The 57671-nt window shown below is 65.2% G+C and carries 39 protein-coding genes and 1 pseudogene (2 of these 40 running past the window's edge); 20 read left to right on the forward strand and 20 right to left on the reverse strand.

What is annotated here, in order from left to right:
- Positions 1–970 carry the 5' portion of a TonB-dependent receptor domain-containing protein gene (locus tag NX778_RS03785; protein WP_258810337.1) on the reverse strand. Its footprint begins 2000 nt before the window's first position, so only the first 970 of its 2970 coding nucleotides appear in the window; its start codon is at positions 968–970; its stop codon lies beyond the left edge, outside the window.
- 208 nt (positions 971–1178) lie between these two features.
- Between NX778_RS03785 and NX778_RS03790 the strand changes: the two genes are divergently transcribed.
- From NX778_RS03790 to NX778_RS03800, 3 genes are all read left to right on the forward strand, one after another.
- The gene (locus tag NX778_RS03790) at positions 1179–2234 is read left to right on the forward strand and encodes a LacI family DNA-binding transcriptional regulator (protein WP_258810338.1); all 1056 of its coding nucleotides are present in this window, start codon (positions 1179–1181) and stop codon (positions 2232–2234) included.
- A 104-nt stretch (positions 2235–2338) separates the two neighbouring features.
- Positions 2339–4735 (forward strand): polysaccharide lyase 8 family protein, encoded by a 2397-nt coding sequence (locus NX778_RS03795; RefSeq protein ID WP_258810339.1) that lies wholly within the window; start codon positions 2339–2341, stop codon positions 4733–4735.
- 20 nt (positions 4736–4755) lie between these two features.
- Positions 4756–6291 carry an alpha-L-fucosidase gene (locus NX778_RS03800; protein ID WP_258810340.1) on the forward strand — a complete coding sequence of 512 codons (1536 nt, stop codon included), beginning with the start codon at positions 4756–4758 and terminating at the stop codon, positions 6289–6291.
- Here the strand turns inward: NX778_RS03800 and purU are convergent, their stop codons facing one another.
- The 9 genes from purU to NX778_RS03845 all read right to left on the reverse strand — a co-directional run bounded on the left by purU (position 6292) and on the right by NX778_RS03845 (position 14761).
- Complete coding sequence (gene purU / locus NX778_RS03805; protein WP_258810341.1) at positions 6292–7182, reverse strand: formyltetrahydrofolate deformylase; 891 nt, start codon at positions 7180–7182, stop codon at positions 6292–6294. It abuts the gene before it with no gap.
- A 133-nt stretch (positions 7183–7315) separates the two neighbouring features.
- Positions 7316–8227: a catechol 1,2-dioxygenase gene (gene catA, locus NX778_RS03810; RefSeq protein WP_258810342.1), complete on the reverse strand. Its 912-nt coding sequence runs from the start codon at positions 8225–8227 to the stop codon at positions 7316–7318.
- A gap of 38 nt (positions 8228–8265) precedes the next feature.
- A complete protein-coding gene (locus NX778_RS03815) occupies positions 8266–9327 on the reverse strand; it encodes an NADH:ubiquinone reductase (Na(+)-transporting) subunit F (RefSeq protein ID WP_258810343.1) in 1062 nt (353 codons plus the stop codon).
- Positions 9328–9339: 12 nt separating this feature from the next.
- On the reverse strand, positions 9340–9702 hold the full coding sequence (locus tag NX778_RS03820) for a phenol hydroxylase subunit P4 (protein WP_258810344.1): 363 nt from the start codon (positions 9700–9702) through the stop codon (positions 9340–9342).
- A gap of 18 nt (positions 9703–9720) precedes the next feature.
- The gene (locus tag NX778_RS03825) at positions 9721–11262 is read right to left on the reverse strand and encodes a YHS domain-containing protein (RefSeq protein WP_258810345.1); all 1542 of its coding nucleotides are present in this window, start codon (positions 11260–11262) and stop codon (positions 9721–9723) included.
- 20 nt (positions 11263–11282) lie between these two features.
- Positions 11283–11555 (reverse strand): MmoB/DmpM family protein, encoded by a 273-nt coding sequence (locus tag NX778_RS03830; RefSeq protein ID WP_258810346.1) that lies wholly within the window; start codon positions 11553–11555, stop codon positions 11283–11285.
- Positions 11552–12559, reverse strand: a complete 1008-nt coding sequence (locus NX778_RS03835) for an aromatic/alkene monooxygenase hydroxylase subunit beta (protein WP_258810347.1) — start codon at positions 12557–12559, stop codon at positions 11552–11554. Before NX778_RS03835 ends, NX778_RS03830 begins: the two co-directional genes overlap by 4 nt.
- A 19-nt stretch (positions 12560–12578) precedes the next feature.
- Positions 12579–12827: a phenol hydroxylase subunit gene (locus NX778_RS03840; protein WP_258810348.1), complete on the reverse strand. Its 249-nt coding sequence runs from the start codon at positions 12825–12827 to the stop codon at positions 12579–12581.
- A 242-nt stretch (positions 12828–13069) separates the two neighbouring features.
- Positions 13070–14761 carry a sigma 54-interacting transcriptional regulator gene (locus tag NX778_RS03845; RefSeq protein WP_258810349.1) on the reverse strand — a complete coding sequence of 564 codons (1692 nt, stop codon included), beginning with the start codon at positions 14759–14761 and terminating at the stop codon, positions 13070–13072.
- A 205-nt stretch (positions 14762–14966) separates the two neighbouring features.
- Between NX778_RS03845 and NX778_RS03850 the strand changes: the two genes are divergently transcribed.
- The gene (locus tag NX778_RS03850) at positions 14967–15845 is read left to right on the forward strand and encodes a SphA family protein (protein ID WP_258810350.1); all 879 of its coding nucleotides are present in this window, start codon (positions 14967–14969) and stop codon (positions 15843–15845) included.
- A gap of 45 nt (positions 15846–15890) precedes the next feature.
- Here the strand turns inward: NX778_RS03850 and NX778_RS03855 are convergent, their stop codons facing one another.
- The 3 genes from NX778_RS03855 to NX778_RS03865 form a co-directional block, all read right to left on the reverse strand.
- Positions 15891–18263 carry a beta-galactosidase gene (locus tag NX778_RS03855; protein WP_258810351.1) on the reverse strand — a complete coding sequence of 791 codons (2373 nt, stop codon included), beginning with the start codon at positions 18261–18263 and terminating at the stop codon, positions 15891–15893.
- A 125-nt stretch (positions 18264–18388) separates the two neighbouring features.
- Entirely contained in the window at positions 18389–19138 is a 750-nt protein-coding gene (locus NX778_RS03860; protein WP_258810352.1) for an anti-sigma factor family protein, read from the reverse strand.
- On the reverse strand, positions 19128–19682 hold the full coding sequence (locus NX778_RS03865; protein WP_258810353.1) for a sigma-70 family RNA polymerase sigma factor: 555 nt from the start codon (positions 19680–19682) through the stop codon (positions 19128–19130). Before NX778_RS03865 ends, NX778_RS03860 begins: the two co-directional genes overlap by 11 nt.
- A 139-nt stretch (positions 19683–19821) precedes the next feature.
- Here NX778_RS03865 and NX778_RS03870 point away from each other — a divergent pair, with 139 nt between their 5' ends.
- The 3 genes from NX778_RS03870 (at position 19822) to NX778_RS03880 (ending at position 24312) form a co-directional block, all read left to right on the forward strand.
- The gene (locus NX778_RS03870; protein ID WP_258810354.1) at positions 19822–20715 is read left to right on the forward strand and encodes a metallophosphoesterase family protein; all 894 of its coding nucleotides are present in this window, start codon (positions 19822–19824) and stop codon (positions 20713–20715) included.
- Entirely contained in the window at positions 20712–21065 is a 354-nt protein-coding gene (locus tag NX778_RS03875; protein ID WP_258810355.1) for a cupredoxin domain-containing protein, read from the forward strand. The genes NX778_RS03870 and NX778_RS03875 overlap by 4 nt, the downstream gene beginning before the upstream one ends.
- A gap of 196 nt (positions 21066–21261) precedes the next feature.
- On the forward strand, positions 21262–24312 hold the full coding sequence (locus NX778_RS03880; protein ID WP_258810356.1) for a TonB-dependent receptor: 3051 nt from the start codon (positions 21262–21264) through the stop codon (positions 24310–24312).
- A 183-nt stretch (positions 24313–24495) separates the two neighbouring features.
- On the opposite strand, the gene NX778_RS03885 is transcribed toward NX778_RS03880, so the two are convergent.
- From NX778_RS03885 to NX778_RS03895, 3 genes are all read right to left on the reverse strand, one after another.
- Positions 24496–27708, reverse strand: coding sequence for a TonB-dependent receptor (locus NX778_RS03885; protein ID WP_258810357.1), 3213 nt, complete (start codon positions 27706–27708; stop codon positions 24496–24498).
- A gap of 83 nt (positions 27709–27791) precedes the next feature.
- Complete coding sequence (locus tag NX778_RS03890) at positions 27792–28781, reverse strand: FecR family protein (protein WP_258810358.1); 990 nt, start codon at positions 28779–28781, stop codon at positions 27792–27794.
- Positions 28772–29338, reverse strand: coding sequence for an RNA polymerase sigma factor (locus tag NX778_RS03895; RefSeq protein WP_370661304.1), 567 nt, complete (start codon positions 29336–29338; stop codon positions 28772–28774). The genes NX778_RS03890 and NX778_RS03895 overlap by 10 nt, the downstream gene beginning before the upstream one ends.
- Here NX778_RS03895 and NX778_RS03900 point away from each other — a divergent pair.
- The 7 genes from NX778_RS03900 (at position 29272) to NX778_RS03930 (ending at position 39194) form a co-directional block, all read left to right on the forward strand.
- Complete coding sequence (locus tag NX778_RS03900; RefSeq protein ID WP_258810359.1) at positions 29272–31683, forward strand: 3-keto-alpha-glucoside-1,2-lyase-like domain-containing protein; 2412 nt, start codon at positions 29272–29274, stop codon at positions 31681–31683. The genes NX778_RS03895 and NX778_RS03900 overlap by 67 nt on opposite strands.
- A gap of 221 nt (positions 31684–31904) precedes the next feature.
- The gene (locus NX778_RS03905; protein ID WP_258810360.1) at positions 31905–34412 is read left to right on the forward strand and encodes a family 20 glycosylhydrolase; all 2508 of its coding nucleotides are present in this window, start codon (positions 31905–31907) and stop codon (positions 34410–34412) included.
- Between the two features lie 97 nt (positions 34413–34509).
- Positions 34510–35658 carry a galactonate dehydratase gene (dgoD, locus tag NX778_RS03910; protein ID WP_258810361.1) on the forward strand — a complete coding sequence of 383 codons (1149 nt, stop codon included), beginning with the start codon at positions 34510–34512 and terminating at the stop codon, positions 35656–35658.
- An 87-nt stretch (positions 35659–35745) separates the two neighbouring features.
- A complete protein-coding gene (locus tag NX778_RS03915) occupies positions 35746–36678 on the forward strand; it encodes a LysR substrate-binding domain-containing protein (RefSeq protein ID WP_258810362.1) in 933 nt (310 codons plus the stop codon).
- A gap of 113 nt (positions 36679–36791) precedes the next feature.
- Positions 36792–37685, forward strand: coding sequence for a 2-dehydro-3-deoxygalactonokinase (locus NX778_RS03920; RefSeq protein WP_258810363.1), 894 nt, complete (start codon positions 36792–36794; stop codon positions 37683–37685).
- Positions 37685–38317, forward strand: a complete 633-nt coding sequence (locus NX778_RS03925; protein ID WP_258810364.1) for a 2-dehydro-3-deoxy-6-phosphogalactonate aldolase — start codon at positions 37685–37687, stop codon at positions 38315–38317. Before NX778_RS03920 ends, NX778_RS03925 begins: the two co-directional genes overlap by 1 nt.
- Positions 38310–39194: an SMP-30/gluconolactonase/LRE family protein gene (locus NX778_RS03930; protein WP_258810365.1), complete on the forward strand. Its 885-nt coding sequence runs from the start codon at positions 38310–38312 to the stop codon at positions 39192–39194. The genes NX778_RS03925 and NX778_RS03930 overlap by 8 nt, the downstream gene beginning before the upstream one ends.
- A 5-nt stretch (positions 39195–39199) precedes the next feature.
- Here the strand turns inward: NX778_RS03930 and NX778_RS03935 are convergent, their stop codons facing one another.
- Entirely contained in the window at positions 39200–40012 is an 813-nt protein-coding gene (locus NX778_RS03935) for an NAD-dependent epimerase/dehydratase family protein (protein WP_258810366.1), read from the reverse strand.
- Positions 40013–40247: 235 nt separating this feature from the next.
- Between NX778_RS03935 and NX778_RS03940 the strand changes: the two genes are divergently transcribed.
- Positions 40248–41591, forward strand: a complete 1344-nt coding sequence (locus NX778_RS03940; protein ID WP_258810367.1) for a glycoside hydrolase family 28 protein — start codon at positions 40248–40250, stop codon at positions 41589–41591.
- Between the two features lie 135 nt (positions 41592–41726).
- On the opposite strand, the pseudogene NX778_RS24560 reads toward NX778_RS03940, so the two are convergent.
- Positions 41727–42863: pseudogene (locus NX778_RS24560) on the reverse strand (GDSL-type esterase/lipase family protein); the annotation flags it as partial.
- A 54-nt stretch (positions 42864–42917) separates the two neighbouring features.
- On the reverse strand, positions 42918–46589 hold the full coding sequence (locus NX778_RS03950; protein WP_258810368.1) for a TonB-dependent receptor: 3672 nt from the start codon (positions 46587–46589) through the stop codon (positions 42918–42920).
- Between the two features lie 332 nt (positions 46590–46921).
- Between NX778_RS03950 and NX778_RS03955 the strand changes: the two genes are divergently transcribed.
- From NX778_RS03955 to NX778_RS03970, 4 genes are read left to right on the forward strand one after another with little or no spacing between them, the layout of a single operon-like run.
- Positions 46922–49882 carry a glycoside hydrolase family 2 protein gene (locus tag NX778_RS03955; RefSeq protein WP_258810369.1) on the forward strand — a complete coding sequence of 987 codons (2961 nt, stop codon included), beginning with the start codon at positions 46922–46924 and terminating at the stop codon, positions 49880–49882.
- 12 nt (positions 49883–49894) lie between these two features.
- Positions 49895–51331: a sialate O-acetylesterase gene (locus NX778_RS03960; protein ID WP_258810370.1), complete on the forward strand. Its 1437-nt coding sequence runs from the start codon at positions 49895–49897 to the stop codon at positions 51329–51331.
- A complete protein-coding gene (locus NX778_RS03965) occupies positions 51328–52101 on the forward strand; it encodes an SDR family oxidoreductase (RefSeq protein ID WP_258810371.1) in 774 nt (257 codons plus the stop codon). The genes NX778_RS03960 and NX778_RS03965 overlap by 4 nt, the downstream gene beginning before the upstream one ends.
- Position 52102: 1 nt before the next feature.
- Complete coding sequence (locus tag NX778_RS03970; protein ID WP_258810372.1) at positions 52103–53650, forward strand: alpha-L-fucosidase; 1548 nt, start codon at positions 52103–52105, stop codon at positions 53648–53650.
- Positions 53651–53864: 214 nt separating this feature from the next.
- On the opposite strand, the gene NX778_RS03975 is transcribed toward NX778_RS03970, so the two are convergent.
- Complete coding sequence (locus NX778_RS03975) at positions 53865–57167, reverse strand: DUF8487 domain-containing protein (protein WP_258810373.1); 3303 nt, start codon at positions 57165–57167, stop codon at positions 53865–53867.
- 163 nt (positions 57168–57330) lie between these two features.
- Here NX778_RS03975 and NX778_RS03980 point away from each other — a divergent pair, with 163 nt between their 5' ends.
- Positions 57331–57671 carry the start of a glycosyl hydrolase 115 family protein gene (locus NX778_RS03980; RefSeq protein WP_258810374.1) on the forward strand. Its footprint extends 2128 nt past the window's final position, so 341 of the gene's 2469 nt are visible here — the first part of the coding sequence; the start codon lies at positions 57331–57333; its stop codon lies off the right edge, out of view.

The raw sequence follows: 57671 nt of genomic DNA on the forward strand, positions 1-57671 counted from the left end.
CGCCCACGACCGACTTTTGTAGCAGGGGAACCAGCAGGCTGTTGAAGACCTGGTTGTTGTAGCTGTCCGTTGGCCGGTTATAGGTGCGCCAGTTGTTACCGGCCGCGCCAAGCGCCGGATTGTAGGGGGTGTCGTAGGTGATGAAGTTGTTCTTGTTGCCGGTCGGATCGGCCAGGGTACCCGCAGCGCAGCCGCCGGACGCCAGCAGCGCGCCCTTGCACAGCTGGAAGCGGCCGGCCGGCGTGTTGTCGGTGTTGTTGGTGTAGCCCGAGCCCGCTGGCGAACGCTGCCGCGTGAGCGCGTAATCGCTGTTGTGGAGGCCGTCGCCATCGTTGAATTGCAGGGAAATCATCGACGAGAAGCGCTCGCCGCTGTGGCCGGCCGTCAGTTCCACCTTCTTCTGGGCGCCGCCGCCGTGCTGGTAGTCGCCATAGTAGGCGCGCGCCTCGACGCCGTCGAAATGGTCCTTCAGCACCACGTTGATCAGGCCGACCATCGCGTCGGCGCCGTACAGCACCGAGCCGCCATCCTTGAGCACGTCGATGCGCTGAACCGATGCCAGCGGAATTGAACTGAGGTCGACCGAACCGTTCAGGTCCGAGCTGCCGACCCAGCGATGGCCGTTGACCAGCACCAGGGTGCGGCCGAAGCCGATGCCGCGCAGGTTGGCAAAGGAGTTCTGGTCGGCGCCGGCGGTGCGGTTCCGGGCGTCGCCCGACACCGCGAGCGTTTGCAGCACTTCATCCAGCGAGGTCGCGCCGGTCGCCTCGATCTGCACGCGCGTGATGGTCTGGATCGGCACCGACGATTCCATGTCGACGCCCTTGATCTTCGAGCCGGTGATCTCGACCCGCTCGACGGGCGGAGCGGCCTCTTGTGCGAAAGCAGGGATGCCATGCAGGACAGCGAGGACGGCCAGGGCGATGGGTTTGGTGCGGAACATGGCAATCCCGCTGCGTGGGTTCTTCATTACGGTCTCCATTAAGGACATTCTTATCCGATGGAGGTAACGATACCATAAGACTGGCTGGTAGCGTTAACCGTCATGATGATCTTTTGTATTTTTTTTGCACGAGCGCGACGCCCGCCTGCGGCGCCGGCCCCGGCAACTAAATTCCTTCCGGGACCGTGCTTCCGATAAAATATAAATATCGTTAACGGGACTGGCACGAAACAGGATGAAGAAAGCAGGCGTTACACTGGTTGACGTGGCAAAACTGGCGGGCGTCTCGGTCATGAGCGCGTCGCGCACGATGAGCGGCGAAGGCTATGTGTCGGAAGAGACCAGGGCCAAGGTGCAGGCCGCGGCCAAGCAGCTCGGCTACGCGCCCAACGCCGCCGCGCGCCTGATGAAGGGCGGCAAGACCAACGTCATCGGCGTGGTCGTGAACGACCTGACCTCGTCGGTGGTCAATTGCTTTGTCACGGCCCTCAGCGAAGAAGTGCGCAAGGTCGGCATGGACCTGTTCATCTATAACTCGCTGGGCGACATGGGCAGCGGCAATGGCGCGCGTATCAGCCAGATGCTGCATGGGCTGTGGGACGGACTGGTCTATGTGCTGCCGCGCATGACCGACGACTACCTGGAAACGCTGGAGAAAAGCAGCAGCCCCATCGTCCTGATCAACTATTTCCGTCACGAGACCACTTTGCCGGTCGTACGTGGCGATAACGTCAACGGCGCGCACGACGCGGTGCGGCACCTGGTCGACCTCGGCCACCGCCGCATCGGCTTCGTGCGCGGCAATGCCTACACGGGCCAGAGCGACTTGCGCGAGCGCGGCTATATGTCGGCGCTGTCCGATGCCGGCATCGAGCTCGATCCGGCACTGGTCTACCAGGGCGACTTCAGCCAGCAGTCCGGCTTCGATGGAGCGCGCGAGCTCCTGGCGCTGGACGCGCCGCCCACCGCGATTTTCGCCGCCAATGACGGCATGGCGCTCGGGGTGTTGAATGCCATCCGCGAGAAGAACTTGCGGATTCCGGAAGATATCTCCGTGATCGGTTTCGACGATATCCCGACCGCAGCCATGACCCAGCCGCCCTTGACCACCTTGCGCCATCCGTTCGGGGAGATGGCGCAGGCCGCCGTGCAGGAGCTGACACGGCGGATCCAGGGCCAGCCCGGGCGCCGCCAGCGCATCGAATTCCCGAGCGAATTCATCATCCGTGCGTCGACCGGACCGGCGCCTGCGTGCAGCACTTCCAGGCGCAGCCGGCGGCAGCGCGCCTAGTTTTTCTCGACACTCGAACGCTCGCGATCGCGATCCGGAGCTTGCCATTTCCGCTTTTCGCATGATAACGTTCCCATATTGCGATACGGAGACGGCGAATGGGAATGCAATCTGCGAAAAAAAATTGGTGGCTTGCTTGTGTCCTGGCTGGCAGCCTGGTGCCGGCGGCGGCGCTGGCCGGCGACGAGTTCGATGCCATGCGCGAACGCTGGCAAGTCAAGCTGGTGGGTACGGCGGCGCAGGACCGCGGCGACTCCAGCGTGGCGCAGCAATTGCTGTCGCAGTCCGATGCGGCCCAGCGCGCCTTGGACGGCATGGCCCGCGATCCGGACGCCAAGGCCTTGTGGAAGGACCTGGCCCGCTTCGATGATCCTTACCCGATCAAGGCATCGGCCGCCGTCACCGCGAACGCCGCGCGCCTGGAGCAGATGGCGCGCGCCTTTGCCGCGCCCGGCACGCCGTCCTGGCACGATGCCCGCCTTGGCGCCGGGCTGGCGGTCGGGCTCGATTGGCTGGTGCGCCACTACTACACCGCCGGCCGCCACGAGTTCGGCAACTGGTGGGACTGGCAGATCGGCACGCCGCTGCTGCTGCTCAATGTGCTGACCCTGGCCGACGAGGCCGTGCCCGCCGAGCTGCGCCGGCGTACGCTGGAGGCGGTCAACTGGCACGTGCCGGATGCCCGCTACAAGACGCTCGCCGATGGCAAGGTGGACCGGAAGTGGGCCGAGGAGGGCGCCAACCTGCTGGACAAGTCCTTGGTGATGGTCCTGAGCGGCATGCTGGGCAAGGATGGCGAGCGTATCGCGGCAGGGCGCGACGGGCTGGCCCTGACGCTCGATTACGCCACCAGTGGCAACGGCTTCTACCGCGACGGTTCCTTTATCCAGCATGGCCACGTCGCCTACAACGGTGGCTACGGCGCGGTGGCGCTGGCCGACTATGCACGCTTGCTGTATATCCTGGGCGATTCCGAATGGGCCTTGCGCGATCCGCGTGCGCCACGCATCTTCCAGTGGGCGCTCGAAGGCTTCGCCGCGCCGATCATCGACGGCGCCATGCCGGACGCCTTGCGCGGCCGCGGCGTATCCCGGCACGGCCAAACCGACCACAAGGTGGGGCGCGGCATGGCGGCGTCGCTCGCCGTGATCGCGGATCAGGCGCCGCCGGAACAGCGCGCCGCCCTGCGCGCCGCCATCAAGGGCTGGATGCAGCGCGACCGCACGTTCGGCGCGAACTATCTGGGGGGAGCGGACGGCAAGGAGGTCGGCCTGTACGAGCGCGGTCTGTTGCAGCAGATCGCGGCCGACCCCGCCACACGGGCTGCAGCCGAGGAGGAGGGCGCCCGCATCTACGCCTCGATGGACCGTGCCATCCTGCGCGGCCGCGGCTTTGCGGCCGTACTGAGCATGAGCTCGCCGCGCATTTCTTCTTTCGAGGCCGGCAATAGCGAAAACCTGCATCCCTGGTGGAGCGGCATGGGGGTGCTGCAGCTGTACGGCCCCGACCAGGCGCAGTTCGATGGCAATTACTGGGCGACCATCGATCTCCAGCGCCTGCCGGGCACCACCACCGATCATTCGGGCCAGGGCCGGCCGGTCGAGTGGAAGAAATACCCTAATTCCGACACCTGGGTCGGCGGCGCAGCGCTGGGCAAGTACGCGGCACTGGGCATGGTGTTCTCGTTGCGCGACGTGACCGGCTCTGATCTGCATGGACGCAAGGCCTGGTTCCAGCTCGGCGACCGCGTTCTTGCGCTGGGCTCGGGTATCGGCGGCGGGCAGGGGCAGGTCGAGACCATCGTGGAAAACCGCCGTCTGGCGGATCCGGCCGGCGCGCGCCTGCTGGTCAATGGCCAGCCGCTGGGCAACGGCAGCGTGGCAAGCGCGCGTTGGGCGCATCTGCAGGACGACAAGGCCGGCAGCAGCATCGGCTACGTGTTCCCCCAAGCCATGCCGGTCCGCGCCGAACGTTCCGAACGCAGCGGCAGCTGGCGCGACATCAATGGTTTGTCGGGTCCGGCGGGCGTGGTTCGCGACAGCTACCAGGTGCTGGGCATTCCGCAGGGCAGCCCGCGCTACGCCTACCTGCTGCTGCCGAACGCCAGCGTCGAAGCGACGCGCGCCGCCGCCGGCGATCCGGGCCTGCGCATCGAAGCCAATGACGAACATGCCGCGGCCGTGTCCGAGCCCGGCGAGGGCGTGTATGCCGCCGACTTGTGGCAGGCCGGCAGCGCGCCGCGCGGCGGCCGTGACTATGTCTGGAGTTCGGCGCCGGCAGCCGTGGTGGCCAGCGTGGCCGCGGGCCGCCTGCGGCTGGCGATCGCCGAGCCGACCCAGGGCGAGAAAGTGCTGGAAGTGCGGCTCGCGCAGCCGGTGGCCCACGTGGTCAAGCTTGGCGCCGGAGTGACGGTCCTCGCAACGGCGCCGCAACTGCGGCTACGCATCGACACCGCCGGCGCCGCCGGTGCGAGTTTCAACGCCGAATTCATCCTGCCCTAACCATCAACTGAAGAGATATCGTGAATCTTCCCCACCGTTTCAGTTCCTCGCTTCGCTCCGCGCTGCTGTGCTGCGGCATGGCTGCGACTGCCCCCGCCCTGGCGCAAGACGTCGCCAAGGCCCAGCATGGCGCCATCGGCATTGTCGAGGACAACAAACCGGCCCCGCACACCAGCCATCCCGATGCACAGTGGTTCCCGCAGGCCGGCTTCGGCATGTTCATCCACTGGGGCCTGACCAGCGTGTTCGATACGCGCGACCAACGGGTCGGCGACCTGTCCTGGGCCATGATCGTCGGCGCCTGGAAGAACAAGTCCTTCACCGATCCCAAGGAGCAGGCGCGCATCATCCGCGAGGCCGACTGGAACTTCGACGGCAAGCCACCGTCGATCACGCCCAACAAGTACTGGGAAGTTGCCAAGGACTTCAATCCCCAGCACTATGATCCGGAAAAATGGATGGCCGCGGCCCAGGCCGCCGGCATGCAGTACGTGGTGCTGACCACCCGGCACCATGACGGCTTCGCGCTGTGGCCCAGCGCCTACGGCGGATTCAATACCAAAAACTATATGGGTGGGCGCGATCTGGTGCGGCCTTTTGTCGATGCGGCCCGCAAGTATGGCCTCAAGGTCGGGCTTTACTATTCGCCGCCGAACTGGCATTTCGACCGCGACTACATGAACTTCATGTATTACGGCACGGCGCGCATGAATCCCTGGCTTCCGGAACTGGACGCCGACCTCAAGCCGCGCACCGTGTTCAAGACAAACGAAGAGAAGGCCAGGCACCTGGCCGAGTACAACGCCGTGGTCAAGGGCCAGGTCGAGGAACTGCTCACGCGTTACGGGAAGATCGATATGTTGTGGTTCGACGGCGCGATTCCCGCGCCCGAGGGCGACGCTCCGCGCTTGACGCAGGCGCGGGTGCGCGAGCTGCAGCCGGGCATCGTGCTGTCGCCGCGCTACTTTCATGATGGCGACTTCGCCACTTTCGAAGGCCCGGTATTGAAGACCGGCAAGGTCTCGCGCGGGCAATGGGCCGAATGGTGCACGACCTGGACCCAGGGCTGGAGTTACACCAAAACGCCGTTCTACTCGGCCGGCTTCGAACTCGCCAACCTTGCGCTTGCCCGCTCGCTGAACATCAACCTGTTGCTAAATGTCGGTCCCGACGCGAATGGCGAGCTGGCCCCGGAGGCCTACACCAAACTGGCCGAGGTGGCCGCGTGGATGAAACTGAACCGCGCCGCTGTGCAAGCCGCTGCGCTGCCGGAAAGCGAAAAGGCTTCGGTGCCGGCCACGGCGTCCGGCCGCCAGCGCTTCCTGTTCGCGGTGCCTGCGTTCACGAAAAAGGAGCGGGCGTTTGACGAGGACTTGATTGCGCCAAGCGACACGGATCTGGTGCTGCAAGGCCTGGCGGCCGCGCCCGCCACAGTGACCCTGCTTGGCGACGGCAAGCCAGTGCAGAGCGAGTTCGCGAACGGCAAGCTCACCGTGCGCCTGCCGGCTGCGCGCCGCACCAGGCTGCCTGACGTAGTGGCGGTGCAGCTGCGCTAATCAGCTGCCGCGGAAGACGATGGTCTTGTTGCCGTCCACGAAAACGCGGCGCTCGATGTGGAACTTGACCGCGGCGGCGAGTGCCAGGCACTCGTTGTCGCGGCCCACGCGCACCAGTTGCTCGGGCTTGTAGTTGTGGTCGACGCGTGCCACCACCTGCTCGATGATCGGACCTTCGTCCAGGTCAGGCGTGGCGTAGTGGGCCGTCGCGCCGATCAGCTTGACGCCACGGTCGTAGGCCTGGTGGTAAGGCTTGGCGCCTTTGAAACCGGGCAGGAAGGAGTGGTGGATGTTGATGCAGCGTCCCGCCAGCGTGCGTGACAGCTCGTCCGACAGGATCTGCATGTAGCGCGCCAGGACCACCAGTTCGGAGCCGGTTTCGTCGAGGATTTCGAGCAGGCGCTCTTCCTGTCGCCGCTTGCTCTCCGTGTCCACCGGCAGGTGCACGAAGCGGATGCCCTCACGCTCGACCATCGGGCGCAGGTCCTGGTGGTTCGACACCACCGCCGTGACCGCCATGTTCAGTTCACCGTTGCGGCGGCGGTACAGCAGGTCGTCCAGGCAGTGGTCGGTCTTCGACACCATGATCACCGTCCGCACCGGCTCGGCGGGATCGTAGATCGCCCACTCCATCTCCAGGCGGCCAGCCACTTCGGTCTGGAATTGCGCGCGAATGAGGTCGACGCCCATGTCGGCGGACATCGGCCGGAACACGGCGCGCATGAAAAAGCGCTGCGTCGAATCGTCGTCAAACTGCTCCAGCGCGCAGATATAGCAATCGCGCTGTGCGAGAAAACCGGACACCGCCGCGACGATGCCGATGGCGGCTTTGCAGCTGGCGGTGAGGATGTACTGTTTTTGCGAAGGGTAAAGCGGGTCGGTGGTGCTCATGCTGGATCTTTGTGGCTGAGTGCGTCACAGCAAGGTTACCACGGCATTGGAATTGCGCGCTTCCTTTTGTTTTGCCAGCTACCCAGTCCGTCGTCCCGGCGCAGGCCGGGACGACGACGGCAAAAATCAGCGTTCAGGCTTCGAAGTGCGCCCGTTCGACCTGGTCCGGGGGCAGGCCGTCCCGCGTTGCGAGCAGTTCGAAATCGAAGTCGATCGCGAAGTAGGGTGCCTCGAGTTCCTGGACGCGCAGGGCGGCCGAGTCGTCCACCCGCTTCATCGGCGGCACCAGACCCTCGCGGGTGGCGAAGGCGAAGTCGTCCCACAGGTAGGGATCGCCGTCGATGTTGATCTGCGTGGTCAGTTTGCGGTGCCCCGGCGCGGTAACGAAGAAGTGGATGTGGGCCGGCCGGGTGCCGTGACGGCCCAGCAGCTTCAACAATTTGTCGGTCGAGCCGCCAGGCGGCACGCTGTAGCCCACCGGGACCTTGCTGCGGAAGCGGTAGCGGCCATCGGCGTCGGTGCGGATCGAGCGGCGCAGGTTGTACCGGCTCTGGCTCGGGTCGAAGAAGGAATAGCCGCCCAGGTGGTTGGCGTGCCAGACTTCGACCAGCGCGCCGGCGACGGGTTTGCCGTCGGCGCCGCGGACCTGGCCCTGCATGAACAGGACTTCGCCCGGTTGCTCGTCCTGGTCAAGGCGCGCACTGCCCAGCGATTCGGGAGCGCCGGCCACGTACAGCGGGCCCTCGATCGTGCGCGGCGTGCCACCGGCGACGCCGGCGCGCGCTTCGGCCTCGTCCAGGCGCAGGTCGAGGAAGTGCTCGAAGCCCAGGCCGGCCGCGATCAGCCCCCATTCGCCGTTGCGGCCGGCTTCGGTCAGGTAGCCGACCGCGCTCCAGAATTCGTCTGGCTGGATGTCCATGTCCTCGATGGTGGCGAACAGGTCGCGCACGATCCGGTTGACGATGGCCTGTACGCGCGGATTGCCGCTGGCGGTCTCGGTGCTTTCGATCTTGTCCAGCAGTGCTGCGATGGATTGCTTGTTCATGTCTGTCTCCTTGTTGGTAAACGTGGTTGTAGCCAGGCTCACAGCGCCCGGAACAGGGGACTGCGCGTGGCCTGCCCGGCGTCGGCCGCCGACAGGAATTTCTCGGTGAAGATGTCTTTTTCGAACAGGCGGCCTTGCATCAGGGCCGCGATGCTGGCCTCGATCATCGGCGGCGGTCCGCACAGGTAGGCGCGCCAGCCGCGGAAGTCCTGCCCGAAGCGCCGCGCCGCCAGTTCATGGACGAAGCCGCGCTCCCCGGTCCACGGCGAATCCTGGGCTTCGCTCGACAGCACCGGCAGGTATTCGAAATTCGCATGACGCTCGGCCAGCGCCTCGAATTCGTCCCGGTAATACAACTCGTCGAGCGTGCGCGCCCCCTGGACCAGCCGGATCGGCCGGGGATCGCCCGATTCGAGCAGGTCCAGCACCATCGAGCGCGGGCTGGACAAGCCCGAGCCACCGGCGATGAAGATCAGCGGACGCGGATCGCTCTTGCGCACGAAGAAGCGGCCGAGCGGACCGGACAGCATCACCTGTTCGCCGACCGCCAGCTGGCCGTGGACGTAGGAAGTGACTTTGCCGCCCGGTACCAGCCGAATGTTCAGCTCGATTTCGCGCGACGACGGCGCCGAGGCGATCGAGAAGGCGCGCGGTGTCGCCTCGCCGGCCAGCCACAGGTTGACGTACTGGCCGGGCTGGAAGCGCAGCGCGTCGCCGTGCTCGATCTCGAGGAACACGCCCTTGATGGTCGGGGTGAGGGTCTCGATGCGTGACACGCGGGCGTGATAGTCCAGCAGCGGCAAGCACTGCGCGTCCGGGTCCGGGTCGATATCGGCTTCGATGGTCAGGTCGGACTGCATCGTGGCGCAGCATGCCAGGCATTTACCCTCGTCGCGCTCGAAGTCCATGAGGGCGAAAGGCGAGGCGGCGCCGTGCTCGAGTTCGCCGTCGCTGGCCTGCACCTTGCACGTGCCGCACAGCCCGTGGCCGCAGGCATGGGGCAGCCACACGCCGGCCCGCAGGCAAGCATCCAGGATGGTCTGCCCCTCGGCCACGTCGATGGTCTGGCCCAGCGGCTCGATTGTCAGTTGGTAGCACATGGCGTCCTCCCTTCAGTTGCCGCTGGCGCCAATGCCCCCAAGGCCCGGTGTCTGCAGGCGCAGCACGGACTTGTGGCCGAGGCCATTCGCGCCCAGGCTGGCCTGCAGGTCGGGCTGGAACGGTTCGCCCGAGCGCAGCCAGCGCGCCGCGGTCCAGTCGATCGACTGTCCTTCCGGATGTGCGGCCAGCAGCGGCGCCAGCACCTCGCTCACCAGGGTGGCGAAGGGCATGTCGGGCGGTAACGGCAGGGTGAATGGGCTGCAGAACAGCATGTGGCGATCCCAGCCGAAATACACGAGCTGGTTGCCGTGGAAGTTCTCCACGCGGTCGCGGACCTCGCCCTGGTAGCCCGGGGCTAATGCGATGACTGGCATGATGGTCTCCTTTTCCGCTCAGGCGGCGTCATGGTTGTTGCTGGTCCAGCGCTCCCAGTTGGCGCGGTCGGCCGAGTCGGCGTAGTCGCCGCGGTCCTCGGGCTTCAGGTGGTACCAGTCGAGCACTTCAGGCAAGGTCGCGCCGCCGCAATTGCCCTGGAAGATCTGGTGCACCGGCAGCCAGGCCTGCACATATTTTTCCGGCTCGCCCGTGAAGATGTCGCAGCAGCCGTCCGAGCAGAAGTGGTAACGCTCGCCCTTGTGCTGAACTTCGCGGTAGCAGATCTGGGTCGGGTCGCCCGGTTCCGGGAAGGCCATCGGGATCTGGCAGATCTGGCACAGCATCGGCAGGCCCGGATTGCTCCAGCGCTTGCCGGCCTTGTGCTGTTCCTGCCAGTAGCGCAGCCGCGGCAGGTGGTATTGCTCGAAGCTGTCCGGATACTGCTCTTTCAGCCACTGCAGCTCGCTTTCCTCCGGCACCCAGGTGTGGATCGCCGCGGCATGGTTGAAGTTGTAGAAGATCGACCAGGCGATGTGGGACAGGTGATCCTTTTCCTGCGCGGCCTGCTCGTGGTACTTGGGCATGCGCACGCCGTAGCGGGCCAGGTCGGCGAACAGGGCGCCGCCGTTCTGTTCGAAATAGATCTCCCACGCTTCCTTCCAGCTAATCACGCGCTTGGGCAGCATATAGTCCATCATCATCGCCACCAGCGTGAGCAGGCGGTAGCCGCGCCAGAACCATTTGTCGACCCATTTCTGGATGATGGGCAGGTTGGCCGGATCCTGCTCCAGCATGAATTTGACCACTTCAAGGCCGAGCGTCATGTGGCGCGATTCGTCCGACTGCGCCGAGAAGCCGAAGGTCACGGTCGCCATGTCGCCATTGAAGGCGGCGCCGGACATGAAGGGCATGAACAGCAGGTTGGTCAGCACATATTCGAAGGAGAAGGAAATGGCGGTGATGAACTCGAACGGTCCGGCCGTCATCGCGTCCTCGAAATAGGACTTGGGCACCGACAAGTACCACAGGCGGTCGTGCATGTGGCGCCAGTCGGCGAAGCCGTTGAAGAAGCGGTTGTACTGGCTGATGGTGTGGATCTGGGTCTGGCAGTGGCGCAGCTCGTCCACCGACTGCATCTGGCAGGCCACGCGGGCCCCGGCGCCGCGCAGGTTGCGCCCGGCCATGGCGAAGCCGCGGTGGGCCGCGTATTCCAGCGGCGAGACGCCGGTCAGGAACAGCTTGAGCGCGTTCACGTAGCGGGCGTCGGTCACATGCAGCTGGCCATTGTTCTGCTGGAAGGCGTCGATGATGGCGTACAGCTTGCGTTCCTTCTCGGACTGGAACTTCCAGTACGCGTCCATCGTCATGCGGAACGGATCTTCCCAGCCGTCCCAGTCGTGAATGACGATGCCTTCGAAGCGGTCCTGGGGAAAGACCTTGTCCATCGGGTGGTAGGTGGTGTCCCAGCCGAGGTCGCGGGTGAGCAGGGCGTACTTGTCGCGGATCGACATTTTCTGCGCCGGCGCCTGCTTGGGCGATTGCGTGGTTGCGGTATTCATGGTGTCTCCTTGTATATGTGTTAGCCCCAGGCCAGCACGAACTGGTCGTCGGTTTCTTCGATGTTGCCGGCCAGCGAAATCAGTCCCAGCTGCAGCTCCTGCACCTCCCAGCGCCGGCCGATCAGGTCTTCGACGGTGGCGCGGTTGATTTCAAGGCGGCGCGGCGCATCGATCTTCACCATGGCGGGATAGCGGTGCACGGTCGCGCGCGGGTTGTCGGCCTCGATGGCTTCGATGACGGAGCGCATGTCCTCGTTGGCCTGCAGGGCGATGAAGACCAGTTGTTCGCTCACGATGGCGCTCCTTGCCGGGTCAGGCCGAGGCCGGCCAGGCGTTGTTCCAGCGGTGCGGCGACGGCCGCGAGCACGTCGCCGCCGTCGTCGCCGAACAGGCGCTGCGCGACCGGTTCCAGCGCCGCTTCGAAGCGGTCGAGCCAGCCGAAGGCGAAGCTGCCCAGCACGGCCGCATTCGCGGCGCTTTCCTGGGCGGCGGTCTTCACCACGGCATCGACCCAGCGGCTGGTTTCGCCGAACCATGTGCGCATGAAATCGGTGGCGAGCCCATAGGTGGGACCATGGCCGATGGCCAGCTGGGCGTCGAGCTTCTGGTAGAACAGCGGATACACAAGGCCGTCGAAGACCAGGTTCTGTGCCACGAACAATTCGAACCAGTCCTGGCGCACCAGCAGGTCTTCCGTCGCGTGGCGCACCCCTTGCCAGGCCGGGTCGTCGAGCCAGGCAGTCCTTGCCGTGTCGACGGCTGGCTTGCCGCCGATGAGCAGGCCGATACGGGTCAGGTACTGGGCAAGCGCCAGCCGGTCCATGGTCTGGAACATGGCCGCTTCGGTGATCGCGGAACCGTAGCCGTACGCGGTGACGTAGGCATTGTTCATATTGGCGGCCCATTCCGCGTGGCGCAGCACGACCAGGGTGGTCACCAGTATGTCCCGGGTCGCGGCCGGCATGACGGCAAGCAAGCCGCGCTGCTCGATGAACTCCAGGTTCTTTTCCATCGACTCCTGCTGGCGGGCGCGATTGTTCACCCAGGTGCCGTAGTAGAACTGGCGCGGGTCCTTCAGCGCGTGCCAGTCGGCCATCTTCACGGCCGTGCGGCGGCTGTCGTACAGCTCGTACTCGGGTTGCCACAAGGGGCGATAGTGGAAACTGGTGTCCGGCTGCAGGTCGTACATCGCTTCCTGGTAGCGCGTGGCCGGCTTGTCCGGACCGATGCGGCGGGCGATGTTGGCGAAGGTCTGCCGCAGCGGCGTGATGCCGTCGGTCCGTATGTCGATTTGCATGGCTTGTCTCCTGGTGGTGTTAATCGTGGGGGCGTTCGCCGGGCACGCTGTCGTGCCAGTGGCGTCGCTCGTGGTCGCGCTGGGCGGCGGGGATGTCCGGCAGTTCGAATGCGCGCTGCTTGCGCCGGAATGCCTCGTACTGTGCCGGACGCATCGTCAGCTCCACGCACAGGCCCGGGTCGCCGATCGAAAATTCGAACTGGATCCAGCCGGCCTCGCGTGCAGTCACGCGCACGAATCGGCTGGGCATGTCGGGCAATGGTTTCATGTCTCCTCCTGTTTTCTGTTGCCGCAACAGAGACATAGCAACCGGCGTGCCAGCAGCCCGAATGCCTGCGCTTACGAGGGAAAGCCGGCCCGCAGAAGGGGCGGTGCGCGGCGCCCGCTTGACGATTTCATGAAGCGCCGGGCGGCGGTTTCAGCAAATGCCCAGGCAAGAAGAGGAAAGATGTTGCGGCGATGAGACGTGGCGGTCCCCGGCGCTGCTCGCGCGGGACCGGGCGGGGAGGCTTACTTCAGGCCTTTCAGCTTGTCGAGACGGTAGGCGAGCTGGGGCCGGGTGATGCCCAGCAATCGCGCCGCCTGGGTAACGTTGCCTTCGGCCTTGGCCATGGCCGTGTGGATCAGGCGCGCTTCGAACTGGTCCAGCTTGAATTCCTCGCTGAGCAATTGCTCGCACAACGTATCCGGGCCGGCGCCCGGTTCATGGGGGGACGGCGTGTACAGGTGGCCGGAGGGCGCGATCGCCTTCATGCCGCCGGGTTCGGCCAGATTCGGGAACAGCGTGTGCACGTCGATCATCTGCTTGCTGTCGGTGAGGATCACGCTACGCTCGATCATGTTCTCCAGTTCGCGGATATTGCCCGGCCACGGGTACAGCATCATGGCTTCCATGGCCTTGTCCGAGACCCCGAGGATGCGCTTGCCGTACAGCGTGTTGTACTTGCCGATGAAGTGTTCGGTGAGCAGGCCGATATCCTCGCTGCGCGCGCGCAGCGGCGGAATATGGACCGGATAGACGTTGAGGCGGTAGTACAGGTCGGCCCTGAATTTTCCGCTTGCCACCGCCTGCTTCAGGTCCTCGTTGGTCGCGGCCACGATGCGCACGTCGATCGCATAGCTGTGGCTGCCGCCGACGCGCTCCAGTTCGCCTTCCTGCAGCACACGCAGCAGCGACGCTTGCGCGCGCGCCGACAGTTCCACCACCTCGTCCAGGAAGATGGTGCCATGATTGGCACGCTCGAATTTGCCGGGCCGGCTGACGGTGGCGCCCGTGTAAGCGCCTTTCTCGACGCCGAACAGTTCCGCTTCGATCAGGTCGGGCGGAATGGATGCGCAATTGACCGCCACGAAGGGCTGCCCGGCGCGCGGCGAACTGGCGTGCAGGCCGCGTGCGAACACTTCCTTGCCCACGCCCGTCTCTCCCAGCAGCAGCACATTGGCCTTGCTGGCGGCGGCGCGCCGCACCAGGTGGCTGGCTTCGCGGAAGGCGCGCGAACGGCCCACCGAATTGGCCAGCGTGTCCTGCTCGCCGGCGCGCAGCGCTTCGCGCAGCTCGCCGACTTCACTCTGCAGGGCGAACAGCTCTTCGGCCATCGAGTCGCGCAGCAGCAGCCGCTCGGTCTCGGCGTGGTCATCCCATTCCTCGGCCGGCTTGCCGACGATTTCGCAGTGCGCGGCGCCACAGCCGAGACACGCCACTTCCTTGTAGATGATGGGGCGCCCGATGAAGTAGGTGGTGTAGCCGCTCGCGTAGCCGAGCAAGCTCCAGCACACCGGCTCGGTACTGATTTCGTGGTGCTGCCGATACACCTGGGCCTCGAAGGAATTGCGCCACTCGAAGCGGCCGAAGAAGCTGCCCTTGGCGAGATCGAAGTCCAGTTCCAGCGGCCGCACATGGACCAGGCCGCGGATGCCATGCAATTGCGGGCCCACCATGAACGCCTGTTCGGCCGGCAGGTCGGGGCGCAGCTTGCGCGCCAGCTCCGCGTCGCGCAGCCCGGTCTGGTAGCCGAAGCGCAGCAGCAGGGCGCGCGCACGCTGCGCGCCGATGCTCTCGACCAGTTCGTCGCGCAGCACGCCCCATGCGGCCGCCTGGTTGAGCGTCACGCGCTGCTCGTACAGCCAGATGGCGCCCTGATCGGGATCGAAACGGATCTGCGCGAGCAGATCCTCGTTGGACGGCAACTGCGGGTTTTCCACGACGACGTCTCCTGCATGGATATCGATATTCTCAGGGAATAGTGCCACAGTTTCCGCGCGCAAGTTCTTCATCATTTGATGATGCCCGCTTCATCAAATGATGAGGGATTGCGGTGCCGGCGCGCGCCCCCTCCTTGTGCTTGCGGACATGGCATGTTCGTTGCGTCAGGCTTCGTCGCCGCAACAACACAACAAAGGAGACGAGATGAAGCGAGCAAGCATGTTGGTATTGGCCCTGGCATCCGCGTGGGGCAGCGCCGGCGCCACGGAAAACGGTGGCCTCGGCATTTATCCGGATGGGCTGGAGAATTTCATGTCCGGGGCATTGCCGCCGCCGGGCGTGTACGGGATCGTGTATGCGGGCAGCCTGCGCTACGACTCGGTGCGCGATGGCGCCGGCAATGCGGTGGCGATCCCCAATTTTGGCGTGCGGGTGAACGTGATCGCGCCGCGCCTGGTCTGGGTCAGCCACCAATCGCTGTTGGGCGGACAGCTGGCCTTCCATGTGGTGGCGCCGCTGGTGGACGTCGACATGCATGCGGGCGCGGGCCGATGGAAGAGCCAGGGACTGGGCGACATGACCATCGGTGCCGCGCTGGGCTACCATGCATCCGACAGCCTTCACTACCTGGCGGCACTGGACGTGGTCGCGCCGACCGGTGATTACAAGCCGACCGATCCATCGAGCGCTGGCAAGAATTATTGGACGGTGCAGCCGGTATTCGCGCTGAGCCAAGTGCAGGCGCGCGGCTGGAACGTCGACCTCAAGGCAATCTATGACCTGAACGGGACCAACCACCAGACCGGCACCCGCTCAGGGCAGGCGCTGCATGCCGATTATGCGCTTGGCTGGGGTTGCGGAAACGGCTGGGTGGTGGGCGTCGGCGGCCATGTGTACCGCCAGGTCGGCGCCGATTCCGGCCCCGGCGCAGCGGGGAAGGCGCGTGCATTCGCGCTCGGTCCCGCGCTGAAATACGACAGCGGACGCGGCTGGTTCCTGACGGCCAAGCTGCAGCGGGAGTTCGACGTGCGCAACCGGCCGCGCGGTGAGCAGGCCTACGTGAAGGCCGTATTGCCCTTGTAGGCCAGCTCGCGGTATCGCCCCTGCAACGGCAGGCGGCGATACGAGTCACTTCGGCCGGACCGTCAAGCCATATTCCGGCACGAGTGTCGCGTGCTTCAGCTTCGCGAGCTGGCCGTTCTCGAACTGCGGCGCCACCGTGGGATCGAAATATACTTTTGCATCCTCGCGCAGCGGCAGCACGGTCAGCATCAAGGGCGTGCCGAGTTTGCCGGCATAGCGTTTCAGGCCGATGCGCCAGGTCTTGCCGTTGAAATAGTCGTCGTCCAGCATCTCCGCGCCGGCGAACAGGCGCGCGACGTCGCCTTGGTAGTCGATGTCGAGGAAGACGTCGGAGACGTGATCCAGCACGCCCGCCGGAAGTGCGATGGACCAGGCGGCGGAGGCGCCGAAGGCTTCCGGGCGCGGAATGGTGGAGGGCGTTTTCGATGGCGGCATCTTGTCCGCGGGACGCAGCAATTTGACGTCGGCGCCAAGCGTGACCGGCTGCGCGGACGCCACATAAGTCTGGAATATTCCATCCTGGCCCGACGGCGCGAGCGCGAGCGATCCGCCCAGGGCCTTGGGCGGCTTCGGATAGATGCCAAAGCGGAAGGCCGGACTGGTCTGGCGCAGCTCGATTGCGCCGTCAACGCCTTCGAACACGTGCGCCTCGCTCGCGACGAGGTAGTCACGGCGGCCCAGCGAGACACGCGTCAAGTGCTCGGCCTGCGCCTGCGTCAACAGGACAAAGCGGGCAGTCCGGTGCTCGCCGCCATCAACGGTCACGACCTGGCCGGGGCTCGGCCTGACGATCTTGCCGCCATCGAAGACGAACTCGGCGGGAATCTGGCCGGTCTGCATGAAGACGTAGAGCTCGCCCTGATCATCGCGGATCCGCGTCACGGGCTGCGCGGTCGCCCACGCGAGGCTGACGCCGGACAGGTCGAAGCGCAGCGGCCAGATGAAGGCGTCGCCCTGGTTGACGGTGATGCCGTGCGATGGCAAGGTCAAGGTTTCACCAGCCATTTTCACCGTGAAGCGGACGTCCCGGTGCTCCGCCATGTCGTACTGGCGAACGTAGTTGTTCACGAACAGGAATCCGGACTTGCCGTCGCCGCGCACCGACCAGCGCAGGGTCGCCATATCCGCGGCGTTTTTCGCTTGCACATCGGGAGCGAACACCTCGGTCGGCGCGAGACGGTCGCCGAAGGACTGGATAAAGTAGTGGAGCGGCTTCAGGCGATTCAACACAGGCCGCGCATCGCCATACTCGCCCAGCGGCGCCTGGAAATCGTAATTCAGTTTCGGCAGGTCGTTTGGCGCGCCGAGGGTGGTTGTTTCTTCACGCGATGGATAGCCGGCGGGATTCTGCCCACCGTGGAACATGTAGTAGCCCAGCAGATTGACGCCCGAGCCCATCTTGGTGATGGCCATGTCGGCGATATCGTCCGGCGACACCAGCGGACGGCGGCGGTACATGGCCGGCACGCCCGCGCCATATTCCGCGCCGAAGAAAGGCGTGATGTCCTGGTCGCGCGCGGCATCGCCCACCTTTGAATTGCCGCCTTGTGCGCCGAGGCCCTTTTCGTCGCGCACGCCGAACTGGAACATATAGCTGGACTTCGGCGGCAGCGCGCTCAGCAGCTCGGACCACGGTTCGTCGACGTAGGTGCCGAACACCGGGATCACCTCACCGCGCGGAAAGATGGTGCGGTCCCATCCGGTCACCGTGTAGAGGGGGGTGTCGAGCCCATCCTTCAACGCCATCGCCTTCAGGACGGCGATATGCTCGCGGCCCTGGCCGGCGCCGGTGCGGTTGTATTCGTTCTCGATCTGCACGCCGATGACCGGGCCGCCGTCCTTCCACAGCAGCCCGCGCGCCTGCGCAGCGATCTCCTTGAAGAAGCCGTCGACCGTGGCGAGGTAAAGCGGGTCATTGCGCCGCGTCGGCATGGAGTCGACCACCCAGTCGGGAATGCCGCCATAGCGCACCTCCGCATGCGCCCATGGCCCGATCCGCAGAAAGACATACAGCCCATGTTTTTGCGCCAGTTGAACGAAGCGGCGCAGATCGCGGTTGCCGGACCAGCCCGATGCGCCCGGCTTTTCCTGATGGTGCTGCCAGATGATGTAGGTCGAGACGACATTGACGCCGGCCGCCTTCATTTTCAGCAGCTCTGCTTCCCAGTCGGCGGCCGGATAGCGGCTGTAATGAAATTCGCCCATGACCGGAATGACCGGCTTGCCGTTGATTTCGATGAAGCGGCTGTTGACGGTCAGCGTGGCGCCGCCGGGCGCGGTGTGGCTGCCCATCTTGAGTTCGCCCGCCCGCGGCGCGGCTGGCCTCGTATCGGCCCGGATAGTCAATTCTTCGGCGCTGCCATGCGCGGCAAGGAACATCAACGGTGCCAGCAAGAGCGGCAGCAAGGAGGTCGTCACTGTGATATCCCATCGGAAAGGTTGGGATCGATAAGATAACCGCTCCGGCATGAGAATGGGCCGGTGAGGGCGGCGATGCTGCGATCACATTTTCGGATCGAGCGATACCGTTTCCGGTATGTGGCTTATTGCCGCAGCAAGCCGACGAACTGCGCGAGGTCTTTGTCCGCCACGTCGGATACCGCCGAATAATTCATGCCGCCGGCGCTCCAGCGTACCAGGCGATAGCCCTGCACCCGCGTCGATTGCGGGGTCTCGGGAAACTCCGTCCCCGGCCAGATGTACAGGTTGATCGGGTGGCGGTAGCGCCGGTAGACCAGCACCGCGACATCGTGCTGTTCCAGATAGTCGAGGCGTCCGCCAATCAGCGGGAAACCTTGCTGCGCCAGGTCGACCACCGGCGGAGCAAAGTTCAGCTTACCGATGAACCATGGCTTGACGGTATGCTGGTCGGTCGAAGCGACGTCGGTCAGGTGGTCCACCTGCAAGGAACGGACGTGATTCTCCACCAGTTCCTCGGTCAGGCGCTGCTGGGCTGAAGGGACGGCGCGGTACTCGCTGACGCCCCATGCGAGCGCCAGCAGGACCGCGAGGGCGGCCGCCGCCTGGGCCCACCAGGCCTGGCGCGACGCCGGGCGCGGGCGTGGCGAGCGTTCGGCCGGCAAGCCTGCGAGAATGCGCGAACGCAGTGCCGCCGGCGCCTCGATGTAGGCCGCTCCGCTGCGGACCCGCATGCCGGCCTGGCGCTGGGCTTCGACTTCTTGCCGGCAGGCGAGGCAGGTCTCGAGATGACGCTCGACTGCGAGGGCGTCGACAATGCCCAGTTCCTGGTCTATATAAGCGGGCAAGAGTTGCTGGACTTCACTATGCTCCATCATTCCCCCCGAGTGTGGCGCCGAGGCTCCTGGCGAGCAGCTTGCGGCCACGTCCTAGCCGTGACATGACGGTTCCGATCGGAATCCCGACAATCGCGGCAATTTCCTTGTACGACAGATCTTCCAGTTCACGCATGACGACGACCTCGCGAAATTCCAAGGGCAGGGCGGCGAGCGCCTGGTGCACCACCCGGTCGCAATCCTGTCGCATCAGCAGCGCCTCGGGCGTCGCACGGGCTTGTTCCGGCCAGGCGTCGCCAGACGGGTCGAGGCTGTGGAGCGTTTCGTCGAACTCGGTCTGGGACGCGGCGCCATTGACCCTGCACCAGCTGTAAAAGGTGTTGCGGACGATGCGCAGCAGCCAGACTCGTCCGTCGTCGCCGTGGAAGCCCGCGAAATACTTGTAGGCGCGCATCGCGGCCTCCTGCACCACATCCTGCGCGTCGTCGCGGTTGTGGGTCAGCCAGCAGGCCAGATTGAAGGCCGAATCCAGGTGCGGCAGGATCAATTCCCGGAATCGTGCTTCAAGGATCGAGGTGGCCATGGATAGAATTCCGCTTGTCATCCCATCAAGACTGCTGCGCCTGTGATTTTATTCCCGATTGCGGACAGTTCGGGAATAAGTCCGCGCCGATCCCGGTATACCCCGTCACCGATGTTCAAGGCGACTGGAGGAGGCGAAGATGAAACACACGATCAAGCGGCGCGATTTCCTCAAGATGGCGGGGCTGGGCGGCATTGTCTATGCGTCCGGCCTGGCCGGCTGGGCGCGGGCGGGCACGCCTGCCGAGGACTTTTATTTCGTGCAGATGTCGGATGCGCACTGGGGCTTCGAAGGCCCGCCCAATCCGGACGCGCGCGGCACCTTGCCCAAGGCTGTGGCGGCGGTGAACAGCCTGGAGCCGCCGCCGGACTTCATCGTCTTCACCGGCGACCTGACCCACACCACCGACGATCCGGCCGAGCGCCGCAAGCGGCTGCGCGAGTTCAAGGGCATCATCGGCGGCCTGCGCGTCAAGGACGTGCATTTCATGCCCGGCGAGCATGACGCCTCGCTCGACAAGGGGGCGGCCTTCCAGGAGTTTTTTGGCGACACGCACTATACCTTCGACCACAAGGGCGTGCATTTCATCGTGCTCGACAATGTCTCCGACCCGGCGGGGAAAATCGGTGATGCCCAGCTGGCCTGGCTGTCCTCGGACCTGGCCAAGACGGGAGCGGACGTGCCGATCGTCGTGTTCACGCATCGGCCGCTGTTCGACCTGTATCCGCAATGGGATTGGGCGACCCGCGATGGCGCGGCTGCCGTCGCGCTCTTGATGCCCCATCCGAACGTGACGGTCTTCTACGGTCATATTCACCAGGAAAACCACCACCTGACCGGCCATATCGCCCACCACGCGGCGCGCTCGCTGATCTACCCCTTGCCAGCGCCCGGTTCACAGCCCAAGCGCCTGCCGGTGCCCTGGGATGCCGCGCACCCGTATCGCGGACTCGGCTTTCGGGAAACCGGGGTGGAGCAAGCGGGCCGCGACTTCGAGCTGCAGGAGTTCCCGGTCCAGCGAGGCGCATCGTGAAGTCCAGCCCGCAGCGGCGCCTGCTGTTGCTCGGAGCACTGGCCATCATGGTCCCGGCAAGGGCGAGGCGGCAACAGGAGCAGGTGATCCGGGTGCGCGCCCGGAGGTTCGTCTTCGATCCGTCCGAAATCCGGTTGGCGCGTGGCGTGCCGGTCACCTTCGAATTCACCTCGCTGGACGTGCCGATGGGATTCAACTTGCCCGATTTCAACGTCCGGAGCGACATCATGCCCGGCGCCACCACGAGTTTGCGGTTCACACCCGACAAGGCCGGCGAATTTTCATTTCATTGCGACATTTTCTGCGGATCGGGCCACGAGACGATGGCCGGTACGCTCATCGTCAGCTAGCATCTCCACCAGCGGGCATTATGCAATATCTTGCATAATGCCCGCTTTGCTCAAGGCCGTGATTGTTTGCAATCCGGGGGGTATGAATCTTTTTCGACAGACGTCTCGACAAATGAGGGCGTGTTTTTTGCGCGCCGGCGCGAGGAGCGCCAGTGCAGCTTCCCTCATGAAAAATATCGACAGGAGACGACAGAAAATGAAGGCGAATCATCCGGATTCACGCCGCGGCGCGGCGTTCCAGCGCAGCCTGATCAGCATGGGCGTGCTGGCCATGCTGGCATCGGCGCAAGCGTATGCCCAGGACTCATCCACCCAGCAGGCCGCCGCCCCCAGCGACGCGCCTGCCAGCGCCACCGCGCCGGCTGCCGACAAAGCTGCCGACAAGGCCAACGACAGCGTGGTCGTGGTCACCGGCTTCCGGGCCAGCCTGAACAGCGCCCTGAACACCAAGAAGAACAGCGACGGCATCGTCGACGTGATCAAGGCCGAAGATATCGCCAAGTTCCCGGACGCCAACCTGGCCGAATCGATGCAGCGCGTGCCGGGCGTGTCGCTCGCGCGCGGCGACGGCGGCGAGGGCAAGCAGATCACCGTGCGCGGCCTGAACTCCGGCTTCACCCGGGTGCGCATCAACGGCATCGAAGGCGTGGCCGCCACCGGCGCGTCCGACATCAACGGCAGCACCAACCGCGGGCGCGGCTTCGACTTTTCGGTGTTCGCGTCGGAACTGTTCAACAGCCTCGAAGTGCGCAAGACGTCGGAAGCGGCGGTCGAGGAAGGCTCGCTCGGCGCCACCGTCGACCTGCGCACCGCGCGGCCCTTCGACTTCAAGGGCCGCACCGTCAACTTCGGCGTGCAGGAATTCCACAACACCCTCGCCGACAAGACCCAGCCGCGCCTGACCGCGCTGCTGTCGAACCGCTGGGACACCGCCTACGGCAAATTCGGCGCCTTGATTTCCGGCGCCTTCTCGAAGCGCCGTGCGACCGAGGAAGGCTACGAGGCGGTCGACCTGCTGAGCGCCAGCAACGACGGCGGCTTCTGCTCGCCGCTCGGCGCCGCGGTCCAGAATCCGGCCAACAACGCCACCAAGGGCATCACCCCGACCGCCTGCGGCTTCGGCGTGCCGCGCACCTCGGACCCGGCCGCCTACAACAACGTGATGAGCCGCCTCGACGACTACGGCCAGACCGTGGCCAACCCGCCGCCGGGCTCGGGCTCGTTCGCGCCGCGCATCCCGCGCTATCGCCGTTCCCAGACCGATTACGAGCGCACCGGCCTCACCAACTCCTGGCAGTGGCGCGGCAAGGACACCGACATCAACCTCGACCTGATGTACGGGAAATTCGCGAACAAGCGCTACGACAACTACATCGAGGCGATCTCCTTCGGGCGCACCCTGGCGCAGGCCAACGGCAAGCCGCAGACCTCGATCCTCGCGTCCGACTTCAACCAGGACGGCCGCTGGGTCTACGGCCAGTTCAATGCCGTGGACGACCGCACCGAAGGCCTGCTGGACGTGTACACGACCAAGTTCCGCCAGCACGTGCTGTCCGGCAGCCACAAGTTCAGCGACACGGTGAAGATGAACTTCCTGCTCGGTAACTCGAACTCGAACCTGAACGAGCCGACCCGCGCCACCGTGCAGTTCGACGCGCCGAACGTGAACGGCTTCTCCTGGGACTTCCGCAACAACCCGAACGTGCCGACCCTTAATTTCGGCATGGACGTGAGCAACCCCAACCTGTTCAGCTTCGGCCCGCAGGAAGCGGACGGCACCGTGCACGGCCAGTTCGTGGGCCGCTACCTCGACACCACCAACAAGCTCGAAACCCATGAAGTCAACCTGAGCTGGGAGCTGAACGACCACCTGACCAGCCGCTTCGGCCTGTCTCAGCGCAAGAACATCTGGAGCAATTACGAAGTGGGCTCGGGCGCCAACGGCCTGGCCCTGCCGGCCGGCGTGACCATGGCCGACATCTCGCGCCAGATCAGCGGCTTCGGTTCCGGCCTGGGCGGCAGCGGCGTGCCGAGCTCGTGGGCAGCGGTGGACCTGGACAAGTTCCGCGCCGTGTACGACATCGAGTGCCACTGCTCCGCCGTGCCGGGATCGCAGTACAACATCGCCAGCCAGACCAACCGCCGGGTCGAGGAGAAAATCGATGCGCTGTACGGCATGATGGACTTCAACTATGACCTGCTGGGCATCACCTGGCGCGGCAATGCCGGCGTGCGCCGCGCCGACACCACCGCCACCTCGACCGCGATCATCAACGTCGGCGGCGCGCTGCAGCCGAATACCGGCGTGAAGAAGTACCACGACTGGCTGCCTGCATTCAATTTGACGGCCGAACTGCCGAAGAACGTATTCATGCGCTTCTCGGCTGGCAAGACCCTGTCGCGTCCGGAGTACACCGACATGGCGCCGTCGGTCAGCGTGTCGACCACCTCGCAATCGGTCACCATCGGCAACCCGAACCTCGATCCGATCCGCGCCAAGACCTACGACCTGCAGGCCGAGTGGTACTACGCGAAGAATGCGATGGTCTCGCTGGGCTACTTCCACAAGGACATCGGCTCCTTCATCCAGACGGTGAACACGCGCGCGCCGTACAACACGCTGGGTCTGCCGAACGAGCTGCTGATCACGAACGGCTGCTCGATCACGGGCGGGGTGCCGGGCTGCATCACGCTGCCGGATACCGAAGTGAACATCAGCCGCAAGGTCAATACGCAGGGCGGGCCGCTGAATGGCGTGGAATTCAACCTGCAGGCGCCGTTCAGCTTCCTGCCTGGATTCTGGAGCAACTTCGGCCTGCTCGCGAACGCGACGGCGGTGAAGTCGAAGATCACCTACATCACGCGTCTCGACAACCCGGCGACCCCGGCGAACGAGCAGCTGACCAAGGTGTCCGACTTCACGGGCCTTTCGCCGCGCACCTACAACCTGACGCTGTACTACGAGAACGAGAAGTTCAGCGCCCGTGTGTCGTCCGCGCACCGCTCGCGTTATCTGTCGGCGGTGCTGGGTGACGTGAACGGCGCCGACTACACTTTCGTCGACGGCTCGACCAACGTCGATATGAGCCTGTCGTACAACGTGACGCCGCAACTGCGCATCTCGCTGGAGGCCCAGAACCTGACGGACGCGCCGCTGCGCTACGGCAAGGACCTGACGCGCAACGATACGCTGCTGTACGTGCATTCGGGCCGGTCGTTCGTGCTCGGTGCGAACTACAAGTTCTGATGCCCTGGGCAGGCGCCGCGTCCGGATGGCCGCGGCGCTCTGCCCACAACCTGTCTCCCCTGTTTGCGGCCCCTTGCGGGCCGTTTTTTTTACCCTGGGGTCAGGTCGTCCAAAGAATCAAGATTGCGATAGGAATATAGTAGGTCGGTAATTTTGATTGATTGGACGACCTGACCCCGGGGTTTAGTACCGGTAGTTCAGCCCCAGCATCACCGACCGCCCAAAATGCACGTACAGCAGTGTGTCATTCCGCCTCAAATCCTTCCCATAGCGCAGCGGCGTATCGGTCAGGTTCTGGCCTTCGAGCGTCAGGCGCAGCCGCGGGGTGATGCTGTACGACAGGCTCATGTCGATATTGGTCGTGCCGTCGACGAAGGTGTAATCCGCGCCGTTCACATTGCCCAGCACCGCCGACAGATAGCGTGAACGGTGGGCCGCCGACACCCGTGCCGCAAACCTTGGATCCTCATAGAACAGCGTCAGGTTGTAGGTCCGCGGCGACAGCCCGGTGAAGTCCGACGTCTGGGACAGCTGCTCGTTGACTGGCGTCGCGGGGTTGTCGACCCGCGTAATGTAGGTGATCCGCGATTTCACCGCCGTCGCATTCGCAAGCAGACCGAAGTTGCGCCAGAATCCCGGCAGGAAGCTGAACGGCGCCTGCAGGTTGAATTCCAGCCCGTCCAGCGGCCCACCCGGCGTGTTGACTTTGCGGTACACCACCACGTCGGAATCCGGCAGCGTCGGGCAGCCCGGCGTGCCGCCGGTCAGCGAGCAGCCGCCGCTGATGATCAGCAGCGCGTTCGACAAACCCAGTGTGTTGTACGGCGCGCGCGCGGTCACCTGCTGGATGAAGGTATTGATGTCCTTGTGGTAGTAGCCCAGCGAGACCATTGCATTCTTCCCGTAGTACCACTCCGCCTGCAGGTCGTAGGTCCGGGCGCGGATCGGATCCAGGTCCGGGTTGCCAATCGCGACCGTCTGCGAGTTGGTCGAGACGGCGACCGAGGGCGCAAGGTCGACATATTCCGGCCGCGACAAGGTCTTGCCGGCCGAGAAGCGCAGGTACACGCTGGACGGCAGCCGCGCCGTCAGGTTCAGGGACGGCAGCCAGTCCCGGTACTTTTTCACGCCCGTGTTCGGTAGCAGCGCATCGTTGACGTTGATGAGCGCGGTCGAGGTGGCCGTCGTCGACGCGCCGCGCAGGCCGACGTTGCCGCGCCAGCCGATGCCCAGCAGGTCATGGTTGAAGTCGAGCATACCGTAGAGCGCGTCGATCTTCTCTTCGACCCGGCGCTTCACCTGGTTGCCGAGGTCGTACTGCGATCCCGGCACGGCCGCGCAGTGGCACTCGATGTCGGCCACGGCGCGGAACTTGTCCAGGTCCACCGCGGCCCACGCGCTCGGCACGCCGCTGCCGCCGAGGCCGGCGCCGAAGCCGCCGATCTGGCGCGAGATGTCGGCCATCGTGATGCCGGCGGGCAGGGCCAGCCCGTTGGCGCCCGAGCCGACCTCGTAGTTGCTCCAGATGTTGTTGCGCATCGAGACGCCGAAGTGCGCGGCCAGCTTGTCGTCGAGCTCCCAGCGCAGCTTGAGCTCATGGGTTTCGAGCTTGTTGGTGGTATCCAGGTAGCGGCCCACGAACTGCCCGTGCACGGTGCCGTCGGCGTCCTGCGGCGCGAAACTGAACAGGCCGGGATTGCTCACATCCATGCCGAAATTCAGGTTCGGGAAGTGATGATTATTGCGCGAATCCCAGGAGAAGCCGTTCACATTGGGCGCGTCGAACTGCACCGTGGCACGGCTTGGATTGTTCAGGTTCGAATTGGAATTGCCGAACAGGAAGTTCATCTTGACCGTGTCGCTGAACTTGTGGCTGCCGGACAGGACATGCTGGCGGAACCTGGTCGTGTAGACATCCAGCAGGCCTTCGGTGCGCACGTCGACGCCGTTGAACTTGCCGTAGTCCCAGCTGCCATCCTGGCTGAAGTCGGCGGCGACGATCGAGCTCTCCGGCTTGCCGTTTGCCTGCGCCATCGACCGGGCAAAGGAGATCGCCTCGATGTAGTTGTCGTAGCGCTTGTTGGCGAACTTCCCGTACATCAGGTCGAGATTGATGCTGGTGTCGCTGTTGCGCCACTGCCAGGCGTTGGTGATGCCGCTGCGTTCGTAGTCGGTCTCCGAGCGCCGGTAGCGCGGGATGCGTGGCGCGAACGCGCCCGAGCCTGGCGCTGGCTTGGCCACGGTCTGGCCGTAATCGTCGGTACGGCTCATCACGGCGTTGTATGCGGCCGGATCCGAGGTGCGCGGCACGCCGTAGCCGCATGCGGCTGCGGTGGTGCCCTTGGCCGGGTCGTCGGCCGGGTTCTGGACGGCAGCCCCAAGCGGCGAGCAGAAGCCGCCGTCGTTGCTTGCACTCAGCAGGTTGACGGCTTCGTAGCCCTCCTCAGTGGCGCGGCGTTTTGAGTATGCTGCCGACACCAGCGCACCGAATTTGCCGTAGTCCGTTTCCCAGCGGTTCGACAGCAGCAGGGCCAGGCGCGGCTGGGTCTTGCCGGTCAGCGAGTTGTGCAGTTCCTGCCCGCCGACGCTGACCGTCGCGCCCTTGAAGTCGAAAGGGCGGGGCGCGCGCAGGTCGACGGTGGCGCCGAGCGAGCCTTCCTCGACCGCCGCTTCCGAGGTCTTGCGCACCACCAGCTTGTTGAACAGTTCGGAGGCGAACACGGAAAAATCGAAGGCGCGGGTGCGGTTGGTCGCATCGTTGATGTCCGAGGCGCCGCTGGCGGCCGATGCTTCGATGCCGTTGATGCGCACCCGCGTGTAGCGGGGACTGAGGCCGCGCACCGTGATCTGGCGGCCTTCGCCGCCTTCGCCGCGAGTGAGCGCAACGCCGGGCACGCGCTGCAGCGATTCCGCCAGGTTGGCATCGGGGAAGCGCGCAACGTCTTCGGCGACGATGGCGTCCATGATGCCGTCCGCCTCGCGCTTGAGCGCCAGCGCCGTGTTCACGCTGGCCCGGAAACCGGAGACGATGACCGATGGCATTGGCGGCCGCTCCGTGAGCACAGGCGGAGCAGGCGACGCAGGCGCGGCCATGATCACGATCGCGCCGTCGGAATTGGTCTTGCTGGTAAACCCGCTGCCGGCCAGCATCCGGGCCAGCGCCTCGGCCACGGTGAAGCTGCCCTTGACCTCGTTGAGTGACAGCCTGGCAAGCTGGTCGCCGGGCGCGACGATGTTCACGTCCGCCTGGCGCGCGAACGCGGCGATCGCCTGTGGGGCAGGGCCCGCGGGAATGTTGAACTCTTTCCTGACCGGCTGGGCGCCGGTCGATTGCGCCGCGACACAACATGAAAGCACCGCGATGGCAATACCGCCGCAACGCTGAGCGGTGATCATGCGGGCTGTCTCCTATCCTGTTTTTTTGCCGGCAAGCACTTGCATTGTCTGACAGCCTCGTGGGCAATGCAAGCTCCGGCAACTCAGGAAGGACGGCCGATCAGGATTTCCTTTGCGGTGATGGTGTAGGGCACGTTGAACGAAGCGCTCACGTCGCGTGCGAAGCGTTCCGGCGCGTCGGTGCGGTACTGGCCGATCAGGGTGCGGCGGTCGAGGCTGCGGTCGGCGATGACGATGGTCTTGGCGCTGTAGCGGTTGAAGTCCGCCACGGCGTCCTTGAGCGACTGGTTCATGAACACCAGCTTGCCTTCGCGCCAGGCCAGGCGCCGCTGCACTTCCTGCGGGCTGCGTTCGACCGTGACGCCGGCCGCCGGGCCGGACACGAGGGCGCGCTCGCCGGCCGTCACCATGCGCCGCTCGCCGTCCTCGCCGGTCCACACGGCGACCGTGCCTTCGGTGACGAGGATTTCGGCGCTGTCGCCATCGCGGCGCACCGAGAACGCCGTGCCCACCGCCTGCGCACGGACTGCGCCGGCCTGCACGGTGAAGGGGCGGCTCTTGTCCTTCGCCACCTCGAACCAGGCTTCGCCGCGGGCCAGCGTCACCTGGCGCGCGTGGGCGCCGTAGCGGACCTCGATCTGGCTGGCGCTGTTGATGGAGGCGGCCGACTGGTCGGCCAGCGGCACCTTGCGGAATTCGCCCTTGGCGGTGGCCAGCACCAGCGGGGCCGGTCCGGCCGGAGCCGCTTCACGCGGCGCCGTCATCATGCGCGGGGCCAGCACGGCGACCGAGGCGGCCATGGCCCCGAAGGCCAGCAGGCGGCGGCGCGTGACCCAGCGTGCGGATTGCGTTTCCCATCCGCCGGCCTCAGGCTGGCTCGGGGCCGGGCGCAGGTTGTCCTGCACGGTCGCGCGGGACAGGGCGTTGTTGATGACCATGGCCCGCACATAGGCGCCCTTGTGGCGGACGTCGGCGTCGTACCAGCGCTGGAAGGCGCGGCGCCGCTGGTCGTCCAGCTCGCCCTCGGCCTGCAGCAACGCCCATTCCAGGGCTTCGTCGTCGATCACTGCCATGATGACTTCTCCTCGGATGAGCCGTCCTCGGCGTCCTTGCCGCGCATGGCCACGCGGGCCACCATTTGCGAAATCAATTTCATTCCTTTAAACATTTCTTTTGCAACTACTGCTTCGCTCACGCCCAGGCTTGCGGCGGTCTCGCTCTGCGACAGGCCGTCGATGCGGCGGGCCATGACGACCCGTTTGCAGCGCGGCGGGAGATTCGCGATCATGCCCATCACCCAGTTCAGCTCGGCACGCGCCATCGCCACCCGTTCCGGTGAGGGGGCCTGGTCCTCCAGTTCGAGCTCTTCCAGATTGGACATGGCCTCGATGCGCACGATGGCGTCGCGCCGCATGCGGTCCATCACCAGGTTCTTGGCGACCCGCACGGCGAAACCCCTGGGTTCGCGGACATGTTGCACTTCCGGCATCGACATCAGCTTGTAGTACATCTCCTGCACTACGTCGTCGACTTCCGCCGGGCCATTGCACACCCTGCGTAACATTGTCCGCAGCTCGGCTTCGAAGGGCAGCACGTTCGAAGTCAGCCAGTCGATTACCTTGTTATCCATATTCGTGCACTTTTTTTGTCTCCCACAGACTACGACGGTCGGGCGGGCGAAATATGCCCTGTTTTTTACATTTTTTTTCGGGCCGGCCGGCCGATCAAATCCGTGATCAATTTGCAATCGGCGATTTTTTCCCGGACTGCTTTCATTACACTCCATTTCGCTCACCCATAAGGAAAAATATGCTTCGCCGATTTCGCTGGCCGCTCTTCGTCGCCGTTTCAGCCGCCTGCCTTGGCGCCGCCCCGGCATTCGCGCAAACGCCAGGTGTGCAGCGCGTCGTCCTGAACGGCAATGCCGGCGGCACGCGATTCGACGGGATTGGCGTCGTGACGGGCGGCGGGGGAACGTCGGTGCTGCTCAAGGATTACCCCGAGCCGCAGCGCAGCCAGATCCTGGACCTGATATACAAGCCGCATTTCGGCGCTTCGGTCAGCGCGCTGTATGTCGAGATTCCGGGCGATGGCAATTCGACACAGGGCTCGATGCCAAGCCATATGCACACCCGCGAGGACCTGGATTATTCGCGTGGCTACCTGTGGTGGGAAATGGTCGAAGCGCGCAAGCGCAATCCGAAACTGACCTTGGACGGCGCCGCCTGGAGCGCGCCGGGCTGGATCGGCGACAGCGGCAAATTTTTCGCGCAAAGCCGTGGCGCGCCGCGCTTCTTTTCCCAGGACACGGCGGACTATTACGTGAAGTGGCTGCGCGGCCTGCACGATGTGTATGGCCTGGAGATGGAAGCGATCGGCATCCGCAACGAAAAAGGCGTCAGCAATGAGTTCGCCAAGGCTTTGCGTGCCACGCTGGACACCAACGGCTTCGCGCGCGTGAAAATGCATGCCTTCGACAATTGGCCGGACCTATGGAAATTCGATTTTGTCGACGATATGGTGGCCGACAAAGGTCTGCGCGATGCCATCGACATTATCGGCGCCCATATCAATGCGCCGCAATCGTCAGCTCCCAAAGCGGTTCAGGAAAAGGCCGCGCGGATGGGCAAGCGCCTGTGGAACACGGAGCAGCACGTGTACAAGGCCGGCTTCGATGGCCTGATCGGCATCGTAAAAGCCTTCAACGAAAACTGGATCCGCAGCGGTGTGACCAAGGTCGTCAACTGGTACGGCATCGCCGGCCTGTACACGATGGAGAGCTATTCCGGCGAAAAGGAAGCGGCGCTGCGTGCGAACTGGCCGTGGAGCGGGCATTACGAGCCGAACCAGTCGCTGTGGGGTTATGCGCATTATGGCCAGTTCACCGAGGCGGGATGGGAATACATCGCCGGGGGCAGCGGCGACCTGAAGGAGGGCGGAACCTACGTTACGCTGAAGGCGCCGAATGGCGACTACAGCATCATCATCGAAACAAAGGATGCGAAGGGTCCGCAGCAGGTGCAATTTGCTGTCGGCGCGGGACTGACTGCAAAGCGGCTCGCGGTCTGGCGCAGCAACGCCAAGGAACAGTTCATCCGTCTTGATGACCTTCAGCCCGTGAATGGCGTCGTGGCCGTGGCGCTCGAACCTGATTCGGCTTATTCGCTGACCACCACGGACGGCCAGCGCAAGGGGTCTTTCGACCAGGTGCCGGCGCCGAAGTCTTTCCCGTTTCCTTATTACGAAACCTTCGAGCAATACGCCAATCCGAAGGAGTGGGGCTACCTACCGCGCTATTTCGCCGATATCTCCGGCGCATTCGAGTTGGCCGATTGCCCGGCCAGGAACGGCCGCTGCCTGCACCAGGCCGTGCCGGCGCCGACGCTGTCATGGGCGCCGGACTGGCAGCCCTATACGATTATCGGCGACGACCAGTGGCAGGATTATGAGGCCAGCGCCGATGTCTACCTGAACGCAGGCGATTCGGCGGCCGTCATGGGCCGCGTGAACGATGTCGGGACAGGCTACGGCTTCATCCCGAAAGGCTACTTCCTGCAAATGAGCGACAGCGGCGAACTGCGGCTGGTGCTCGTGCGCGGGAAAGTGGACAAGAAAAAGCTGGTTGGCGACGCCGAGCAGCAGGCCATTATCAAGGCCGCGCACGATATGGGCGAGGGCGGAGAAAAGCTGCTGGCGCAGACGCACTTGCAGAATATCGCGGCGGGGCAGTGGCACCGGCTTGCGCTGCGGTTCGAAGGCGACCGGATCACGGCATTGGTCGATGGCGCGCCGGTATTGTCGGCTACCGATGGCCTGTATTCGCACGGAATGGCTGGCCTGCTGGCGGCGTCCGACGGCAAGCGGAAAACCAGCGTGCCGTATTTCGACAATGTCCTGATCGGCAAGGCTGGCGTCACGCCGGCGGCAGCTTCGCAGGCTTTGCCGGGACAGCGGTCAATTTACCCTGCCAGGTGAGCAGCGGATTGCTAAAAATTGATACGCCGATTGGCGTTTTAGATACAGCATCGAACGATGCCGCTGTGGGCGGGTGACCGCTGGGCGGGGCGGGCGAAAGGCGAGACGCTGGCTTGGAATGGAAAGGACTGAGCGCACGCGCAGAGGGCGGAGAGCATGATCTGGATGTCTGGCGACAACTTGATGCTATGATGTGGGATCGTTAACTTGCCGGGTCGCCAATGCAACTGCCATCTCGTCTGAGCTACACCGCGCTCGCCCTGTATTTGTTAGCCATTCCGCTTGCCGCTCAGCCGCTTGCCACGGAGGCGCCAAGCTTTGCCAGTGCTAGCAAGCTTCAGTTGCGTTGGGAGCTTGCGACCAGCAGCGCCGGCACGCAAACGCCGGGCCGAGGCGCGAGTGCACGGCTGATCTTGACCAACCACGACAGCCGGCCTTTGCCGGCGCAGGACTGGTCGCTCTACTTCAACTGTGTGTGCAGCATGGTTACGGGCGCCGTGCCTGGCAAGCTGGCACTGGAACACGTCGCCGGCGAACTGTTTCGCTTCCGGCCCGCTCCCGGCTTTGCCGGCCTGGCGCCCGGCGCGACCCTGAATGTCGAATACAGCTATCCCGGCAAGGTGGTCAACTTGAGCAGGGCTCCGATGGGCCCCTACCTTGTGTACGATGCCGCGCCAGCGGTCGGCGTCCGGATTGGCGATTACCGGGCGATGCCGATCGCGGTGAAGCCTGCCGTCACGCCGGAAGACACGTACCGCCGCAACGCCGGCGCCGATCCGCTGCCGCCGTCCGCGGTTCCGCCTGTGCTGCCGACGCCACTGCAACTGGAGAAAGGTCCCGGCCAGCTCGTCCTCCGCGGGCGGCCCACGGTGAGCGCCGCAGCCCCTCTGTCCGGCGAAGCCGCGCTGGCCAATGCGCTGTTCCCGGCCGGTCTGCCGGCCGGCGGCCCTCCGCTGCGCCTATCGGTGGGAACGGTGGCAGGGCAGGCTTCGCCTGAGGCCTATACCCTGGCGATCCGCGCCGACAGCGGCATCAGCATCGTCGGCAACAGCGCGGCGGGCGTGTTCTACGGCCTGCAGACCCTGCGCGACCTGATGCCCTTGCCCGGCGCCACCAGCATGGCGCTGCCGGAAGTGGCCATTACCGATGCGCCGCGATTCGGCTACCGTGGCTTCCAGCTCGACGTGGCGCGTAACTTCCTCGGCAAGCAAGCGGTGTTCAAGTGGCTCGACCTGATGGCGCGCTACAAGCTGAACACCATGCACTTCCACCTCACCGATGACGAAGGCTGGCGCCTGGAGATCGACGGCCTTCCGGAGCTGACGTCCATCGGCGCGGTGCGTGGCCACAGTGATCGGCCCGGGCTGCGCCTGGAGCCTGCCTACGGATCCGGTCCGGATCCGCGCGATACCAACGGCAGCGGTTTCTACACGCGAGCCGATTACATCGAGATCCTGCGTTACGCCGCGGCGCGCCACATCGATGTGATCCCGGAAATCGAGATGCCCGGCCACGCGCGCGCTGCCGTGCAGGCTATGGCGGCGCGCTACCATCGCCTGCAGGCGGCCGGCAGCAAGGATGCCGCGAAGTATCTGCTGAATGACTTCCAGGACCGCTCGGTCTACAGCTCGGCGCAGTTCTACAGCGATAACGTGATGAACCCCGGGCTGGACTCGACCTACGCCTTCATCGACCACGTGGTGACGCGTGTCGCGGCACTGTACAAGGCGGCCGGCGTGCGGCTTCGAACCATCCATGTCGGCGGCGACGAGCTGGCCGACGGCGCATGGGAAAAGTCGCCGGCAAGCCTCGCGCGCATGCGCAAGGAAGGCCTGGCGAATATCGCCGACCTATGGGACTACTTCTACGATCGCGTCGACACTATCCTGCGCCACCAGGGCCTGTATGCCTCCGGCTGGGAGGAACTGGCCGCTCGCAGCACCATGCTGAACGGGAAGCGCAAGCTGATCCCGAACCCGCGCTTTACGCAGCGGGGATTTCGCGCCTACGTCTGGAATAACACCACCGGCGCCGAGGACTTTGCGAACCGGCTGGGCAATGCCGGCTACGACTTGATCCTGTCGCCGGTGACCAGCATGTACATGGACCAGTCGTACAATGCGAACCCCGACGAACCGGGCGTCAACTGGGGCGGCTATATCGAGCTGGATACCGTGTACGACTTCATGCCGCTCGATATGCTGAAGAACCTGGCCCCGGACGCGCGCATCGGCAAGGACGGCCTGACGGACTACGGACGCGCCCACGTGCGCGGCATCGAAGCGAACCTGTTCAGCGAAACCGTGCTCGAACCGGCCCGCATGGACTACCTGGTGATGCCGCGCCTGCTGGCAGTGGCCGAACGGGCCTGGGCGCCGGATCCGGCATGGGCTACCGAGCCCGATTCCGCCAGATCCGCCGCACTGCACCGCGCCGCATGGTCCGGCTTCGTCAACGCGCTGGGCCAACGTGTTCTCCCGCGCCTCGACCTCGAGCACGCCGGTGTAGACTACCGCATCGCGCCGCCGGGTCTGCTGGTCGAGGGCGACCGCGTGCTGGTCAACCACGTCCTTCCGGGGATCACCTTGCGCTACACGGCCGACGGCAGCACGCCTACCACCGCCAGCCCGCCGGTCACCGGACCGATCGCCGAACACGGCGTGATCCAGGTGGCCGCCTTCGACCGCAATGGCCGGCGCGGACTGGTGGCGCGCGTCGACCGGCCCTAGGCATCCGAACTTCGTATAAGTCAGGGACGATTTGATATACATTCGGGCCGCGGCGCGTTGCTAGACTTTCGCGAAGTTCAACTATATTTGCCGAGCCATGAAGATCACCAATCTCACCACCTACCGCGTCGCGCCCCGCTGGATGTTCCTGAAGATCGAAACCGACGAGGGCGTGACCGGCTGGGGCGAACCGGTCATCGAGGGACGCGCGCGCACGGTCGAAGCGGCGGTGCATGAGCTGAAGGCTTACCTGGTCGGCCAGGATCCGGCCCGCATCAACGACCTGTGGCAGACCATGTACCGCGCCGGCTTCTACCGCGGCGGCCCGATCCTGATGAGCGCCATCGCCGGCGTCGACCAGGCGCTGTGGGACATCAAGGGCAAGGTGATGGGCCAGCCCGTGTACGAACTGCTGGGCGGCCTGGTGCGCGACCGGATGAAGATGTACAGCTGGGTAGGCGGCGACCGTCCGGCCGACATCATCGCCAGCATCGAACTGCTGCGCAAGGGCGGCTTCGACACCTTCAAGATGAACGGCACCGAGGAGCTGGGCATGATCGACAGCGCGGCCAAGGTCGACGCGGCGGTCGAGCGCATCGCCGAGATCCGCGCCGCCTTTGGCAAGAAGATCGAATTCGGCATCGATTTCCACGGCCGCGTCGCCGGCCCGATGGCCAAGCCGCTGCTGCGCGAACTGGAACAGTACCGTCCCCTGTTCGTCGAGGAGCCGGTGCTGGCCGAGCAAAGCGAACAATACCGCCGCCTGGCCGATTCGACCTCGATCCCGCTGGCGGCCGGCGAGCGTATGTACTCGCGCTTCGACTTCAAGCGCGTGTTCGAAGGCGGCGGCCTGGCAATCGTCCAGCCGGACCTGTCGCACGCCGGCGGCATCACGGAATGCGTGCGTATCGCGGCCATGGCCGAAGCCTACGACGTCGCGCTGGCGCCGCATTGCCCGCTGGGCCCGATCGCGCTGGCGGCCTGCCTGCACGTGGACTTCGTCTCCTACAACGCGGTGCTGCAGGAGCAGAGCATGGGCATCCACTACAACCAGGGCGCGGAACTGCTGGACTACGTCAAGAACCGCGAGGACTTCAAGGTCATCGACGGCTACTTCAAGCCGCTGTCGAAGCCGGGCCTGGGCGTGGAAGTCGACGAGCAGGCCGTCATCGCCGCGTCCGAATCGGCGCCCGACTGGCGCAACCCGGTGTGGCGCCACGCGGACGGCAGCGTCGCCGAGTGGTGACGGGAGGGGCAGGGACGGGCCGCGCGCCAAATTGACGGTCGGCGCGGCGCTGTTCTATGATGCCTCATCCGTCCTACCACTGGCAGCATGCGCGACACCACTTCCGATCGATTCATCCGCTCGCACCTGAAGACCCGGCACCTCGTGCTGCTGGTCGAACTCGGTCGCCATGCCTCGATCATGCATGCGGCGCAGGCGGCGGGCGTGACCCAGCCGGCCGCGTCGAAACTCATCGGCGAACTTGAACACGCGCTCGGCGTGACCCTGTTCGAGCGCCTGCCGCGCGGCGTCGTCCCCACCTGGTACGGCAAGGTGCTGATCCGCCGCGCCGGCGCCGCGCTGGCCGAAATGGACGCGGCGCACCAGGAAATCATGCAGGGACTGGCCGGAATCGGCGGCCGGGTGGCGCTGGGCAGCGTGCTGACGCCGTCCGTGTCCCTGGTCCCGCGCGCCGTGCGGCTGGTGAAGGAAAGCTCGCCCCAGGTCCAGATCGTGGTTACGGTGGACACCAGCCAGGCGCTGGTGGAACAGCTGGGCGCAGGCGAACTCGATATCGTCATTGGCCGCATCGTCGATCCGGCCGCCGCGGCCGAGCTGAATTTCGAGCCGCTGGCAGATGAAACCCATAGCCTGATCGTGCGCGCCGGCCATCCTTGGCTGGAGCGCCGCGATTTGTCGCTGGCGGAGGTCGCAGGCGCCGCGTGGATCCTGCCGCCGGCTGGCCGCTTGCGCCAACAGTTGATAGAACTGTTCGTCTCGCAGGGACTGGGGCAACCCACCGATACGGTCGAAACCATGTCGATGTCGATGGTGCCGCAGCTGCTGGCCGACAGCGACCGTATCGTCGCGCTGCCGACGGAGCTGGTGCGGGCCTACCTCGACGCCGGCAGCCTGGCTGTGCTGCCGCTCGACCTGGGCGTGCGCGCCGGCGTGTATGGCATCGTGACCCGCAAGCGGCACCTGCTGTCGCCGTCGGCCGAAGCGATGCTGGAAGCCCTGCGCGCCGCAAAATCGCGCTGACCGGCGATCTCGCATACGGATTTGGCATAGCTCGCGCGAGTTTCGTTATTGTTGCGCGCCGCTGGCTGCCCGTATGATTTACATTGGCCAGATCACCGCGAGACCAATCATCCATGAACCAACAAGTGCTGGGCATCGACTGGGGCACCACCAACCGCCGCGCCTACCTGGTGGGCGCGCAGGGCAAGGTCCTGCGTAGCCACGCCGACGACCGCGGCATGCTGGCCGAACGTGGCCGCTTTGCCGAGTCCCTCGAATCGCTGCGCGCCGCGATGCAGGTGCCACCGACGACCCGCGTCATCATGTCCGGCATGGTCGGCAGCGCGCAGGGCTGGTGCGAGGCGCCTTACCTCGACACCGATGTGCCGCTGGCCGAGCTGCCGCGCCACCTGGTCAGGGTGGCGGAGGCGCCGGGAACGGTGGCGATCGTGCCGGGCTACTGCCAGCGCAGCGGCAGCATCGACGTCATGCGCGGCGAAGAGACCCAGCTGCTCGGCGCGCTTGCGCTGGGGCAGGGCGATGGCTGGGTGGTCCTGCCGGGCACGCACAGCAAGTGGGTGCTGCTGGCGGGCGGCCGCGTCCAGCGCCTGTCCACCTACATGACCGGCGAGCTGTTTGCCGCCTTGTCGAAGGACGGCACGCTCTCGGCACTGATCAATGCACCCGATGCCCGCGAGGATGCGTCGGCCTTCGAGGCTGGCCTGCGCCTGGCGCGCGAGCGTGCGCCGTTGACACATTCACTGTTCTCGGTGCGCGCCCGCGTGGTCAGCGGCGCGATGCCCGCGGCCTGCGCGCGCTCTTTCGCCAGCGGCCTGCTGATCGGCGCCGAGTTCGCCGCCGCCATCGACGAGGGCACCGCGCCCGGAAAGATATCGCTGGTCGGTTCAGAAGCGCTGGTGCAACGCTACCGTGCCGCCGCCGCCAATTTCGGCGTTGCGGTCACCACGTTCGATCCCGATGCGGTCTATTGCGCCGCGCTCTCCACATTCATAACGGAAGGTCCCTGATGGATTTGAATTCCTACGCGCCGCCGCTGGTCGCGATCCTGCGCGGCTTGCCGCCCTCTGACGCAGCCTCGGTCGGCAAAACCCTGCTCGATGCCGGCTTCCGCCTGCTGGAAGTGCCGCTCAACCGTCCCGGTGCGGTCGAAGCCATCGCCACCCTGGCCCGTATTGCGCCGAAGGACGCGGTGGTTGGCGGCGGCACCATGATGACCAAGGCCGACGTTGACGCCGTGACGGGCGCCGGTGGCCGCCTGTACGTGACCCCGCACTGCGACCCGGAGGTGATCGCCTACGCGCGCGAAAAGGGCATGCTATGCCTGCCCGGCATTGCCACCCCGAGCGAGGCGTTCAGCGCGCTGCGCGCAGGCGCCCACGGCCTGAAGCTGTTCCCGGCGGAGGCCATCGGCACCGTCGGCCTGAAGGCGCTGCGCACCGTGCTCCCCGCGGGTACGCACGTGTTCCCGGTCGGCGGCGTCAAGCCTGACCAGATGGCTGACTGGATCGCGGCGGGCGCCACCGGATTCGGCATCGGCTCGGCCCTGTACAAGCCGGGCACGCAGGCCGCGGAGCTGGCGCCGATCGCGCGCAGCTACGTCGACGCCTGGCAGGCGGCGCAAGGGGGCGAGCATGCGTGAGCTGCAGGCCGAATGCCTTTGGCCGGTAGGCGCCGAACTTGGCGAAGGCCCGCTGTGGGTGCCGGAGCAGGAGCGTATCTATTTTGTCGACATCAAGTCGTCGAGGCTGCACGCGCTGTGCACCGGCTCCGGCCAGCGCTTCTCGTGGAGCTTGCCGGACTTCGTGTGCTGGGTGGTGCCGCGACGTGACGGCGACGGTTTCATGGCCGGCCTGCGCCGCGAAGTGGTGCGCCTGTGGCTGGAGCCAGAGCTGCGCATCGAGCCGCTGGCGCTGCCGCTTGAGTTGGGCGAACACGTGCGCCTGAACGACGCCAAGGCCGATGCCCACGGCAACCTGTGGTTCGGCTCGATGAATAACGCCGATGTCCATCGCCCGGACGGGCGCCTGTTCCACCTGCGCCGCGACCATACCCTGAGCGTGCAGGACCAGTCCATCCACATCTGCAACGGTCCCACCTTCAGCCTCGATGGCGGGACCATGTACCACACCGATTCCCTGCTGGCGCAGGTATCGGCCTATCCGATCGGCCCCGATGGCGCGACCGGCGCAGCGCAGCCATGGCGCCGCTTCGACGACGCGGTGGAAGGCTCGCCCGACGGCATGACCACGGACAGCGAAGGCGCCATCTGGATCGCGCAGTGGGGCGGCGGGCGCGTGTGCCGCTATGCCCCGGACGGTACGCTCGACACCATCGTGCGCGTGCCGGTGTCCCAGCCTTCGTCGTGCGCGTTCGGCGGCCCCGATCTCAAGACGCTCTACATCACGAGCGCGCGCCAGGACCTGGGGCAGGACCAGCTGGCGGCCGAGCCGCTGGCCGGCGCGCTGTTCGCGGTGCCGGTCGACGTGGCCGGCTTGCCGGCCGCGCGCTTCGGCTAGCCGCTTCAGGAAGGGTACTTCGGCCCGTTGTTCAGGAACGGGCCGCCCTGGAACTTGAGCGTGATGTCTTCGTTGGTCGAATAGTCGACCGCCGCGCCGTGCAGCGGATCGGCGAACTGTGCCGAGCTGTCCTTCGGCGCGTAACCGAGGAAGCGGGTGTGGCGGTCATCCCACCAGCGGCCCGGATTGTCCGACACCGCGAAGGTGATGGAGTGGCCGACGCAGGGCACCACGAGCGAACGGTGCAGCAGCTGGACCATGTCGTCCAGGCTTACCCATGTATTCATCTGGCGGTGCGTGGTCGGCTCCGGAAAGCAGTAGCCGATACGCAGGCACACGGTCTCGATGCCGAAGCGGTCCCAGTAAAAGCGCGACAGCGCCTCGCCCCACACCTTGGACAGGCCGTAGTAGCCGTCGGCGCGAGTGGGCATGCCGGCGTCCACCAGCGTGGTGGTCGGGTACATGCCCATCGTGTGGTTGGAGCTGGCGAACACCACGCGCTTGATGCCCAGCTTGTGCACCGCCTCGTACAGGTTCACCGTGCCCAGGATATTCGCATTCATGATCGGCTCGAACGGTTGCTCGGTGGAGACGCCGCCGAAGTGCAGGATCGCGTCCACGCCTTCGCACATCCGGAATACGTCATCGCGGTTGCCCAGGTCGCCCAGCATCACTTCCTCGCCTTCGCGCGCCGGGCCGAAATCGACGGCGTCGGTGAGGCGCACCACATCGGCGAATTGCTGGAGGTGATCCCGCAGGCGGCGGCCCAGGTTGCCGGCCGCGCCGGTGAACAGGATGCGTTTGAATGGTTTGCTCATTGGGGCTGTGCTCAAAAAGGCAGGTGGTTGTTATATGACGAGAAGATACCCGAAACGCGCAGCTTTCTGGCGCAAAGGCGCCGCTTCGGTCACGGTCTTGATCGTTTAGCGCCGTCTGTCACGGGCGCCTGCTCCCGATCCGCTCATCCGCATGAGTTATCGGCCCGCTTCGTTGACTGCGCCTATGGAAGAACATAGCATCGGGGGGGATATCTGTACAAGCCAAGGACCATTGATGAGCGATCCAATCCGATTTTCGAAGCTGCTTGCGCTGGCGTGCCTGCTAGGTGTGGCGATGCCGGCGATGGCCGCTTCGCAGCAGGTGATCGATGCTTCCAAGGCGGGCGTGATCGGCGATGGCGCGACCCTCAACACGGCCAGCATCCAGAAGGTGATCGACGAGACGGCTGCCGGCGGGGGCGGCGTGGTCGATTTCCCGGCGGGGCGCTACCTGACCGGCACCATCGAGCTGAAAAGCCGCGTGACGCTGCGGCTCGAAAAGGATGCGGTCCTGCTGGGCAGCACGAACCCGTCCGACTACCGCAACGTGGATCCCTTCATCGACGGCAGCGGGAACCCGATGGGGCACGCGCTGATCGTGGCGGTGGGTGCGGACCATGTCGGCATCGAAGGCAGCGGCACGGTGGACGGGCAGGGCCGCAAGCTTGCGGACAACCAGAAGCCCTACGCCATCCGGCCCTTCCTGCTGCGCTGGGTGCGCAGCTCGAATGTCGTCGTCAAGGATGTCCACCTCACCAATCCGGGCGCGTGGACGCTCAACTTCTTCGAAACCAAGGGCGCCGTCGTCGATGGCGTGACCATCCGCTCGCGTGACCAGAAACTTCACAACAACGATGGCGTGAACATCGATTCGAGCCAGGACATCCGCGTGACCAACTGCGACGTGGTCAGCGGCGACGACGCGCTGGTGATCAAGTCCACCGGCGCCACGCCGACGCGCGGCATCACGGCAAGCAACTGCAAGCTGTCCAGCCACACCAACGCCATCAAGCTGGGGACCGAATCGTACGGCGGCTTCGAAGACGTGACGGTGTCGCATTGCGAGATCACCAACACCGACATGGCGGGCATCGCGCTGTATGCGGTCGATGGCGGCGACCTGCGCAAGGTGACCATCATCGATGTGACCATGGATGGCGTTTCGGTCCCGATCAGTATCCGCCTCGGCGCGCGCCTCAAGACCTTCCGGCCCGGCCAGCAGCCGCGGCCTGCGGCCGGCAGCCTGCGAGATGTCGTCATCCGCAATGTCGACGCCAAAAACGTGCGCATGATCGGAATGCTGATCAACGGCGTGCCGGACCATCCGGTCGAGCATATCGAGTTCTCGAACGTGCGGCTAGAACTGCCGGGCGGTGGAAGCGAAGCGGCAGCCGCCTTGCAACTGCCGGAGAAGGAAGCCGCCTACCCCGAATTCAATATGTTCGGCAAGACGCTGCCGGCCTATGGCATGTACATGCGCCACGCGCGCGGCATCACATTCAATGATGTGCACATGCAGGCGCTGGCGCCGGATGCGCGTCCGGCCAAAATCCTGATCGACGTCGAGGAAGCGCGCTAACGCGGCTTGGCGCTGGCCGCGCACGGGGCCAGCCGGTCCAGCGGCACGGCGCCGGCCATGGCGCGGTAGCCGGCCCGGTGACAGGTGCAGGTGGTCGCCGCTGTCGAATGTCGCCTGCAGCTTGCCGGGTGCGGCTGGATCGCGCACGGCGGCGTCAAAATCCGCCACGCCGTCGAACAGGGCAGAGCTGCGGATCCACTGGTTGAGCGCCTGCCGGTCTTCTTCGTTGTGCGGCTGCGGGTGGTACAGGCGGCTGTCGCCATAGGGTGTCAGCGTCCCCGCGATCACGCACACACCTTGCGCATGGGCGCGCCGCACCAGCTCCTGCCAGGCCGATTGCAGGTCGTGCAGCATGGCCGCGCGCGTTTGCGTCGTCTCGCCGCTGCCGCGATGCAAGCGCCCCAGGTCATTCACGCCGATCAGGACCACGCTGTGGGTGACGCCGGCGCGCCCGATTACGTCGCGGTCGAAACGCGCCGTGACCGGCGGTCCGATCTCGTCGCGCAGCATGCGGTTGCCGCCGATGCCGGCGTTGATCACCGCGGCCGGCGTATGGGCCAGCGCGAGTCGTACCTGCAGCGCGTCGGTCCAGCGGTCGTTGCCGTCTGTGGTCGAGCCGGTGCCGTCGGTGATCGAATCGCCGATGGCGACGAGCACCGGCGGCTCTGTCGCGGACAGCACTTCGACCCCGCCCAGCTGGAACCACGATGTCACCTGGCGCGTCGCGCTGAAATCCCGCGCGGACGACTGGTCTCCACGGCCGATGAACTGGGTGGCGTGTGCAGCCGTGTGAATGCTTTGCTGGGGCGGCGCCGATTTCAGATAAAGCGAAACGGCCATGTCCGTGTCCGCAGCCGTCTCCATTGGCAGCGCGTCGCTGACGATCTCCTGGCCCGGCGCGACCGTGATCCCGGCCGCGCCGCCAAAGCGCAGGGGCAGTACGGGGCCGCCGATAGCAGGACTGCCAGCCGCACCTGGCGCGACCGTCGCAGAGCCAATCACCAGCGGCTCGCTGCCATACAAATTGCTGAACCGGACTCGCAGTTCACGTCCGCCGATCGATAGCCGCACCATCTGGCGCAGCGTGACGTCCGCGCGCTCGTCATCGTGCAGCGCGGCCTTGGCGCCGGCCGGGACCAGGGCACCGCCCCAGCTGGCGACCCAACGTCCTCCGGGTTTCGCGGCGCCAGCGGACATCGCACCGGCGCACGCTGCGGCGGCACAGACGAGAAAACTGGCAAGCAGCGTTTTCACTATAAATCGTTTTAACATAAAAAAAGAACGACCTGTCGCCAGGTCGTTCCAGTACGGAGTCCGCGTTACAGCTTAGTTGCGGAAGTTCGCGCCGATCATGATCTTGCGGCCCGAGTAGCTGTAGTCCAGTATGCTCGGTGCGCCGCTGGCGAACGGCACGTAGGAACCCTGGCTGTTGCTGGTGACCGCGTTGCCCAGGTTGCGGCCCTCGACGAACAGCTCGACGTTGCGCGAGATCTTGTAGGCGATCTTGGCATCGATGTAGCGAGTCGCGTCGCGGAAGTTCGGCGAACCCGGGTTGTATGCCGGCGGACGTGCGTTGCCGCTGGCGTTCGGGTAGTTGTTCAGGGCGTTGCCGCTCGAACCAGCGATGTTGTTGAAGAACGGCGCCACACCCTGCACCGCGACACGTGCCGACAGGCGGCCGTCGTCGTACCAGAAGGCCCAGTTGTACTGGAACTTCGATTCGCGCAGCGGCGGCATCGGGGTGCCGGTCAGCAGGTCCACGATGTTCTGCGTCGACGACACCGATTTCAGCTTGGTGTAGTTGCCGTCGAAGCCCGTATAGCGCAGGTACGAAGGCAGGAAGGTGAACGCGGTCTTGGTACCGAACTCATAGCCCTTGCGGGTGGTCGCGATGCCATTCTCATAGGTCGGGAACGAGAACGGCAGCTCGGCCAGGTTCTGGCCCGTGGTCGGGTCGATCAGGGCCAGTCCCAGCGTGCCATTGGCGGTCTGCACCAGTGCCGGGCCGACGATACCACGCTGGTTGAAGTAGGACAGCGAGAACATCGTGTCCTTGTTCGGGTAGAACTCGGCGCTCCAGTTCTGGTTCAGGTTCTTCTGCGCTTGCAGGGCCGGGTTGCCGACGGTCTTGGTGCAGGTCTGGGTTGCATCGGTACCCAGGCGCTCGTCGTAGCGGCACAGGCCAGAAGGCAACAGGAAGGTGACCGGCGGACGGGCTACGGTGCGGGCGCGGTTGTAGCGCACCACGACCTTGTCCGGCACCACCCACATCGCCAGGTTATAGATCGGAAGGAAGTCGTGGGTGGTCGCATCGACGGCGGTGTTGGTGGTCACCGTGACGTCGTTGATGCCGCCCGTGGCGTTCGGGTTAGCCGGGTCGAAGGTGGCAGTCTTCGTGATCGATTCGAATGCCATCTGGCCGATGCCGTGCACCTTGGTGCGGATGTAGCGGTAGCCCAGGTTACCCTCGATTTCCCAGCCGAACGGCAGCGAACGGTTGGTGAACGGGATGTGGTCGATGTTGAAGTCGCTCATGAGGTATGCCGCCTCGGAGCGTTCGCTCATCCGGGTGACCGGCTGGGCATAGGTCTTGCCGTCAGTGCCCACGCAGGTGTAGATGCAGTTCAGGTTGGCGTTCGGGACGTTGGACAGCGCGAAGGTCTTGAGCACGTCGATGTTCGGCCAGTTGGTCAGGGCGCTGCCGAAGGAACCCTTGGCGCCGTTGAAGAACTGGGTGTTCGTGACGTTACCCGAGAGCGACTGGCCGATGATGTCCACGAACTGCGCCGGGGTCACGGTGACCGTGCCCGAACCCTGGCGGTTGTAGGCATTGCTCGGGGTGAAGCCGAAGTTGCACTTGTTGCCGCCCGCGCCCAGCGAACCGGCGGTGTCCTGGCAGCCGACCAGGGTGCTGCGGACGATCGACGGCTCAACGTACACGTTCGGCGTCGTGCTGACCTGGTAGCCGTTGCCGCTGTTGCCCCACTGGTTGTACTTGGTGTCGCGCAGGTTGAAACCGGATTTCAGGCGGGTGAAGAACGGCACGCGGTCGCCCAGCGCATACGTCAGGTCCAGCTTGGCGGTACGCTCTTCGGTGTCGCGGACGGTCGGCGTATAGGTCAGTTGCGGCTGCGAGCTGGTGAGCAGCGGCTGCTGGGCCGCGGTGTAGGCCGGGATGTCGTTGATATTGGTGCCGCCGCCGGTCACTTTCGCCGACGCTCCCGGTGCCGTGAGCGCGCCGTAGTTGGCCGCGTTGTACAGGTTGAAGTTCGAACCCGACGGGAAGCTGTAGGCCCACAGTCCGTTCGGCTGCGCGGTCAGCGTCGCTGCGCCATACGCGTAGCTGAAGGTGGTGCGGAACTGCTCTGCGACGTAGTTCGACTTGGCGTCGCCGGCCAGGAACTCGGCGGTGAGGCCGTCGTGTTTCCAGATGCCGCCCAACTGCAGGTACTTGGTGATGCTGGAGTCGCGGTTGTAGATCTGGTCAACGCCGGCGGTGCCGTCGCTGATGCCGAAGCTGGTCACGTGGTGGTTGGCATCCACGGTGACGGACGACGGGTTGACGTTGGTGACCGCGCCCGCGGTCGGCACGCCGTTCGCAAAGCTCGGGTTGTTCGGATACAGGTAATAGCCGGTCGCAGTCGGGGAGACACTGCGCTTGCCGCTGGCATCGACAAAGGTGCCGGCCGTATTGACGTTCATGCCGCCGAGGTTGAGGAACGAGGTATTGTTCTCGGTCCGGCGCTTGGAGTAGCTGCCCTTGGCGTACACAGTCAGCTCGTTGTTGACCTTGAAGTCTGCGCGCAGGTCGATGCTCTGGCGCTTGTCGATTTCACGCTGGACCTTGTTGCGGACCAGCGAAGGCGTGTAGTCGTTCCACTGGTTCAGGCAGCTGATCAGCTCATTCTGCCGCGCGTTCACCGCATTGGTGCGGTTGGTCGAGCTCAGGTTCTTCAGCGAATTATCGGCGGTGGTCAGCTGCGGGAAGGCCGCATAGCAGTCGGCCTTGGTCTGGGCGGCGGCCGACTTGGTCAGGATCTCCTGGGGCGTGGCCGTGTTGTAGTTGCCGGTACCGGTGGTGTAGGGATAAATGCCGGTCGAACCCACCGACAGCCCGGCCGGCGTGGTCGACGCCGGATCCGCCATGTTCAGCGTGGCTGGATTGTAGGTAAAGGTCTTGTTCGGCGAATTGTCGAAGTCGATCAGGCGCGAATAACCGGCGTTCGCGCTGGTGGCCACCTGCATCTGGTGCTGCTCGTTCGCCAGGGTCGATGCCGATGCATTCAGCAGCAGGCCGAGGCGGTTGTCCATGAACTTGCGGGCCAGGATGACGTTGGTGTCCGGCTCCCACTTCTTGTTCAGGTTGTTCTGGGTGCCGGCCACGCGCACCGACACGAAGGGCTCCTTGAAGTCCAGGCCGGTGCGGGTCTTGATGATGATGCCGCCGCCGAGGGAGCCTTCAACCATGTCGGCGGTCGAACCCTTGACCACGTCCACGCTCTTGATCAGGTCCGCCGAAAGCTGGCGGAATTCGGAGCCGCGGCCGCTGTCGCCCGGGTTGCTGGCCGACTGCACGGCCTGGCCGTCCAGTTCGACGCGGGTCAGGTCAGGGCCGTTGCCGCGCACGGCCACCGTGACGCCCTCGCCGAAGTCGCCGCGGTCCAGCGCGATGCCGGACATGCGCGAAATCGCCTCGCCGATATTGCGGTCGGGGAGGGAGCCGACATCTTCCGCGACGATCGAGTCGATCGCGGTGGCCGCGTTCTTCTTGCGATCGATACTCGATTGTTGCGAGCGGCGGGTGCTCACCACCACGGTGGTCAGCCCATCTTTGTTCTCGGTCGTGACTTTGGTGGGGGCAGCCTGGTCTTGCGCCTGGTTGGATTGGGTCGCAGTTTCCTGCGCCATGGCTGCGTTGGCAGCGACGAGTGATGCAAGCGCCAGCGACACCGCGTAGCTCAAGCGCGTGAGGCGGATGCGTTGTTCCATTTCTCTCATACCTGTCTCCATTATTGGTCCAGCAGGGACCTGTTATCCCGGGCTTTGCCCGTGCCCTGAAGGGGCGATTGGTCCGACCAGTGTATTTCCCGATTCAAGCCATGTGGCATGCCAAGATGCAATCAATCAAGAAGATGCTCGAAACGCGCAGTTTGGCGGCCAATCGTGTTGTTTTGATCACCAAACTGAGCGTTTTCGAATGAGGGAACCCTGCACATTGCGCGCCTGTTCGCTCATCCCGGTGATTAAAAAGCGCGGTTCGTTGACTGGGGCTGGAGGCGCGCATAGCATCGTGCCGCTATCACAACAATCTGGCCGACGCCGTCCACTTCATGAACCCACGTACCCCCACTTTGGTCCCCGCCGCGCTCGCAGTGCTCCTCGCGTGGTCGTGCGGCGCGGCGCCTGCTGCTGCGCGCGAGGTCTTCAACTTCAACCCGGGCTGGAAGCTGGCGGTGGCCGATCCGGCCCGCGCCGCCGAGGCCAGTTTTGACGACAGCGGCTGGAAAAAGGTCACCCTGCCGCGCGCCTGGAACGAGGACGACGCCTTCAGCAAGGACATCGCCGACCACACGACCGGCATCGCCTGGTACCGCAAGCGTTTCACCTTGCCGGAAGAGGCGCGTGGGCAGAAGGTGTTCATCGAATTCGAAGGCGCGCGCCAGGCGGCCGAGGTGTACGTCAACGGCAAGCGCGCGGCGCTGCACGAGGATGGCGTCACGGCCTTCGGCGTCGATATCAGCGCGCTGCTGGTCCCGGGCGAGAACGTGATCGCGGTCCGCACCGACAACAGCTGGGAATACCGCGAGCAGGCCACCGGCCAGCGCTACCAGTGGGAAGACAAGAACTTCAACGCCAACTATGGCGGCCTGCCGAAGAACGTCAAGCTGCACGTGGCGGACAAGCTGTACCAGACCTTGCCCCTGTATTCGAGCCTGGGCACGACCGGCGTGTACATCTACGCGCGCGACTTCGACATCCGCGGCAAGCGCGCCACCGTCACCGCCGAATCGCAGGTGCGCAACGAATACGACAAGCCGCGCACCTTCAGCTACGAGGTCGAGATCCGCGACGCCGACGGCAAGAAGGTCGCCGGCTTCTCGGCGCCTGCCCAGACGCTGGCGGCAGGAGCGACAGGCACCGTCAAGGCCAGCGCCAAGGTCGGCGGCCTGCACTTCTGGAGCTGGGGCTACGGCTACTTGTACAACGTGGTGACCACGCTGAAGGTCGACGGCAAGCCGGTCGACAGCGTCACCACCCGCACAGGCTTCCGCAAGACCGAATTCGGCCACGGCATGATCAAGCTGAACGACCGCGTGATCCAGGTGCACGGCTATGCCCAGCGCACCACCAACGAATGGCCGGCGATCGGCCAGTCGGTGCCGGCCTGGATGTCCGACTACAGCAACGGCCTCGCGCTGGAGAGTAACGCCAACCTGTTCCGCTGGATGCACATCACGCCGTGGAAGCAGGATGTGGAGTCCTTCGACCGCATCGGCATGATGCAGGCGATGCCGGCCGGCGACTCGGAGGCCGACGTCACCGGCCGCCGCTGGGGCCAGCGCCTCGAGGTGATGCGCGACGAGATCATCTACAACCGCAACAACCCGAGCATCGTGTTCTATGAAAGCGGCAACCGCGGCGTGAGCGAAGAACACATGCGTGACATGAAGGCGATCCGCGACGAGTTCGACCCCTACGGCGGCCGCGCATCGGGCAGCCGCGAGATGCTCGCTTCCGACGTCGCCGAGTATGGCGGCGAAATGTTATACATCAATAAGAGCGCGCGCATCCCGTTCTGGGCCATGGAGTATTCGCGCGACGAAGCCGCGCGCGAGTTCCGCGACAACTGGACCCCGCCCTTCCATAAAGATGGCGACGGGCCGCAGCACAAGGGCGCCGACGCCAGCGTCTACAACCGCAACCAGGACACGCACGCGATCGAGGACGTGCAGCGCTGGTACGACTACTGGCGGGAGCGGCCGGGCACCGGCACCCGCGTCAGCTCGGGCGGCGTGAATATCGTGTTCTCCGACACGAACACCCACCATCGTGGCCTGGACAACTATCGCCGCAGCGGCGAGGTCGACGCCATGCGCATCAAGAAGGACGGCTGGTTCGCGCACCAGGTGGTGTGGGACGGCTGGGTCGACATCGAGCATCCGCGCGCCTACATCATCGGGCACTGGAACTACGCTCCCGGCACGGTCAAGCCGGTGACGGTGGTGTCGAGCGCCGACCGCGTCGACCTGTACCTGAACGGCAAACCGCTCGGCCACGGCCGCCAGCATGAGCGCTTCCTGTTCAGCTTCGACGACGTGGCATGGCAGCCGGGCGAGCTGAAGGCCATCGGCTACAACGCCGCCGGCAAGCAGATTTGCGAGACCTCGGTCGCCACCGCCGGTGCGCCGGCCGCGCTGCGCCTGACCGCGATGACCGCGCCGGGCGGCCTGCATGCCGATGGCGCCGACCTCGCGCTGGTGCAGGTGGAAGTGGTCGACGCCAAGGGGCAGCGCAATCCGGTCGCGATGGACAAGGTGCACTTCGAACTCGATGGTCCGGCCGAGTGGCGCGGCGGTATCGCGCAAGGACCGGACAACTACATCTTGTCGCATGACTTGCCGGTAATCGGCGGCGTGAACCGCGTGCTGGTGCGAAGCGGCGCCGAACCGGGACGCATCGTGCTGCGCGCTACCGCCGAGGGCTATGCGCCGGCGGAGTTGGTGCTGCAATCGGTCTCCGCGCCGTCGAGCGGCGGCTTGTCCACGCACCTGCCGGGCGAAGGACAGCCGCTGCGCCTGGATCGCGGGCCGACGCCGACGACGCCGTCGTTCCACGTGTCGCGCGTCGCAGTGCCGGTCGCATCGGTCGAGGCATCCAGCAACGGTGAGAATGCGGCCAAGTCCTTCGACGACAACGAGACCAGCGTCTGGGCCAGCGCGGCGGGCGACAAGAAACCGGCCATCACCTACAAGCTGGCCGCGCCGGCCACCCTGAGCGAGGTGGTGCTGAAGCTGTCCGGCTGGCGCGAGCGCAGCTACCCGCTGCGGGTCCTCGTCGACGACACCGAAGTATTCAACGGCATGACGCCCAAGAGCCTGGGTTACGTGACGCTGCCGCTCAAGTCGCACAAGGGCAGCAGCGTGCGCATCGAGCTGATTGGCGCCGCCGATGAGAAGAATGCGATCGCGCTGACCGAAGTGGCAAACCAGAAGATTACCGACACCGGCGCGAACCGCACGCCGAAAGGCACGCTGTCGATCGTCGAGGCCGAGTTCTATCGCGTTCCGTAAGTGAGGATCAAGATGTATCAGACCAATCGGCCATGGCGGCTTGCCCTGGCGCTGGCAGCCCTGTTTGCCGCTTCGGCGGCCGACGCCGCGGTGCGGCTGCCGGCGATCATTTCGGACCACCTCGTGCTGCAACGCGCGGACAAGGTGCCGGTGTGGGGATGGGCCGCGCCCAATGAACAAGTCAGCGTGAAGATCGGCACGCAGGAAAAAACGGTGCGCGCCGGCGCGGATGGCAAGTGGTCTGTGCAGCTGGACCTGCGCCGCACATCGGATGCACCGGGGCCGCTGGCAGTGCGCGGGCAGGGCAACGAGATCGTGGTGAACGACGTGCTGGTCGGCGAGGTGTGGCTGGCTTCCGGCCAGTCGAACATGCAGAAGCCGCTCGGCGAACAGCACGGGCAAAAGCCGACCCTGAACAGCGAGGCCGAAATTGCGGCCGCCAACCACCCGGCGATCCGTCTGTTCAAGGTGAGCCGCAACAAGGCGCAGAAGCCGGGCGATGACGTATCCGGCAAGTGGGTCGTGTGCACGCCCGAATCCGTCGAGGCCACCAAGTTCTCGGCGGCGGCTTACTTCTTTGGGCGCCGCCTGAACCAGGAGCTGCATACGCCGGTCGGCCTGATCGATTCTACAGTCGGCGGCACGCGCATCGAACTGTGGACGCCGGTCGAGAATCAGACCGCCGACGCCTGGCCTGCATCGGACTTGTCGATCCTGTACAACGGCATGGTGGCTGGCCTGGCGCCGTTCGGGATCAAGGGCGTGATCTGGTACCAGGGCGAGTCCAACATCATGGACACGGACGACGGCGCCGCCTACGCCGGCAAGATGAAGGCGCTGGTCTCGGGCTGGCGCCAGCACTGGAACGCCAGCTTCCCGTTCTACTACGTGCAGGTCGCGCCCCACCTCTACCATTCCACGCGCCACGACCGGGTGACGGATTCCGATGCCGAACCGCGGCTGTGGGAAGCACAGGCGCAGTCGCTGCGCATTCCTGGCACGGGTATGATTGTCACCACCGACCTCGTCGACGACCTGCGCGACATCCACCCGCGCGACAAGAAGACGGTGGGCGAGCGGCTGGCCAACGTGGCGCTGGTGCAGGCCTACGACCGGCGCGACATCGAAGCCTACGGTCCGGCGTTCAAGTCGATGGCGATTGAAGGCGACAAGGCGATCCTGAGCTTCGCCCACGCCGACGGGCTGGCCGCGCGCGACGGCAAGGCGCTGAGCTGGTTCGACATCGCCGGCGCGGATGGCCGCTATTATTCGGCGAAGGCCAGCATCGAGCAGGGCAAGGTGGTGCTGAGCAGCCCCAAGGTGCCGCATCCGGTGAAGGCGCGGTTTGCATGGGACGAGGCGGCGCAGCCGAATCTGGTCAACAAGGCGGGACTGCCGGGAGTGCCGTTCCGGTCAGAACAGCCTGTACCTGAAGGAGAAAATGAATGAGCGGCCGTCTGGAAGGCAAAGTAGCAATCGTCACCGGCTCGACCATGGGCATCGGCGCCGCCATCGCGCGTCGTTTCGTGGCCGAGGGTGCGCGCGTAGTGATCAACAGCCACCGCGACGACGAACACGCCGCGGCAATGCGCGCGGAGCTGGGCAGCGAAAACAGCATGTTCGAACTGGCCGACGTGTCCGACCGGACCGCCACGCGGCGCCTGGTGGACCGCACCGTGGAGCTCTTCGGAAAGGTCGACATCCTGGTCAATAACGCCGGCATGAACGTGTTTTCCGATCCGCTCCAACTGACGCCGGAAGACTGGCAGCGCTGCATGGCGGTCGACCTCGAAGGCGCCTGGAACATGGCGCTGGCGGCGCTGCCGCGCATGCTGGAACGGAGCGCCGGCAGCATCGTCAACATCGCCTCGGTCCACGGGCACAAGATCATTCCGGGCTGTTTTCCTTACCCGGTGGCCAAGCATGCGCTGATCGGCCTGACTCGCTCCCTGGCGATCGAATACGCGGCGCGCGGCATCCGCGTCAATTCGATCTCGCCGGGTTTAATCATGACGGAGCAGATCAAGGCCTGGCTGGCGAGCTGCCCGGACCCGGAAGCGGAGCGCCAGCGCCAGGCCAATCTGCTGCCGTGCCGCCGCATCGGCGAGCCGGAGGAGGTGGCCTATACCGCGCTGTTCCTCGCCAGCGACGAGGCGCGCTTCATCAATGCCGCTGACATCCTGATCGACGGCGGGCGCAGCCAGCTTTATCATGAGTGATATGAAGACGCTTCGCGTGAAGGCACTCCTTGTGCTGCTGGCTGCTGCGTTTTCTGCCAATGCTGCTCCATTGCCCAAGCCCGACCGCGGCGGTGTGCCTGAATCGAAGCTGTACGATTATGGCGTCATGGGCCCGCCCGCGACGCCGGCGATTGTGTCTGCCGCAAATGCAGGGCTGGCGACTGCATTGCCCGCCGGGCCGTACCAGGCCAACTGGAACTCGATCCGGAAGAACTACCAGCCGCCGGCCTGGTTCGCGGGCGCGAAGTTCGGCATCTTCCTGCACTGGGGCGTGTATGCCGTGCCGGCGTATCACAACGAGTGGTACGAAAAGCACATGTACGACCGCGACCTGGCCTGGCACACGGAGCATTTCGGGCTGCCGGAGAAATTCGGCTACAAGGACTTCATCCCGCAATTCACGGCGGAGAAGTTCGATCCGGACGCGTGGGCCGAACTGTTCCGCCGCGCTGGCGCGCGCCTGGTCATGCCGACCGCGCAGCATCACGATAACTTCGCCCTGTGGGACAGTGCGGTCACTCCGTTCAACGCCAAGCGCATGGGGCCGCACCGTGACCTGATCGGCGATCTTGGTGCTGCGGTGCGCAGGGCAGGCATGCGCTTCGGTGTATCCAACCACGGCGTCGAGAACTTCGCTTTCGTGAATCCGACCGCCCAGGTCGAGGCGCGCCTGCGCGAGCGTCATGCGGACTTGTTCGATCCCGCTTGGGCGGACTTCTACAATGTGGCAGACCGTAGTCCGCTGGCGATGTCGCGCTTCCTGTCCGATTGGCTGGCCCGCAATTTCGAACTGATCGACAAGTACCAGCCCGATCTGCTCTATTTCGACAATGGCGTGAACCTGCGCGTGCTCGACCCGCTGAAGGAGCGCGTGGCGGCCTACTACTACAATCGTGCGAGCGGCTGGGGCAAGCAGGTTTCGATCAGCACCAAGTGGGTGGCCTACGCGCCGGACAACGACGACAGTCATCAGCTTGGGTCCATCATCGACTTCGAGAAGGTCGGCACGCGTTCGCCTTCCGGTATCCGTCCTTCGCCATGGATGGTTGATGACACGATCGGCAGTACCTGGGGCTACACGGCGGGCATGAGGATCTCGTCGGCAGCCTCGATCATCGGCAAGCTGGTAGATACCGTCAGCAAAGGCGGGTTCTATCTGCTGAACATCGCACCAAAGGCTGATGGGATGATTCCGGACGATCAGCAGCGGGTTCTGCTCGGGGTTGGCGCTTGGCTGCAGCGGTATGGCGACGCCATCTACGACACGCATCCGTGGACGCGCTTCGGTGACGGTGACTGGCGCTTCACGGTCAAGGGCGAGGCGCTGTATGCGATCGGCAAAGCGGGCGGTGACAATACGCTTGCCTCGTTGACGCCGGCGGTCGGCAATGTGACCAAGGTCGAAGTGGTCGGTGGCGAATCAGTCGCGTTCAGCCAAGATGCCGCAGGCTTGCACCTCCAGCTACTTCCGACCTCAGGCGCGCCGTTGCCAGTCGCCTTGAAGATCTCCGGACTGCAACCGCGGTAACGCACGCGTGCGCGGGGACCACGGCTTCAAGTTAACCACTAACGCAAACGCGTCGACCCGGCGAAGGCCGGGGCTCATGCTGAGTTTGCGGTCCCCAGAAGAAATTAAAGAGAGAACGTCGTCCTCGCGAAAGCGGGGACCCCATTTTGCGAGCGCTGCGACTGCTCGCGCAAAATAGGGCTCCACGCGTGCGCGGGAACGACGGTCTCCCTGATTACTTCTTCTGCGCTTTGCGCTTGTCGTCCATTCCTGCTTCGTCCACGTCCGCACTGGTCGAACGCGAGCGCTTGTATTCCAGTTCCCCTGCTTCGTCAGGCAGCTTCGGTCCCGTGTACAGCACGGCCACATCCGCCAGCGCACTCGCGCGATCCAGCCCGAAGCCGGACAGTGCGGTCAGCTTCAGGTAACGCGCGCTGACTCCCTGGTCGAACACGATCCGCTGCGGATCAAAGGTCGAGCCAAGCGTCGCGCGCTTTACGTCGCGCCAGGCTTGGCCGTCATCGCTGACCTGCACCAGCCATTCGCGCACATCGCCTTCATGGTCGCGATGGTTCTGGCGCGGCATCAGCACCAAGCCATTGAATGGCACCGACTCCGGGAAGGTAATGGTCAGCTCGGGCTGTGGCCGCGGGATATCGGCGCGCACGCTCACCAGCGAATAGGTATTCGGATCGCCGTCGATCGCGTTGCCTGCGTCCGGCCAGCCGCTCGCCTTGGCGCCCAGTTTTTTCATCACGCGGGTGTCGAACAGGGTCGCGCGCAGGTCGGCGGCAGCGAGTTCGGTCTTCGGCTGGAACCCAGCGCTGGCCATGTAGTCGAGCACCGATTTGCGCAGCTGGCGCGCCACCACGCGCTCGTCCAGTTTCGATTCGAGGTCGGCGGTGGACACCACCAGCTTGCCCTTGCCGACCCGCGCCTCGAACAGCACGCCGAGCTTGTAGTTGCGGTTCCAGTCGTCGATTGGTTGCACAATCGGCTGCAGGCCGCGCGGCAGGCGCTCCAGGTTCATCGCGCGCGCATTGGCCACCAGTTCGGTCCACTGCCAGTCGAAGTAGTCGTCGGTCGGGAATTCGGCCAGCGCGGGATGGCGCTTGTCGATCCACAGGCCGAGCATGCGGCTCCAGCCCGGATTCATCAGGCGGTTCCAGAACACCGGCACGTCGGCCAGCTGCGGCGAGGTCCAGTCCAGGTCCGCCTTGCGCGGCATGTACAGCACATTGGCTCCGGCCGCGAGGCGTTCCTCGGCCTCGTCCCACGAATGCGTGACCACCACCTGCGGAGGCGCTGCGCTTGCTTCTTCGGCCGGGTACAGCCAGAAGTTCCAGTCATTCGCGACCTTGGTGCCGGCCAGGCCGACCACCAGCTTGTAGTGCCCCGGCGCGGGCAGGGCGGCGAGGCTGGCGTTGATATGGCCCAGCGCCGTGTTATGCCCGATCGGGATCGTGGTGGCGGCGAAGCGTCCTTCGGCAACCGGCTTGCCTTTGGTGTCCAGCACCTGCCAGTATGGCTGCGCGTTGGCCAGCGGCTTTTCGCCGTAGTGGGCGATCTCCACTGGCACGTCGAGCGTGTCGCGCGTGGTCAGCACCAGCTTGGTCAGGCGCGCCAGCGGCACGGTCTCGCCGTTATAGCGCCGGAACTCGTCGGCGGTCGCGTAGCCCTTCGACTCCCAGAAGGTGTCGAGAATGCCGACCAAGGCGGTGCCCTGGCCGAGGTAGTCGTGCAGGTCCAGCAGCTGGTAGCCGGACAGGCCGCGTGTGCGCAGCGCCGCCTCGATCTCCTCCTTGTAAGCCTCGAGCTGGTAGCGGCCGGACGCGTAGGCGAAGTCCTTGTTCTTGTCGAGCACACCGTGCGAGCGGGCCGAGTCGCGGAAGATCTCGTAATTCCCCGGTCGCAGGTAGCCCTTGAATTTGTCGATCACCGAAAAATCGGGATAGGAAATCCACTGGCCCACTTCATGCGACAGCACCGGAACCGTGATGCCGGCGAGCGAATCGCTGTAGTCGCGCCCGAACCAGCCGGTCTTGTTGCGCAGGGGCGCGGGGCCAATGCGCTGGATCGCGAGGTAGTCAGCGCCCTTGTCGACGTCCGGCACCACCTTTTCGGTGTGGCCGGTGCCGTTGGTATAGATGCGGCGTGGGTCGACTAAGCGGAAGTGCGCGATCCATTTGTCGAACACCGGCTTCCAGTTCCCGGACGGCTCATTGCTCGGACTTAGCATCATGAACGAGGGGTGGTTGCCATAGGCGCGGATCAGGCGCTCGGTTTCCTGGTACAGGCGCGCCTCCATCGGCGAACCTGGCGCGAAGCTGTTCCACATGCCCGGTTCCGGCTGCAGGTAGACGCCCACTTCGTCGGCGGCCTGGAACGCCGCTTCCGGCGGCGTGAAGGAGTGGAAGCGCATGTGGTTGATGCCCCATGCCTTGTTAATCTTGAAGATCTTCTTCCAGTAGGCGACGTCGGTCGGCGGGTAGCCGGTCAGCGGGAAATCGCCGCCGTGGTGGGTGCCGCGCATGAATACCGGGCGGCCGTTGACGAGGATGTCGGCGCCTTTCGTGCTGATCTGGGCGAAGCCGAAGGACACCGAACGCGCGTCTCCCGCGCCGGCGCCGGCGAGCTTCAGGCGCAGGGTTTGGAGCACCGGATGCCATTCGTCCCAGTTTGCCGCGTTCTTGGGGTACTGGACCTGGAACTCGGTGCTGCCGCCTTTTTCTGTCCAGGTGACCGGGAAGTCATGGCCATTGGCGCTGACCGTGCCCTGGCCGGCCTTGCCGCCTGCGTTGCCGATCGCAAGGCGCACGCGCACCGTCTTGTGCTCGACGTCCGGGAAGACCTGCACGTCGTCGATGTAGACCGGCGTGGTCGCCCGCAGTTCGACCTTGCCGATGATGCCGTTCCAGCTCATTCCCAGCGAATCCGACACACTGTGCGCATCCGGCCGGTACTTCATCAGCATGCGGTTATCGACCCGGACCGATACCCGGTGCCGCCCCGGAGCGAGCAGGCCGAGGTCGACCTCGTGCGGCGCAACCAGGCTGTCGTCGGCGCCGGCTTCACGGCCGTCGACCCAAATGGTGGAGGCCCAGCGCGGCCGCTCGAGATACAGCGATACGTGCTTGCCCTTCCAGTTGGCCGGCACCTCGATGTCGCGCTGGTACCATGCCACGCCGAGATAGTGACGCGGCGGCTGCGACAGGAAGGGCACCTTGACCTGGCCCGGCTTCGTGTAGGCCTTGTAGTCCTCGCGCAGATTCCAGTTGCGGTCGTACAGCGACAGCACCCATGGCGTGTCGGCCCGGATTTCGTCGCCGTAGCCTTGGGCGTTGAGGATGCCGGGCAGGCGGATATGGTCGGCCAGCGCGCTGTCGTACCAGTGTTTGGTCAGGCCCTGGTCGTCGCGGTCCAGCGCGAAGCGCCAGGTGCCGGACAGGTCGCGCACTTCGGCCGCGTGCAGCGGCAGCGCGCAGGCGAGCAGGGTGAGCGCGGCGAAGCGCAGGGCGGGGCGGGTCATGGTTGTCATTCGCATATCGTCGATTGGAAGCGCGCGGGTGAGCGCAGCATAAGCTACTGCGCGCCTCCTGTGCCGCCTGGCGCAATCAACAATTTGACCTTTTGCGACTGCGATGGACACTGGACCGAAGCCCTGTGTACGATTCGTGTGAAAAAATCATAGGATCCAAGCGATGCTGCGTACCCTCCTGTTCCTGACCTGCCTGCTGGCCGGCGCCGCCAATGCCGCGCCGCTGGTCCATGCTGCTCCCGCCCTCGGCGACTTCGCGCTGGCCACCCGCGCCGGCGCTGCGCGCATCGTCTACTCGTCGTCCGATGCGGCCGTGGTTGGCCACGCCGCACGCGACCTGGCGGCGGACATTGAACGCGTTACAGGGCAGCGGCCTGCATTGGGATCCGCAGCGGAAGGCGCGCCGGCGGTGCTGGTCGGGACCCTCGGCACCAGCGCGGTGGCCGATGCGCTGGCGGCGTCCGGCAAGGTGGACGTAGCCAAGCTGCGCGGCGCCTGGGAAAG

The organism is Massilia terrae (assembly GCF_024753145.1).
Classification (GTDB): Bacteria; Pseudomonadota; Gammaproteobacteria; order Burkholderiales; family Burkholderiaceae_D; genus Telluria; species Telluria terrae.

Coding starts and splice junctions, on each gene's coding strand:
- NX778_RS03840 (WP_258810348.1), bottom strand. CDS start 12,827: ATGAAACCATTGCCCGACATGCCCAGCCGATTCGTGCGCGTGACTGCA.
- NX778_RS03895 (WP_370661304.1), bottom strand. CDS start 29,338: ATGGATAACAAGGTAATCGACTGGCTGACTTCGAACGTGCTGCCCTTC.
- NX778_RS03935 (WP_258810366.1), bottom strand. CDS start 40,012: ATGAGCAAACCATTCAAACGCATCCTGTTCACCGGCGCGGCCGGCAAC.
- NX778_RS03835 (WP_258810347.1), bottom strand. CDS start 12,559: ATGCAAATCGACATACGGACCGACGGCATCACGCCGCTGCGGCAGACC.
- NX778_RS03790 (WP_258810338.1), top strand. CDS start 1,179: ATGAAGAAAGCAGGCGTTACACTGGTTGACGTGGCAAAACTGGCGGGC.
- purU (WP_258810341.1), bottom strand. CDS start 7,182: ATGAGCACCACCGACCCGCTTTACCCTTCGCAAAAACAGTACATCCTC.
- NX778_RS03975 (WP_258810373.1), bottom strand. CDS start 57,167: ATGACAACCATGACCCGCCCCGCCCTGCGCTTCGCCGCGCTCACCCTG.
- NX778_RS03915 (WP_258810362.1), top strand. CDS start 35,746: ATGCGCGACACCACTTCCGATCGATTCATCCGCTCGCACCTGAAGACC.
- dgoD (WP_258810361.1), top strand. CDS start 34,510: ATGAAGATCACCAATCTCACCACCTACCGCGTCGCGCCCCGCTGGATG.
- NX778_RS03940 (WP_258810367.1), top strand. CDS start 40,248: ATGAGCGATCCAATCCGATTTTCGAAGCTGCTTGCGCTGGCGTGCCTG.
- NX778_RS03880 (WP_258810356.1), top strand. CDS start 21,262: ATGAAGGCGAATCATCCGGATTCACGCCGCGGCGCGGCGTTCCAGCGC.
- NX778_RS03890 (WP_258810358.1), bottom strand. CDS start 28,781: ATGGCAGTGATCGACGACGAAGCCCTGGAATGGGCGTTGCTGCAGGCC.
- NX778_RS03870 (WP_258810354.1), top strand. CDS start 19,822: ATGAAACACACGATCAAGCGGCGCGATTTCCTCAAGATGGCGGGGCTG.
- NX778_RS03905 (WP_258810360.1), top strand. CDS start 31,905: ATGCAACTGCCATCTCGTCTGAGCTACACCGCGCTCGCCCTGTATTTG.
- NX778_RS03860 (WP_258810352.1), bottom strand. CDS start 19,138: ATGGAGCATAGTGAAGTCCAGCAACTCTTGCCCGCTTATATAGACCAG.
- NX778_RS03930 (WP_258810365.1), top strand. CDS start 38,310: ATGCGTGAGCTGCAGGCCGAATGCCTTTGGCCGGTAGGCGCCGAACTT.
- NX778_RS03850 (WP_258810350.1), top strand. CDS start 14,967: ATGAAGCGAGCAAGCATGTTGGTATTGGCCCTGGCATCCGCGTGGGGC.
- NX778_RS03885 (WP_258810357.1), bottom strand. CDS start 27,708: ATGATCACCGCTCAGCGTTGCGGCGGTATTGCCATCGCGGTGCTTTCA.
- NX778_RS03820 (WP_258810344.1), bottom strand. CDS start 9,702: ATGCCAGTCATCGCATTAGCCCCGGGCTACCAGGGCGAGGTCCGCGAC.
- NX778_RS03865 (WP_258810353.1), bottom strand. CDS start 19,682: ATGGCCACCTCGATCCTTGAAGCACGATTCCGGGAATTGATCCTGCCG.
- NX778_RS03965 (WP_258810371.1), top strand. CDS start 51,328: ATGAGCGGCCGTCTGGAAGGCAAAGTAGCAATCGTCACCGGCTCGACC.
- catA (WP_258810342.1), bottom strand. CDS start 8,227: ATGAACAAGCAATCCATCGCAGCACTGCTGGACAAGATCGAAAGCACC.
- NX778_RS03960 (WP_258810370.1), top strand. CDS start 49,895: ATGTATCAGACCAATCGGCCATGGCGGCTTGCCCTGGCGCTGGCAGCC.
- NX778_RS03795 (WP_258810339.1), top strand. CDS start 2,339: ATGCAATCTGCGAAAAAAAATTGGTGGCTTGCTTGTGTCCTGGCTGGC.
- NX778_RS03950 (WP_258810368.1), bottom strand. CDS start 46,589: ATGAGAGAAATGGAACAACGCATCCGCCTCACGCGCTTGAGCTACGCG.
- NX778_RS03970 (WP_258810372.1), top strand. CDS start 52,103: ATGAAGACGCTTCGCGTGAAGGCACTCCTTGTGCTGCTGGCTGCTGCG.
- NX778_RS03920 (WP_258810363.1), top strand. CDS start 36,792: ATGAACCAACAAGTGCTGGGCATCGACTGGGGCACCACCAACCGCCGC.
- NX778_RS03825 (WP_258810345.1), bottom strand. CDS start 11,262: ATGAATACCGCAACCACGCAATCGCCCAAGCAGGCGCCGGCGCAGAAA.
- NX778_RS03925 (WP_258810364.1), top strand. CDS start 37,685: ATGGATTTGAATTCCTACGCGCCGCCGCTGGTCGCGATCCTGCGCGGC.
- NX778_RS03955 (WP_258810369.1), top strand. CDS start 46,922: ATGAACCCACGTACCCCCACTTTGGTCCCCGCCGCGCTCGCAGTGCTC.
- NX778_RS03815 (WP_258810343.1), bottom strand. CDS start 9,327: ATGTGCTACCAACTGACAATCGAGCCGCTGGGCCAGACCATCGACGTG.